This is a genomic window from Anatilimnocola aggregata, from assembly GCF_007747655.1.
GTDB classification, from domain to species: Bacteria; Planctomycetota; Planctomycetia; order Pirellulales; family Pirellulaceae; genus Anatilimnocola; species Anatilimnocola aggregata.
Genome location: NZ_CP036274.1, coordinates 4,036,228 through 4,093,103 on the forward strand (window position 1 = coordinate 4,036,228; position 56,876 = coordinate 4,093,103).

Annotated in this window: 48 protein-coding genes, 6 tRNA genes and 1 pseudogene (2 of these 55 only partly in view); 22 read left to right on the forward strand and 33 right to left on the reverse strand. The window is 57.7% G+C overall.

The features are described from left to right. On the forward strand, positions 1-255 hold the 3' end of the coding sequence (locus tag ETAA8_RS15285; protein ID WP_145089804.1) for a serine/threonine-protein kinase. 1,056 nt of this gene lie to the left of the window's left edge; 255 of the gene's 1,311 nt are visible here — the last part of the coding sequence; its start codon lies off the left edge, out of view; it ends in the stop codon at positions 253-255. 135 nt (positions 256-390) lie between these two features. On the opposite strand, the gene ETAA8_RS15290 is transcribed toward ETAA8_RS15285, so the two are convergent. The 3 genes from ETAA8_RS15290 to ETAA8_RS15300 form a co-directional block, all read right to left on the reverse strand. Then, positions 391-708, reverse strand: coding sequence for a hypothetical protein (locus tag ETAA8_RS15290; RefSeq protein ID WP_145089806.1), 318 nt, complete (start codon positions 706-708; stop codon positions 391-393). Between the two features lie 244 nt (positions 709-952). Then, on the reverse strand, positions 953-1,816 hold the full coding sequence (locus ETAA8_RS15295) for a hypothetical protein (protein WP_145089809.1): 864 nt from the start codon (positions 1,814-1,816) through the stop codon (positions 953-955). A gap of 222 nt (positions 1,817-2,038) precedes the next feature. Then, positions 2,039-3,109 carry an App1 family protein gene (locus ETAA8_RS15300; RefSeq protein WP_145089812.1) on the reverse strand — a complete coding sequence of 357 codons (1,071 nt, stop codon included), beginning with the start codon at positions 3,107-3,109 and terminating at the stop codon, positions 2,039-2,041. Between the two features lie 418 nt (positions 3,110-3,527). Here ETAA8_RS15300 and map point away from each other — a divergent pair, with 418 nt between their 5' ends. From map to ETAA8_RS15320, 4 genes are all read left to right on the forward strand, one after another. After that, positions 3,528-4,346: a type I methionyl aminopeptidase gene (gene map / locus ETAA8_RS15305; protein WP_238397776.1), complete on the forward strand. Its 819-nt coding sequence runs from the start codon at positions 3,528-3,530 to the stop codon at positions 4,344-4,346. A gap of 261 nt (positions 4,347-4,607) precedes the next feature. Then, entirely contained in the window at positions 4,608-6,116 is a 1,509-nt protein-coding gene (locus ETAA8_RS15310; RefSeq protein ID WP_145089814.1) for a M81 family metallopeptidase, read from the forward strand. An 84-nt stretch (positions 6,117-6,200) separates the two neighbouring features. After that, the gene (locus ETAA8_RS15315) at positions 6,201-6,944 is read left to right on the forward strand and encodes a glucosamine-6-phosphate deaminase (RefSeq protein WP_145089817.1); all 744 of its coding nucleotides are present in this window, start codon (positions 6,201-6,203) and stop codon (positions 6,942-6,944) included. 69 nt (positions 6,945-7,013) lie between these two features. After that, positions 7,014-8,039 carry a sugar phosphate isomerase/epimerase family protein gene (locus tag ETAA8_RS15320; RefSeq protein WP_145089821.1) on the forward strand — a complete coding sequence of 342 codons (1,026 nt, stop codon included), beginning with the start codon at positions 7,014-7,016 and terminating at the stop codon, positions 8,037-8,039. Between the two features lie 18 nt (positions 8,040-8,057). Here ETAA8_RS15320 and ETAA8_RS15325 read toward each other — a convergent pair whose 3' ends face one another. The 5 genes from ETAA8_RS15325 to ETAA8_RS15345 all read right to left on the reverse strand — a co-directional run bounded on the left by ETAA8_RS15325 (position 8,058) and on the right by ETAA8_RS15345 (position 11,941). Then, on the reverse strand, positions 8,058-9,695 hold the full coding sequence (locus ETAA8_RS15325) for an SHD1 domain-containing protein (protein ID WP_145089824.1): 1,638 nt from the start codon (positions 9,693-9,695) through the stop codon (positions 8,058-8,060). Positions 9,696-9,826: 131 nt separating this feature from the next. Further along, the gene (locus tag ETAA8_RS15330; protein ID WP_145089827.1) at positions 9,827-10,156 is read right to left on the reverse strand and encodes a cupin domain-containing protein; all 330 of its coding nucleotides are present in this window, start codon (positions 10,154-10,156) and stop codon (positions 9,827-9,829) included. A gap of 30 nt (positions 10,157-10,186) precedes the next feature. Beyond that, complete coding sequence (locus tag ETAA8_RS15335; protein ID WP_145089830.1) at positions 10,187-10,558, reverse strand: cupin domain-containing protein; 372 nt, start codon at positions 10,556-10,558, stop codon at positions 10,187-10,189. 12 nt (positions 10,559-10,570) lie between these two features. Beyond that, a complete protein-coding gene (locus tag ETAA8_RS15340) occupies positions 10,571-10,945 on the reverse strand; it encodes a CoA-binding protein (RefSeq protein WP_145089833.1) in 375 nt (124 codons plus the stop codon). A 39-nt stretch (positions 10,946-10,984) separates the two neighbouring features. Beyond that, positions 10,985-11,941 carry a sugar phosphate isomerase/epimerase family protein gene (locus ETAA8_RS15345; RefSeq protein WP_145089836.1) on the reverse strand — a complete coding sequence of 319 codons (957 nt, stop codon included), beginning with the start codon at positions 11,939-11,941 and terminating at the stop codon, positions 10,985-10,987. Positions 11,942-12,250: 309 nt separating this feature from the next. Between ETAA8_RS15345 and ETAA8_RS15350 the strand changes: the two genes are divergently transcribed. Beyond that, positions 12,251-12,715, forward strand: coding sequence for a hypothetical protein (locus tag ETAA8_RS15350; RefSeq protein WP_145089838.1), 465 nt, complete (start codon positions 12,251-12,253; stop codon positions 12,713-12,715). Between the two features lie 55 nt (positions 12,716-12,770). On the opposite strand, the gene ETAA8_RS15355 is transcribed toward ETAA8_RS15350, so the two are convergent. Together ETAA8_RS15355 and ETAA8_RS15360 are read right to left on the reverse strand one after the other, a co-directional pair. Then, positions 12,771-13,481: an SGNH/GDSL hydrolase family protein gene (locus tag ETAA8_RS15355; protein WP_145089841.1), complete on the reverse strand. Its 711-nt coding sequence runs from the start codon at positions 13,479-13,481 to the stop codon at positions 12,771-12,773. A 17-nt stretch (positions 13,482-13,498) separates the two neighbouring features. Beyond that, complete coding sequence (locus ETAA8_RS15360; protein WP_145089845.1) at positions 13,499-14,203, reverse strand: hypothetical protein; 705 nt, start codon at positions 14,201-14,203, stop codon at positions 13,499-13,501. A 267-nt stretch (positions 14,204-14,470) separates the two neighbouring features. Here ETAA8_RS15360 and metK point away from each other — a divergent pair, with 267 nt between their 5' ends. The 3 genes from metK to ETAA8_RS15375 all read left to right on the forward strand — a co-directional run bounded on the left by metK (position 14,471) and on the right by ETAA8_RS15375 (position 20,944). Then, a complete protein-coding gene (metK, locus tag ETAA8_RS15365) occupies positions 14,471-15,634 on the forward strand; it encodes a methionine adenosyltransferase (RefSeq protein WP_145089848.1) in 1,164 nt (387 codons plus the stop codon). A 428-nt stretch (positions 15,635-16,062) separates the two neighbouring features. After that, positions 16,063-19,761: an outer membrane protein assembly factor BamB family protein gene (locus tag ETAA8_RS15370; RefSeq protein ID WP_202921855.1), complete on the forward strand. Its 3,699-nt coding sequence runs from the start codon at positions 16,063-16,065 to the stop codon at positions 19,759-19,761. A gap of 4 nt (positions 19,762-19,765) precedes the next feature. Continuing rightward, entirely contained in the window at positions 19,766-20,944 is a 1,179-nt protein-coding gene (locus tag ETAA8_RS15375; RefSeq protein ID WP_145089853.1) for a hypothetical protein, read from the forward strand. 21 nt (positions 20,945-20,965) lie between these two features. Here ETAA8_RS15375 and ETAA8_RS15380 read toward each other — a convergent pair whose 3' ends face one another. From ETAA8_RS15380 to ETAA8_RS15405, 6 genes are read right to left on the reverse strand one after another with little or no spacing between them, the layout of a single operon-like run. Further along, on the reverse strand, positions 20,966-23,974 hold the full coding sequence (locus ETAA8_RS15380; RefSeq protein ID WP_145089856.1) for an outer membrane protein assembly factor BamB family protein: 3,009 nt from the start codon (positions 23,972-23,974) through the stop codon (positions 20,966-20,968). 36 nt (positions 23,975-24,010) lie between these two features. Continuing rightward, on the reverse strand, positions 24,011-24,769 hold the full coding sequence (locus tag ETAA8_RS15385; RefSeq protein ID WP_145089859.1) for a HesA/MoeB/ThiF family protein: 759 nt from the start codon (positions 24,767-24,769) through the stop codon (positions 24,011-24,013). Positions 24,770-24,780: 11 nt separating this feature from the next. After that, positions 24,781-25,062 (reverse strand): MoaD/ThiS family protein, encoded by a 282-nt coding sequence (locus tag ETAA8_RS15390; RefSeq protein WP_145089862.1) that lies wholly within the window; start codon positions 25,060-25,062, stop codon positions 24,781-24,783. Then, positions 25,059-25,751, reverse strand: a complete 693-nt coding sequence (locus ETAA8_RS15395; protein ID WP_145089865.1) for an ABC transporter ATP-binding protein — start codon at positions 25,749-25,751, stop codon at positions 25,059-25,061. The genes ETAA8_RS15390 and ETAA8_RS15395 overlap by 4 nt, the downstream gene beginning before the upstream one ends. Beyond that, the gene (locus tag ETAA8_RS15400; RefSeq protein ID WP_145089868.1) at positions 25,748-26,617 is read right to left on the reverse strand and encodes an ABC transporter permease; all 870 of its coding nucleotides are present in this window, start codon (positions 26,615-26,617) and stop codon (positions 25,748-25,750) included. The genes ETAA8_RS15395 and ETAA8_RS15400 overlap by 4 nt, the downstream gene beginning before the upstream one ends. Further along, positions 26,610-28,163, reverse strand: coding sequence for a substrate-binding domain-containing protein (locus tag ETAA8_RS15405; RefSeq protein WP_202921856.1), 1,554 nt, complete (start codon positions 28,161-28,163; stop codon positions 26,610-26,612). The genes ETAA8_RS15400 and ETAA8_RS15405 overlap by 8 nt, the downstream gene beginning before the upstream one ends. A 249-nt stretch (positions 28,164-28,412) precedes the next feature. On the opposite strand from ETAA8_RS15405, the gene ETAA8_RS15410 reads away from it, so the two are divergent. Beyond that, positions 28,413-30,692: a hypothetical protein gene (locus ETAA8_RS15410; RefSeq protein WP_145089874.1), complete on the forward strand. Its 2,280-nt coding sequence runs from the start codon at positions 28,413-28,415 to the stop codon at positions 30,690-30,692. On the opposite strand, the gene ETAA8_RS15415 is transcribed toward ETAA8_RS15410, so the two are convergent. After that, the gene (locus ETAA8_RS15415; RefSeq protein ID WP_145089877.1) at positions 30,677-31,294 is read right to left on the reverse strand and encodes a tRNA-uridine aminocarboxypropyltransferase; all 618 of its coding nucleotides are present in this window, start codon (positions 31,292-31,294) and stop codon (positions 30,677-30,679) included. The two genes, ETAA8_RS15410 and ETAA8_RS15415, sit on opposite strands and share 16 nt — an antisense overlap. Positions 31,295-31,467: 173 nt before the next feature. Here ETAA8_RS15415 and ETAA8_RS15420 point away from each other — a divergent pair, with 173 nt between their 5' ends. Continuing rightward, positions 31,468-32,904 carry a DUF1254 domain-containing protein gene (locus ETAA8_RS15420; RefSeq protein ID WP_145089879.1) on the forward strand — a complete coding sequence of 479 codons (1,437 nt, stop codon included), beginning with the start codon at positions 31,468-31,470 and terminating at the stop codon, positions 32,902-32,904. A gap of 25 nt (positions 32,905-32,929) precedes the next feature. Here the strand turns inward: ETAA8_RS15420 and ETAA8_RS34650 are convergent. From ETAA8_RS34650 to ETAA8_RS15425, 6 genes are all read right to left on the reverse strand, one after another. Further along, positions 32,930-33,001: transfer RNA gene (locus tag ETAA8_RS34650), tRNA-Cys, on the reverse strand. Positions 33,002-33,032: 31 nt separating this feature from the next. Then, a tRNA-Arg gene (locus ETAA8_RS34655) sits at positions 33,033-33,106 on the reverse strand. A 47-nt stretch (positions 33,107-33,153) separates the two neighbouring features. Then, a tRNA-Ser gene (locus ETAA8_RS34660) sits at positions 33,154-33,237 on the reverse strand. An 87-nt stretch (positions 33,238-33,324) separates the two neighbouring features. After that, positions 33,325-33,398, reverse strand: a tRNA-Leu gene (locus ETAA8_RS34665). A gap of 50 nt (positions 33,399-33,448) precedes the next feature. Continuing rightward, positions 33,449-33,533, reverse strand: a tRNA-Ser gene (locus ETAA8_RS34670). A 22-nt stretch (positions 33,534-33,555) separates the two neighbouring features. Next, positions 33,556-33,630 (reverse strand) — tRNA-Gln (locus tag ETAA8_RS15425). 386 nt (positions 33,631-34,016) lie between these two features. Here ETAA8_RS15425 and ETAA8_RS15430 point away from each other — a divergent pair. Then, complete coding sequence (locus tag ETAA8_RS15430; protein WP_145089882.1) at positions 34,017-34,838, forward strand: alpha/beta hydrolase family protein; 822 nt, start codon at positions 34,017-34,019, stop codon at positions 34,836-34,838. Between the two features lie 6 nt (positions 34,839-34,844). Here the strand turns inward: ETAA8_RS15430 and ETAA8_RS15435 are convergent, their stop codons facing one another. Next, entirely contained in the window at positions 34,845-35,324 is a 480-nt protein-coding gene (locus tag ETAA8_RS15435) for a hypothetical protein (RefSeq protein ID WP_145089885.1), read from the reverse strand. 112 nt (positions 35,325-35,436) lie between these two features. Here ETAA8_RS15435 and ETAA8_RS15440 point away from each other — a divergent pair, with 112 nt between their 5' ends. Continuing rightward, positions 35,437-35,871 (forward strand): hypothetical protein, encoded by a 435-nt coding sequence (locus ETAA8_RS15440; protein ID WP_145089888.1) that lies wholly within the window; start codon positions 35,437-35,439, stop codon positions 35,869-35,871. Between the two features lie 364 nt (positions 35,872-36,235). Here ETAA8_RS15440 and ETAA8_RS34675 read toward each other — a convergent pair whose 3' ends face one another. From ETAA8_RS34675 to ETAA8_RS15460, 4 genes are all read right to left on the reverse strand, one after another. Beyond that, positions 36,236-37,879, reverse strand: a complete 1,644-nt coding sequence (locus ETAA8_RS34675; protein WP_202921857.1) for an alpha/beta hydrolase — start codon at positions 37,877-37,879, stop codon at positions 36,236-36,238. 119 nt (positions 37,880-37,998) lie between these two features. Then, positions 37,999-39,270 carry an SGNH/GDSL hydrolase family protein gene (locus ETAA8_RS15450; RefSeq protein ID WP_145089891.1) on the reverse strand — a complete coding sequence of 424 codons (1,272 nt, stop codon included), beginning with the start codon at positions 39,268-39,270 and terminating at the stop codon, positions 37,999-38,001. Positions 39,271-39,356: 86 nt separating this feature from the next. After that, positions 39,357-39,758, reverse strand: a complete 402-nt coding sequence (gene hisI, locus ETAA8_RS15455; protein ID WP_145089894.1) for a phosphoribosyl-AMP cyclohydrolase — start codon at positions 39,756-39,758, stop codon at positions 39,357-39,359. An 8-nt stretch (positions 39,759-39,766) separates the two neighbouring features. Next, entirely contained in the window at positions 39,767-40,234 is a 468-nt protein-coding gene (locus tag ETAA8_RS15460; protein WP_202921858.1) for a TfoX/Sxy family protein, read from the reverse strand. A 203-nt stretch (positions 40,235-40,437) separates the two neighbouring features. On the opposite strand from ETAA8_RS15460, the gene ETAA8_RS15465 reads away from it, so the two are divergent. Further along, positions 40,438-41,154, forward strand: coding sequence for a glycosyltransferase family 2 protein (locus ETAA8_RS15465; protein ID WP_145089897.1), 717 nt, complete (start codon positions 40,438-40,440; stop codon positions 41,152-41,154). A 23-nt stretch (positions 41,155-41,177) separates the two neighbouring features. On the opposite strand, the gene ETAA8_RS15470 is transcribed toward ETAA8_RS15465, so the two are convergent. Both ETAA8_RS15470 and ETAA8_RS15475 read right to left on the reverse strand, forming a co-directional pair. Next, complete coding sequence (locus tag ETAA8_RS15470; protein WP_145089900.1) at positions 41,178-42,071, reverse strand: glycosyltransferase family 2 protein; 894 nt, start codon at positions 42,069-42,071, stop codon at positions 41,178-41,180. Positions 42,072-42,152: 81 nt separating this feature from the next. Continuing rightward, on the reverse strand, positions 42,153-43,991 hold the full coding sequence (locus ETAA8_RS15475; protein WP_145089903.1) for a hypothetical protein: 1,839 nt from the start codon (positions 43,989-43,991) through the stop codon (positions 42,153-42,155). Between the two features lie 258 nt (positions 43,992-44,249). Here ETAA8_RS15475 and ETAA8_RS15480 point away from each other — a divergent pair, with 258 nt between their 5' ends. Both ETAA8_RS15480 and ETAA8_RS15485 read left to right on the forward strand, forming a co-directional pair. Further along, on the forward strand, positions 44,250-45,254 hold the full coding sequence (locus ETAA8_RS15480; RefSeq protein ID WP_145089906.1) for an AAA family ATPase: 1,005 nt from the start codon (positions 44,250-44,252) through the stop codon (positions 45,252-45,254). A gap of 156 nt (positions 45,255-45,410) precedes the next feature. Further along, on the forward strand, positions 45,411-47,270 hold the full coding sequence (locus ETAA8_RS15485; RefSeq protein ID WP_145089909.1) for a hypothetical protein: 1,860 nt from the start codon (positions 45,411-45,413) through the stop codon (positions 47,268-47,270). Positions 47,271-47,480: 210 nt separating this feature from the next. On the opposite strand, the gene ETAA8_RS15490 is transcribed toward ETAA8_RS15485, so the two are convergent. Next, positions 47,481-48,977, reverse strand: a complete 1,497-nt coding sequence (locus ETAA8_RS15490) for a hypothetical protein (protein ID WP_145089912.1) — start codon at positions 48,975-48,977, stop codon at positions 47,481-47,483. Between the two features lie 179 nt (positions 48,978-49,156). Here ETAA8_RS15490 and ETAA8_RS15495 point away from each other — a divergent pair, with 179 nt between their 5' ends. From ETAA8_RS15495 to ETAA8_RS15505, 3 genes are all read left to right on the forward strand, one after another. Continuing rightward, complete coding sequence (locus ETAA8_RS15495; RefSeq protein ID WP_145089915.1) at positions 49,157-50,155, forward strand: hypothetical protein; 999 nt, start codon at positions 49,157-49,159, stop codon at positions 50,153-50,155. Between the two features lie 50 nt (positions 50,156-50,205). After that, complete coding sequence (locus ETAA8_RS15500) at positions 50,206-50,958, forward strand: carboxylesterase family protein (protein ID WP_145089918.1); 753 nt, start codon at positions 50,206-50,208, stop codon at positions 50,956-50,958. Positions 50,959-51,155: 197 nt separating this feature from the next. Further along, on the forward strand, positions 51,156-51,428 hold the full coding sequence (locus ETAA8_RS15505; protein WP_145089921.1) for a hypothetical protein: 273 nt from the start codon (positions 51,156-51,158) through the stop codon (positions 51,426-51,428). Between the two features lie 40 nt (positions 51,429-51,468). On the opposite strand, the gene ETAA8_RS15510 is transcribed toward ETAA8_RS15505, so the two are convergent. Then, positions 51,469-52,014: a hypothetical protein gene (locus ETAA8_RS15510; protein ID WP_145089924.1), complete on the reverse strand. Its 546-nt coding sequence runs from the start codon at positions 52,012-52,014 to the stop codon at positions 51,469-51,471. Positions 52,015-52,632: 618 nt separating this feature from the next. Here ETAA8_RS15510 and ETAA8_RS15515 point away from each other — a divergent pair. The 3 genes and pseudogenes from ETAA8_RS15515 (at position 52,633) to ETAA8_RS35280 (ending at position 56,441) form a co-directional block, all read left to right on the forward strand. Beyond that, complete coding sequence (locus ETAA8_RS15515) at positions 52,633-53,229, forward strand: HNH endonuclease (RefSeq protein WP_145089927.1); 597 nt, start codon at positions 52,633-52,635, stop codon at positions 53,227-53,229. Positions 53,230-54,117: 888 nt separating this feature from the next. Continuing rightward, positions 54,118-55,437 (forward strand): cytochrome ubiquinol oxidase subunit I, encoded by a 1,320-nt coding sequence (locus tag ETAA8_RS15520; RefSeq protein WP_145089930.1) that lies wholly within the window; start codon positions 54,118-54,120, stop codon positions 55,435-55,437. Beyond that, a pseudogene (locus tag ETAA8_RS35280) lies at positions 55,434-56,441 on the forward strand (cytochrome d ubiquinol oxidase subunit II). The gene ETAA8_RS15520 and the pseudogene ETAA8_RS35280 overlap by 4 nt, the downstream one beginning before the upstream one ends. Before the next feature lie 4 nt (positions 56,442-56,445). Here ETAA8_RS35280 and ETAA8_RS15530 read toward each other — a convergent pair. Continuing rightward, positions 56,446-56,876, reverse strand: the 3' portion of a protein-coding gene (locus ETAA8_RS15530; RefSeq protein ID WP_145089932.1) for a lysophospholipid acyltransferase family protein. The gene runs 331 nt beyond the window's last position; only the last 431 of its 762 coding nucleotides appear in the window; its start codon lies beyond the right edge, outside the window — the gene reads right to left on this strand; its stop codon occupies positions 56,446-56,448.

Here is a 56,876-nt window from a genome sequence, read left to right on the forward strand (position 1 = left end):
GTCTTTGGTCTCGCCGCCACACTTTACCTATTACTGACAGGGCACTCAGTGCATGACGGCAGTACGGCAGCTGAAGTCTTTGCAGATGCAGTCAGTGGTCGACAGATAGTAGCGCTTGATGACAACCAGGTTTCGTTCAGTTCTGATTTACGCAATGCGCTTTCTGAATGCTTAATCAAGTCGCCTGAGCGACGGCTGCAATCCATGAGCGAACTTGCTTCGAGACTACGATCAATTGTCCAAAGCCTGAGCTAAGAGTTTGGCGCCACCCTTTGAGCTAAAGGCCGGAGATTCTCATCGCGGGCAAGCGAGTTAGTCGTAGCGATGCTTGCCCGGTCTGAAAACTCCGGCCCCTGAGGTGTCACCTCAGCCATGTCGGCTAGCAGACGCTTAGTTGTAGCGGCCCAGCGACTTGTTACCGCCGTTCATCCACATGGGTTGGTTGCTGCGACGATACGACGAACCACGGTTGTAGTAGTTCGCCGGGGCAGCTGCGCCGGGTTGATAAGAGAAAGAGCGATAGCCTTGATTTTGGGCAACAGTTGCCGCGGGAGCCGACGTTGCAGCGGCTGCGGGAGAGGCAGCAGCCGGTGCAGCATAAACGGTGTTTCCACAGCAGCAGCGTCGACCGCCCGCTTGAGCATCGCTCATTGGGGCGAAGGCCAAAGCAGCACAAGCGGCAAGTCCCAAGATCGAAAAAGTCTTCATACAGCACCTCACAAAACGGACCGTGATGCAAAACACATCAGGCTTTTTCCCGCTCGAACAGGCCGCAAGTGTCGAGCAGCCATCGGCAGGTCAAACCTCGATGCACGACTCTTATGAATCATGCGCGCAGGCTGCGAAAAGACAACAAGCGAGAGATTACAAAGATGTCAACGAGTGCTGCGCAAGTTAACGAAGCAGCAAGAACGATTGCCGACGGGAAGAATTACTGCCTTCGTGCATGACGCTATTCCGTCACGCCTGTTTTCGACACACGACGATCGAGCGTCAGTCGCAAACCGTGATAACCACGACCGCCGTACCGATGCGCGAGCCATTCTTGCTCCAGTTCAGCTGTTCCGTCGAGGCCGTAGACATCGCGCAGTGCCCGATCGTGGCCATGATCGAGGGCCAGGCGAATGAAGGTGACAAACTTGGCCGGATCGTCCCGGCGAGCGAGAAATGCCGTCACCGATACGCTTTGGCCATAGAAGCCGGGCACGCGATGTGGCTGCGGATAGTGCTCGGCGGCGAATAACTCGCCCACACGGAAGCCGATTCGCCGCGCGACCGACGCCTCCAAATCGCGCTGATGCAACTGTTGCTTCTCGTGCGTATCGGCCAGCATCGCCGCACCTTCATCGGCCCAGCGTGGCGGTTGTCGACCCTTGAATAAGTCCGCAAAGATAACGTGAGTCATTTCGTGGGGCAGCGCGGTGAGGCCCAAATCATCGACACCGAGCAAATCAATCTGCCGCCGCGAAACTTGCTCGGCTTTGAATTCAATCCAGCTAGAGCCCCGGGTCTGTTCGCCGCCGCGGCCAACAGCACTCAAGTAGCTACTGCGGGTGCTATGCAAGATGACCTTGCAGCGAGGATTCCAATGGGGCGTCGGCTCTTGCAACCAATAGCTCTGCAGCTTGGCCCGCCACTGTTCGCAGAGCGCGGCAACCTGAGTTGCTTCCACGGTAGCCGAAGCACCGATCACTTCAAAATTGGCCGAAGTGGCGTGGTGTGCGGTCCCCGTAATCGTAGAGGGAACGGTCGTTGAAGCGGTGAGTGACGGGGTTCCATCAACGGCCAGAGCCAAGCACAAAATCAGAAAGTTCACGTCGCTGTTTCCCGCCAGCTGGAGTTGAAGACAACCCCTCGTAATCAAATGGCGGGCCAAGATTCATGAACGACGCTAGCAGCAACTGCGCGAAGCGAGCAAGACATTGCCGCGTTTGACGTTAGAGCAAACGGGCAAGGCGATTTGTAATCTTCGGCCTTAGAAGACGGCAAAAGAGATGCTAAGGCACTAAGCAAACCATGCCTGACGAAGCGGCAACGACTAGCGCGGCGGCAATTCGTGGGCAATGTCGCTAGCGGAGGTGAACATCCGCACCATGCCGGGGCGCAGGCCGCGAAAGGCAGCTGCATAGCGGGCCGGATCATGTCGCGGGACCGAGAGCGAGCGAATGTAAATCTGCTGCACTTGATCTGGAAAGTGCCGCGCGGCAGCGCCGTAGATTTCCGGATCGGCTTCGACGTTATCCCCAACGAGGATGAATCGTCGCTTGGGGAACAGCTTCAGCAGCGAATGAATCACCACCGCCTTGCCCGACCGTCGCATCAGCAGCAGCTTGCGCAACAGATGATCGCGCAACCGGAACGCCCGCAAGTGAAACGAACCGCCCGGAAAGCCCGAAGCTCCGAACAGGGCCTGCAAGTGTTGATACAACTGCCAAGGGCACGACGACACGTAGTGAAACGCCGCCCCCTGCGCTTCCCAGGCTTGAAACAGCTGAGCCATGCCGACAATCGGCTCGAACTCTTTCAGGAACGTGTTGGTGAGTAGTGTGCGGCGACAGATTACGTTCGAATGTTTGAGCGTATCATCGATGTCCGAAATCACCGACACCCCTTCGGGCTCGATCAAGTGAACCTGCCCGTGTAGTCCCAGGCCGTCTCCCTGTGCATTGCAAACGTCGAGTGCTAGCTGCAACTGCGTGGGCGAAGCCGCCATCACCAGCGGCAGCAGGTGTTGTTCATCAAGCCGCAGCGTGCCGAGAAAATGACCGTTCTTGCGCGACCGTTTGGGGAGCACATAAATGTTCTCGCCCAGCTTGACCGCCATCTGTTTGCCGGCCTCATCCTTGGCCAAGAATCGCTGGACGCGATAGCGGAACAATTCCGACTGAAACGCATCGGCGGGTGCTTTTATCAAACGCTGCAACAGCTTGAGCAGAAAACGTTTGCCCAGCCCGATTGGCCCCTGCGAGAAGACGTCGCCATGCACTTGCACGTGCCAGCCCCGCCCATCGGCACTGCGATAGCCGATGGTGGGAAACAGTACGACTTGTTCGTCGGCCTGCAGATTCGTCAGCGAGTCAGTTCGCCGTGGCAACACGCGTGATAGCACCACTACATATCCGTCCTCTAAAACACCCTCCCTAGACTGCCTTGACTAGAACGCCACCGGCCAGCCATGTCAAGATTGGAGCGACTTCTCGCAACATCACTCTTCTTTATGCACTGCGCTCAGCGAATGCTGGCTCCGTCGGCCTGATTCCGCCGACTTTGAAAAACAGGCTTCGAATTGCAGTTCGGGGAGGGTGCTGCCGGCGCGAACGGTTAGCCGCATTGTGGAAAATGCCGTGGCTCGCTCCAGATTGCAATTCTTACCCAGTCGTTCCCGTGCGAATTGGTCCTGTCCGTTGGAGGTTTTTGGTCGCCCAAAATCGTGCGCCCGCGGTTGGTTGCAGCAGACGAGACGGGTATGATTACTCCGATAACTAATTCTGATCCGCCGCACTCCTTCCGACCATCTATTTTTACCCATGCTTTATAACCGCAAGCGTCGCCTGAAACTCGACGAAGCCGAACGCCAGGCGATGCGTCATGCCGGTCAATTCAACGCTCGGCTGATGGACGAAGTCCGCGCCTTCATCAAACCGGGGGTGACGACCGGTGCGATCGATACGCTGATCCACACTTACACGCTTGACCATGGCCACACGCCAGCCACGCTCGGCTATGCCGGCCAGCATGGGCCCTATCCCAAGAGCTGCTGCACAAGCGTGAACGATGTCATTTGCCACGGTATCCCCGGCGAATATGCTCTGCGCGCGGGGGACATCGTCAATGTCGATATGACGACCATCGTCAACGGCTGGCACGGCGACTCTTCCGAGACTTTTCTCGTCGAGCCCGTCAGTGACCTCGCCCGCAAGGTCACGCAGTGTTCGTTCGATTGCCTCTGGGCCGCTATCGACGCCATCAAGCCCGGCTCGCGTGTCTCGGAGATCGGCGAAGCGATCGTTCGGAATGCTCGCCGCCACAGCTTTTCGGTGGTGCAGGAGTACGTGGGGCACGGCGTCGGTCGACAGTTCCATCAGCCCCCCACAATTCCCCACGACCCGACCTCATCGCCCGAAGCTCGCCGCCAACGCCTCGAACCGGGCATCTGCTTCACCATCGAGCCGATGATTAACACCGGCACGCGCGACACGCTCCTGAGCAAACGCGACGGCTGGACAGTGCGCACCAAAGACGGGGGCCTGAGCGCCCAGTTCGAGCACACCATCCTCATGACCGAGTCTGGCCCCGAGCCCCTCACTGTTCCGCCCAACGGTCCCCACCGCGGACATAAGTTCTAGTACTACCCACGTGCCACTGGCATTCTGCCAGTGCTTGGATCGTGCCGCCGCACGTCGTTGCTTGGGTCTTGTCATCCAACTCTTTTGGATCGGGGGTTGAATAACCACCCAGCTGCGTGGGCAACGAGTTTGGCGCTCTTTTCGCGCGCAACAGGCAAGCGATTGTATTCAGACTCGCGTCCAGGTAACTTTGCACCCTTCCGCCTGCGTTGTTGCCCTCCCGAGTAGGCTACCTTCGTCCTTCCTTCTCAAGAGTTCACCATGCGCATTGCCCTCGGTCAGATCTGGCAAGAGACCAACACTCTCAATCCATTAGCGACTACGCGAGAAAACTTCGAGACCTTCGGCGTGCTGCGTGGAGCAGACCTGCTCGAAAAGATGAGCCGGACGAACGAATTGGGGGGCATGATGCAAAGCATGCGCGTCTGGAGCGAACCGCCAGAGTTGATCGGGCTCGTGCGTTTGCCCGCCTGGCCCGCAGGCTTAATCACGGCTGCAACTTTTGACTGGCTGCAAGCTGAAGTGCTCAGCAGTTTGCGGGCAGCAGGGAAGGTCGATGCGGTCCTCCTCGCGCTGCATGGCTCGCTCGCGGGGCACGACCATCCCGATGTCGAAGGAGATCTGCTCGCCGCGGTGCGCGAACTGATTGGGCCAGATATTCCGCTGGTCGCCACGCTTGATCTGCACGCGTATGTCACGCCCAAGATGATCGCTGCTGCCGATGCACTCGTGCTGTTTCACACCATCCCGCATGTCGACGTGGTCGAAACCGGCAATCGCGGCGCGGAAGTCTTGCGGCGCATCCTGTACGAAGGGGTCAGGCCAGTCGTCGCCTGGCAGGCAGTTCCTGCGGTGCTGCCCGCCGAAGTGGCCAACTCCGAAGAACCCGGCAATGTCGCCGCCATTCGCAAAGCTCGCTTGCAGCACTGGGAAGCACAACCGGGAGTGCTGACGGCTGGTGTGGCGACGGTGCAACCTTGGATGGATGTACCTCATCTCGCTTCGGCAGTGGTGGTGGTGACGGATGGCGATATAACGCTCGCGCAGAACATCTGCAATGAGTTGGCCGGCGACTTGTGGCAAGCGCGGCAGCAATATCTGCCCCAGCTAACCGAGTTGGCCACAGCAGTGCAAATTGCGCACGAGAGCGACGGGCTGACGGTGCTCAGCGATAGCGCTGATGCCACCACTTCAGGTTCAATTGGCAACGGCACCGCGTTCCTGGCTGAAGTGTTCAAACACCAGTGGCCTCGCCCGGTCTGCCTGGCCATGTTCGCGCCGCACATTGTGGCTCAAGCGTTGGAAGTAGGGCTGGGGAACGAATGCGAGTTCACTTTTGGCACGGAGCCACCCACTGATTTTGTCGAGCACTTCACCGCGCGAATGAAGGTCGAGAAGTTCTTTCCCACAGCGTTTACCCTTTCCGGTCACTTGGGGAGTAACCTGGCCATCGATATGGGGCAGAGTGTGCGGCTGACCAGCGGCAATGTGAACCTCATTGTCACCAGTCGTAGCGGGCCGCATTTCGCGCCGGAATTATTTCGCGCGGCTGGAATCGAACCGTTCACGGCGCAGTTGCTCGTGGCGAAGAGCCCCTGCGGCTTTCGCGCTGCTTATAAAGCAGTCGCACAGCGGATTTTCAACGTTCGCTCGCCGGGCTGCGCCCCTGCGAATTTTTGGGAGTTTCCCTTCGCGAACATTCAGCGGCCCCTGTGGCCCTGGGACGAATTCGATTGGCAGCCGAGCGCTTTGCTCAAGCCGGCCAAGTAGCCCGGCGAATGTCACTCTCCGCCCCTTGCATCCGCGAGCGACGCGCACGATGCTGGTTGGCTCCCCACATCATGAGGTCAGGCGATGAATGTCGAAATTTGTCCAAACAAAATTGAGCTAGGTCAACGAGCGGCAACTGCAGGTGCCGAGCAGATTCAAGTGGCGATTGCCGACCGGGGCGTGGCGCATGTCATTGTCGCCACCGGCGCGTCGCAATTTGAAATGTTGTCAGCCCTGGTACAGTCGCCGCAGATCGACTGGTCGAAAGTGATCTTCTTTCACCTCGACGAATACGTGGGCATGCCGATCTCGCACGCCGCTTCGTTTCGCCGCTATCTGAAAGAACGGCTGGTCGACATCCTGCCCCGCGCGCCTAAGGCGTTTCACTATATCGATGCCGAGCGCGACCCGGCGGCCGAATGTCGCCGCTTGGGCGAGTTGATCAAACAGCACCCGATTGATGTCGCCTTCATCGGCATCGGCGAAAACGCGCATCTGGCCTTCAACGATCCACCGGCCGATTTTGTTACTGAAGAGCCCTACCTTGTCGTTTCCCTCGACGAAGCTTGCCGCCGCCAGCAGTTTGGCGAAGGCTGGTTCCCCACGCTCGAAGACGTGCCCAAGGAGGCGATTTCGATGTCGATTCGCCAGATCCTGAAGTCCAACGTGATTGTCTGTAGCGTGCCCGACGAACGCAAAGCGGCTGCCGTGAAGGCGGCTATCGAAGGGAACATTTCGCCGCAAGTGCCCGCTTCGGTCTTGCAGCAACATCCGCGGGCGACAATCTATCTCGATCCACCGGCCGCTTCGCACCTGCTCAAAAAATAATGCGGACTCTCCCGCACTGGTCTTCTCACTCCGCATTCAAATATCTGATTTCCGCACTTTGAGGTTCTCATGTCCGAACAAGTTTCCGAGCGTCCCACCGTCATCCTCTCCGGCTTTGGCGACGAAGCGGCCAATCAAAAGACGGCCGAACAACAGTTCGCTGCCTTCGCCGCCATCGGGTTGCAGTACTACTCGATTCGCTTCATCGACGCCGGCAATGGCATTAAGAATGTGATGCAGTTGACGACCGCCGAGATTACGAAGATTCGTCACTTGGAAGATGAGTATGGGCTGAACGTCGCCACGCTCGGCTCACCGATCGGCAAGGTCAAACTCCTCGATCAAGAAGATGGCACCAAGAATCGCTTTGTCCCCTTCGACAAGTACTTGAACGAAGACGTGAAGAAGGCCTGTGAATTGGCGCACGCCTTCGAGACCAAGCTCATTCGCGGTTTTTCGTTTTATCATCCCAAGGGATCGAACCCGGCCGATCATCTGCCGCAGGCCATCGATCAACTGGGACAAATTGCCGAACTGTGCCATCGCAGCGATTTGACCTTCGGGCTGGAAGTCGAAGCCAATCTTGTCGGCCAAACCGGCGACCTGCTGGGAGAAATTCATCGCCAGGTCGATCATCCCGCCATGGTGCTGATCTTCGACGGTGCAAATATCTCGACCCAGGGCTTCAGCCCGACTGAGACCTTCGACCAGTACGAAAAGATGAAGAAGGGAATCGGCTGGATGCACATCAAGGACTATCGTCACCCGCAGCGGATGCAGCGGACGACGCATGTCGACGAAGAGGCGCTCAAGCACTTCGTCCCCGCGAACCTGGGCGATAGTGCGCACGAAGCGATCCTGCGAGACTTCAAGGAACTGATTCCCGCCGTCGAAAAGAAGCTCACCAAGCGCGGCATCCCGGGGGTGATTCTCGACCTGGAACCGCACCTCAAGGGTGGCGGCCAGTTCGGCGGCTTCAGCGGCCCGGATGGTCTCGGCGTCGCACTGCGGGGCCTGTGCAAAGTGCTCGACTATGTCGGCATCGATTACCACCTGCGCGACTTCGACGATGTCTGCAGTGCGCGCGGGTTTTAAGTCGATCGATTAGCGAAGTTACTTAGGTGCCTTCGCTGCTGCCTGACTTTCGGCGTTAAGTAAGTCAACGGGCACGGAGATGATTTTCCCCGTGTCCTTGCGTTTCAAGCGAACGACTCCCGCGCCCATGGAGACAAACTGCGCTTCGACGGAAAACTTGCCGTCGGCGGTGGTCCAGGTGCGAAACTCGCGCTCGACCTTGGGGAGAGGAGTAGTCTTGGTGGCACCAGCATTCGTACTGCCAGTAACACGCGGGTCATTTTCGGTTGCAGCAACCGCAGCCGACTTATCCGGCTTTGGCAGGTGCGTTGAAACGTCGTAAATGGCAACTTGATTGATCGCGAGATCGTTCGAGCCCGACTTGGCTGCCAGAGCCAGTTGTTGAAAGTCGGACGACAGGGCAATGTGCGGAATGGTGAACTCGCGATGCACGGTCGGAAATCCATCGAATAAGCCTACGATGGGAATCTTCGTGATGAGTTCCGGCTTGTCACCCACTTTTAGCGGCAAGCGATGGAGCTCGAGTTCGCCCACCGCGGGCTTGCGTGTGATGGCAGCGACCTGGCCGTCGCATAGCAACCAGCCTCGGTCGAGTTCACCGCCGAACGAGTGCGTTGAGATTTCTTTCCCGTCCGGCACGCTCCACAGTTTCAGTTGGCCGTCGAGTCCGAGCGACCACAATCCCGCGGACGTGAACGCGAGTGAGTCGACTTGCGTTCCATGCGCTGCGACCGAAACTTCGTTCCCCTCGCTCCAGTCGGGCTTGATTGTCCAGAGGAACATGCGGCCGTCAGGTCGGGCACCAGCGGCGAACTTGTCATCGGCAGACCAGGCAACCGCGCTGGTACGCCAACTCTTAACATCCGGGGGTGGAGGATCGTTGTTCGCAAAACCAGCTGATTTTCCGCCTGTTGAGTTCAGTTCGGGAGAAAGAGCAGCAACGTTGCCGGCGACTCCACCCAGGACGAGCCACTTTTTACTCGTCGTCAGGCCACCCGTGGGGTGAAGATCGACCCCAATGCCGTCGTATCCCAGGTCCTTGCCCGTTTTGACATCGACCAGCCGATTAACAATCTTTTCAATGCAATAGATGGTTCCTGGCTTGGGTCCCGCGGTCAGAAATTGCGTGGGACCGCGCATCCCTTTCAGATCGATCGGCAGCTTTTCGCCAGTCGCGGCATCGAACACCCAGCAGTCGTTGTCTTTGGGAGAGACGACGAGATGTTTGCCATCGCTGGTGAAGGCTAAGGAGCGAATCAATTCGCTCCGCCATTCCAAGACCTTGCGAGGCTTGGGAGAACCTGCGGGTGCGGCATCCGCTGCGGCAACTCCACCCTGCGGTGCGACTGCGGGGGGCTCATTGGTCGCAGGGCGGTTTACAGGCGGACGGTCATTGGACGGTTGCCCAACGGGTTGCTGCTGATCGTTGTTAGCGGGCGGAACATAATCTTTCGGCGGCAACCAGAGACGAGTTCCATCTCTGTAGATAAATACCATGCCTCCTTTTGGAGGGCGTTCAATGCTGGCGGGCTTTTCGCGCGGCAAGTCATCGCGCCCGACGATGCGATCTTCGGCAATAAGAGGCGCCGTCAATACGAACAGCATCACTGCCAAGACGATGGACGAACGCAATCTCAAGTGCGCAGCAGCGGGCATGAGTACACCTCGCAATAGAATTTCGTAGTCAGCCAGGCTCAGCTTTCGATGATCGCTGAAAAGCAGACAATTTTCCAGCAGTTGGCGGCCAGTTGGGGGGGCAAACGCCGTGGTACGAATTTTCCCCAAGGTTACCGATAGTCTTCGCGAATCGGATTGAAGACATCGATGGCAACCGCAGGCGAGTCGCCAGCGACGCAGCCATGCACCACGCCGCCGGGAATGCGCCACATTTCTCCCGCTTGAATGGTCCGTTTTTCGTCGCCGATGGTGAAGGTCAACTCGCCGCTGATGAGCATGCCCATCTGTTCGTGCGGGTGCTGATGGGGCAATACTTCGGAGCGAGGTTCGAGTTCCACGATAGAAATCATGGTCTTTTCCCCCGCACACGTGTTGATGTATACGCCGGGAAAAATCTGATGCCGCGAGCACTCAGACTTGGTGACGAAATACTTGCTCATAGAGGGTCCGTGCGAGAGAGGTAATCGTTTCTAAGGCATCGCGTCGAGGAGCACGGTGTCTTCGTGCTCATAAGCGGGCGCACAGCAGCAGAGAAAGAGAAGACTCTTCGTACCGCTGTTGGTGATTTGGTGCGGAGCGCCAGGAGGAATCGCAATCGCGTCTCCGGGACCAACTTGTCGGCGCTCATTCCCCACTCGCATTTCGCCCTGTCCGTGCAGGATGTAATAAATCTCCTCCGAGCGCGGGTGATAGTGAGGCTGCGTGGTTTGGCCGGGTGCTACGCGAGCTTCGGCCAGACTTTGATTCCGAATGGCCGAATTGCGATGGGCTAGCAGTTCGCGAATCTCCGAACCGTCTTTCGTGGTGAAGGCAGGAGCATCGGCAATATTGAGAACGTCCATGTGCCAGCCTCGTTAGGGAAGTTCGCGGGGCGACATTCCCACGTCGACAATGCTGCAGGCTTGAATCACGTTCAGTCCCAGACGTTCGGCTTCGGCAATCAGTTCATCGCTCTCGGTGCCGGGGTTCAGCCAAAGCTCTTCGCATCCGCGGGCAGCGATTTCGGGCAGCACTTTAATGCCGACTGCCGGTGGCAAATAAACGCTCACGCGGTTCAGCGTGCCGGCGGGAGTCTCGGCTAGCGAGGGGTAAGCCTTCACGCCTTCCACTTCATCGGCCTTGGGATTGATGGGATACACGGTGTATCCCTTGGCAGCGTGGGCACGCACGGACTTGTTGCCGAATTTACTGCGATCGGTACTGGCACCGAGGATGGCGACGGTGGGCATGCTGCTAGTCCTTGCTAAAGTTTTGAATCAATGGATGGATCAGGCGCACTTCGCGACGGCAGCTTTCATTTTTTCGAGGCCGGTCTTCGCGACGACGAGCGCGTCTTGCTTCCAGTACTCAGGGTTGAATAGTTCCAGCGACAACGTGCCGGTGAAGCCGTTAGCAAAGAGTGTTTTCAGAATCGAAGTGAGGGGCGCGACACCATCCCCCGGAAAGACCCGGTCTTTGTCCGCGATGGTTGCCCGCGGGGGATCGGCCGGATAATCATTCATGTGAAAGCAATGAATCGCGTTGCCCGCGACCAATGACAAACCGTGGAATTCACTGCCACCCTTATGCAGGTGATAGACATCGGGCAGGATGCAAGCCGCTGCGTTCTTGCTCTCCACAGCGACCAGCATGGTCTCGCCCAATTTGCTCAGCGTGGTTGAGAAGCCCCAGACTTCGATTTGCGGAATCACTTCCATCGAAACGCCCAGGTCGAGCAACTGGCTGTAGCGCTCGGCTGCTTTAAAGAGGTTGAGATCGGTCTGCTTCGTTGCACCGGCAGGCGGGGCGGCGATGTGCGTGCCGCCAAGCGACTTGATTAGCGCCATATCGGCCTTGGCGACTTCCAGGCCTTTCGCGCGCTGCTCGTCGTTATCGACGATCCACTCGGCAAAACCGATGGCGCTATCGACCTTCAGACCATGATCGGCAATTCGCTTGGCCAGATCTTTGATGCTGCCGCCGTTCATTTCGTACGCTCGGATTTCCCTGATCCAGGGCTCAATCGAATCGTAGCCAGCTTTGGCGGCCAGATCGACTTGCTCGGGCACGCTGAGGTTTTGCCCGCGCACGGTGCTCATATTCAAGCAGTAGCGCAGCGACTTCGGCACTTTTGGTGCATCGGCAATCGCAGCCACCGGAGCGATAACACTGCTGGTGGCCGCACCAGCGGCAACGCAGCCCATCGTTTGCAGCCAGGCTCGCCGGGGTAATTCGAAGGAAGTCATGGGAGTTGCTCACGAGAGGAATGGTCGGGTTCGCTATTCTGGGCAAGGTCTGCGGGCATTGCAATCGGCTGCGATCCGCGCCAGCAGCGCCAGCGACAACTCTGGTAAAATTCGCAGGTTCGGAAAGATCAGCGCTTTCGCCAATTCAGGCGAACATTTGCCGGCTCGCTGCGCCGATGAACAAAGTACGTCCGCTTGCGAATTTGGCTTGCGCCTGGTTTGCCGCGACGCCCACCTGATAGTCTCCCACCTCAACCGCGGCAATTCCTGTTGCTGCTGGCTCTGATTCCCCCCGCGGAGGATCGCATCATGCGCGCACATTTGACGTTCGCCGTCGCCCTGGTTGCGACGGTTGTTCTTTCGATTGGATCCGCGACAGCCCAAGACGGCTGTCAAACTTGCGGTGGCGGTTCGGGCCACTGCGGCGACGCGCACGGTTGCCGGTTGCATCACCACCACAGACACCTGGAAGGTATGGACCGATTCTTTAATTGCGGCTGCAACGGTAGCTACAACTACCCCGTGCCGCCGCTGTACACCTACCATTGGCCAGGGATGTACAAGGCCGTGCGGATGACGGACTATCACAGTGCCTGGCGTTTTCCGGCGATCAAGCCGTTCACCGAAGAGGTGGTGCCAGCTGAAACGATGACGAGCGAAGGAACGCCCAGCGACATCCAGTCGATCTCGGCGGAGTTTCCAGTTCGCTCGTCCGAGCGACGTGTGGGCGAACCAGAATCGCTTAGCAGCAAGTTAAGCCGCAGCTTTCAGTAAGCTGTCGCAACATTCGAGGGTGTCATGAGTCAATTGCCGCTGACACCCTCCGGAATTACTTTGCTTTTTCACGCCGTTCGAGCGCGGCACTAATGCTATCGGCCACTTGTTTGGCCAGATGCTCGTTCCCCAGTTTATTGAAGTGTACCTTGTCGGCCGTTTGCCATTCTTGGGCATTCGGCAGCACCAGCGAGTGCAGATCGTTCACGGCAACGTCGTTCGATTTCATCAGCTCGGCAGCGACAGTATTCAGCTTGGTGAGATCTTCGTAGCGACTTCCCTTGTAGCGCATGATGGGGGTCGTATTGGCAAAAACAATGGTCGCCTTCGTGGCCTGCATCTTTTTGAGGATGGCGGCGAGATTCTCGCGGTACTGCTCCGGCGTATGACGCAGACGCAGGCCTGTCTTGCCCGTTTCGTCGCGAACGAGCGCGCCGGTTGCATCCAGCATATGCGTGTCCCAAATGCCAAAGTTAAAATGGATGACGTCCCACTTTTCCTGCCCCAGCCAGGCATCGATCTTTTTTACGCCGTTGGCTGAGTGCTGGCAGTTTTCTTTGGGGCGACGAACGTCAGCTCGCTCCTTTAGCAGTGCCTTCACCGGCTCGGTGTAACCGAGCGAGATGGAGTCGCCAATGATCAGCACTTTCGGCAGCGCTGGCGCTTGGGCCGAGGTGATTGCCGGTCGACTCCACAGGCCAACGAGCGCAATGGTCAATGAGCAAAGAAAGGTGGGTAGGTGACCGCGTGAACGGGAGAGGGGCATGGAGTGAGTCCTGGGTGTTACTTCTTCGTAGGTTTATCTTCTTCAGTTATTTTGGCAGACTCGGCGGGCTGCTTTTTCTCGTCAGCTTTTGGCTCGGCAGACTTACCTGGTTTCGGAGCAGCCTTTTTAATCACGCTGCTCACAACTTTGCCCACCGCAGCAGTGGTCTTGTCAACATCGGTGGCACTTTGGGTCAGCTCCAGCACATCGGGAATGGTGGTGTATTCGCCCGCGAGCGCCAGGTCGGTTACACCTTTCCAAATGGGCGCAGCCAGTTTGGGATTGTCCTTCGTCCAGGCGAGCCAGGCGAGTTCGGAGTTAGCGTCCTTGGCTTCCAGATAGCGCACCAAGATTTCGGGGTCACCGGTTCGCAGGCCGAGCACGCCTCGCCCAGAAGTAATTGAATGCCAAGTCTTCTTGTTTGCCGCCGGTACGCTCACCAACTTGCTTGTGGCCAGGTGACCAGCCAGATCGTTGGTGATCGGCGAATATTCGATGCCGCGCACCTGCAGCCTGATTAGTGGGATTTCCAAAAAGAAGTATGACCGGCGCTCCAACGATTCGGCACAAATCTCGGTGCCATACACGGAGCCGAACATCCAGACGACCACGGTGGCAGTCAGCCCGAGCGCGAACAGCCCCAGGGTACCCAACAGGATTTTCATCCAGATGGGGGTTGGCTTCCCCTTGCGGACGGTCTTCGGTGCGGAACCAGTGGCCATAGATCACATGCGAGGGGGCAGAAAATGCCGCAACGACCGGCACCGGCCTGCGGACCTGCTCATTCTTTGCCAAATCGGGGGAAGAATCAACGGCTGGAAACCGGCCGCGTATTCTCTGCCTGCACTTTGGTTAGCCGTTGTGAAACATTGCCGGCAGGGTCTATAATCACCGAACTTACGGGCCAACCTTGTGGACCTGCTGATTCCTTGTGAATCAGGGGCGAGGTCAGTGCCCCCTCTACGCCGGTATCGTCAGGAGCGCAAGCAGTGGCATCGGGCAAATATTTTTTCACGAGCGAATCTGTCAGCATGGGCCATCCGGATAAGTTGGCCGACCAAATTTCGGACGGCATTCTGGATGCTATCTTCGCCCAGGATCCGGCCAGCCGCGTTGCTTGCGAAACCCTGGTCACCACCGATTTCTGCTGCCTCGCTGGCGAGATCACGACCAAGGCCAAGGTCGATTTCGAACAAGTGGCCCGCAAGGTCATTCGCGAAGTCGGTTACACCGACGACAAGATCGGCTTCAGTGCCGATACCTGCAAGGTTCACGTCGCCCTGCACAGCCAAAGCCCCGATATCGCCATGGGCGTTGATCGCGACGGCGCTGGCGACCAAGGCCTGATGTTCGGCTATGCCTGCAACGACACGCCCGAACTGATGCCGCTGCCGATCGCCCTGTCGCACCGCATCATCAACCGCCTGACCGAAGCCCGCTTCAAGAAGGAAGTGAATTGGCTTCGTCCGGACAGCAAGAGCCAAGTAACCGTTGAATTCGACGGCGACAAGGCCGTTCGCATCGACGCCGTCGTGGTCTCGACGCAGCACACGCCCGAAGTCAGCAATGCGGAAATCGAAAAGTTCGTGAAGGAACAAGTAATCCTTCCAGAACTCCCCGCCGAACTGAACCAAGGCGATATCAAGTTCTACATCAACCCGACCGGCCGTTTTGAAGTTGGTGGCCCGCACGGTGACTGCGGTCTGACCGGTCGCAAGATCATCGTCGACACCTACGGCGGATGGGGTCGCCACGGTGGTGGTGCGTTCAGCGGTAAGGATCCAACCAAGGTCGATCGTTCGGCTGCTTACATGGCCCGTTACGTGGCCAAGAACATCGTCGCTGCCGGCCTGGCCGACCGCTGCGAAGTTCAACTGGCTTACGCCATCGGCGTCGCAGACCCGGTCAGCGTGCATGTCGATACGCAAGGTACGGGCCGCGTTGACGACGAGAAGATTTGCAAGCTCATCCGCAAGTTCTTCCCGCTCACGCCCAAGGGCATCATCGCCCACCTCGACCTCCGCCGCCCGATCTATCAAAAGACGGCCGCCGGTGGTCACTTCGGCCGCGACGAAGCCAGCTTCAGCTGGGAAAAGACCGACATGGCCGACAAGTTGGCCGAAGCCGCTGGCGTTGCCGTAGCTGCCCGGTAGAGCAAGGGGCTAGGAACTAGAGATTAGGGCCTAGGGAAATACAGAAAACGCGAAAGGGCAGAGAGTAATCTCTGCCCTTTTTCATGTAGTGTGGGCTTTAGCCCACATCGGCGTGTGTATGCAACTGGTGGCCTTTTGGGTCACGAACTGTTTTACGAGACTGATGAACGCCACATCGGCACGCTACGTCGAGCATTGTCTAGCGTTCTATTCACGAGTTGATCTCGCGATTCGGACGGAGTCTGTAAGCTTCCATTTGTGGTCTTCCCGTGCGGCCTCAATTTCTCGGTAGACATTGCCCAGCGGGACGTCCAAAATGGCATCTTCCGCCGGTGTATCTCGCCCCTCTCTCCGTCCGTCATTTTCCAGGCACTTGAATGCTTTACCTTCTGCCTCGATTTGTAGCAGCGGTTGTTCTAGTAAACCTCATGGGGCTGCAGTTGCCTGCTGAGGATTGGCCGCAGTGGCGCTATGATGCGCAGCGGAGCGCCGCTACTCCGCACGAATTGCCAGCGAAATTGACATTGGCTTGGTCGCGCGACCTGCCGGTGCTCCGTCCGGCCTGGCCAGATCAAGTGAAGATGCAATTGGACGCGGCGTATGAGCCGATTGTCGTCGGCCAACGTTTCATTGTGGGCTCTTCTTTTGATGACAGCCTGACTGCTTACGACACGCGGACGGGCGCGGAAGTTTGGCGATTCTTCGCAGATGCTCCGATTCGGTTCGCACCGCTGGCGTGGCAGGACAAAGTCTATTTTGCCGCCGACGATGGCTACCTCTATTGCTTGACTGCCGAAAATGGCGATTTGCAATGGCGCTTTCGCGGCGGCCCGTCCGATCGCAAGGTGCTGGGCAATGAGCGACTCATATCGACGTGGCCCGCACGCGGTGCGCCAGTCTTGGCCGACGGCAAGATTTATTTCGCGGCCGGTATCTGGCCCTTCATGGGAATCTTCGTCCATGCAGTGGACGCCACTAACGGTACTGCCGTTTGGACCGCCGACGGCGATGGCTCGATGTACATCAAGCAGCCCCACAATACCGACTCGTTTGCCGGCGTCGCGCCGCAAGGCCCGCTGGTGGCGATTGGCAACCAGTTGCTCATTCCCGGTGGCCGATCGGTTCCCGCCTGCTACAACCGGACGACGGGAGAGTTTCAATACTATCAGTTGGGCGAGAACGGCAAACGCGGAGGTGGCTCGATGGTCGCCGCCGTCGATCAACTGCTGCTGAATGGCGGCGCAGCTTTCGACCTGAAGACGGAGAAGTATCTTGGCGCGATCAGCGAGCCATTCGCCTTCGCCGCTGGACAACTGTTTGAATCAGCAGGTTCGAGCCTCAAGGTTCACGACGTTAGCAGTTCGAAAGTAGAAATGGTCGATACGGTTGATCGCAAGGGAGTCAAGGCGAAGACCGCGAAATGGACCATGCGTAAGGCCTCTGAAGTCGACTCGCCCAGGTTCACCGCCATGATCAAAGCCGGCTCGCGGCTTTATGGTGGCGGCGAAGGTCAGGTAATTGCCTGCTCTTTACCGCGCGCGGACGAAGAAGAGGTAGCGATCGTCTGGCAAGCAGAAGTCAAGGGAACGATCGCTGGCTTAATAGCTGCTGACGATCGGCTATTTTTCGTTACGCGTGAGGGGCAAATTGCCTGTTTTGCTGAGCCAACGAGTGAAGGTGCGCCTACTCGTCATTTTGCTCTCGAATCGCAGCGGTCAGTGAGTGATGCGGAAGCAGAATCCAAGGCTGCAGAACTGCTCAAATCGGCGGAAACTACCGAAGGTTACGCGCTAGCCTGGGGAGTTGGTTCCGGCGAACTCATCAAGGAAGTCGTGCGGCAGAGTTCATTACGCGTGATTGTCCTGGAAGCTGATGTGGCCAAGGCCCACAAGTTCCGGCAAGAACTGCGCTCGCTTGGTGTTCCCGGCGATCGCCTTTCCGTCATCGTTGCGGATCCACGTGACGCTTCCCTCCCACCTTACTTCGCCAGTTTGGTCGTCGCCGAATCTTTGCCGCAATTCACCAAAGAAGAACAAGCTGCGTTTGTTGAAAAGACTTTCAACGTGCTCCGGCCATACGGTGGCATCGCGTCTTTGTCCATGTCGGCAGCCGAACAGACGGCTTGCGAGAATTTGGTCAAGGAAGCGCAACTCCCCGGTGCCGAAGTGGAAGTTGTCAGCGATTGGCTCCGTATCACGCGCGCCGGTGCGCTGCCTGAGAGTGCCAACTGGACGCACGAACATGCCGACGCGGCGAACTCACGCGTCTCGAAAGACAAGCGAGTGAAGGCCCCCCTCGGTCTACTCTGGTTTGGCGGTTCCACGAACGACGGAATTCTGCCACGGCACGGACATGGTCCGCAGCCGCAGGTGGTCGACGGACGCCTGTTCATTGAGGGTGTCGATATGCTCCGGGCAATGGACATTTACACGGGGCGCATTCTCTGGAATGCATCGCTGCCAGGGATTGGAGCATTGTACAACAACACAGCTCATCAACCTGGCGCGAATGCCAGCGGTACCAACTACATTGCCACGCCTGAAGGCGTTTATGTGGCCTATCGCGATGCTTGCCTGAAGCTTGATCCGGCTACAGGCAAGACAATCGACAAGTTTCAATTGCCACTCTCGCCCAAGACCAAGCGCGCTCCCCTATGGGGCTATCTGAATGTGTACGAGGATTATCTGATTGGGGGCGCTGATCCGGTTTACGATCCGAGTCTCGTAAAGAAGCCGGAGACCGCGAGCAAAACGACAAGCAAGGATTCCGACACGGTCAGTCGTTCTGCCAAAGACAACGACAACTACTCAGCCAGCAACCGCCTCGTGGTTATGAATCGGAAGACGGGCAAAGAGCTCTGGAGTGTGGAAGCTCGGAGTGGCTTTCGGCACAACGGCATCTGTATTGGTGGTGGCAGGCTGTACTGCATCGACCGCCTGTCCGGTCCACAGGTCAATAAACTCAAACGACGCGGGGAGAATCCACCGCATGCACCGAGAATTATCGTCCTCGATCTGCAAACCGGCACCGAATTGTGGACCTCTGAAAATGATGTGTTCGGCACCTGGCTTAGCTATTCGACCGAACACGATATGCTCGTCGAAGCGGGGCGGACGGCCAGCGATACGCTGAGTGACGAGCCGAAAGGAATGCGAGTTTATCGCGGCAAAAGTGGCCAAACTGTCTGGACGAATAAGTCGTACAGTGGTCCTGCCATGATCCATCACGAAACTATCTTAATGGCCGGCAAAGCCTGCAGCTTGCTGACCGGGGATATGAAAATGCGCGAGCATCCCTTGAGTGGTGAATCGGTGGAATGGACCTGGTCGCGCAACTACGGCTGCAATACGCCAATGGCTTCAGAGAACTTGCTCACCTTTCGTTCGGGAGCTGCCGGCTATTTCGACTTATGTAACGATAGCGGCACGGGAAACTTTGGTGGCTTTCGGTCCAGCTGCACCAATAACCTGGTGGTGGCGGGAGGAATTCTGACAGCCCCCGACTACACCCGCACCTGCGTCTGCAGTTATCAGAATCAAACTTCCATTGCTCTCGTTCCGGTCGATGATGCAGAAGTTTGGACGTCGTTTGGCTCACAGACACCGAAACAGCCTGTGCGGCGTGTGGGCATCAATTTCGGTGCGCCAGGTGATCGCAAAGCAGAGGATGGCACGCTATGGCTGGAATATCCCAGCATTGGCGGATCATCGCCGGCGCTCGATATTTCGATCAAGCCTGCCAAGGTGGAGTGGTACCGGCGGCATAGTTCGCAAATTGAAGGCCAGGGACTGAACTGGGTGGTCGCTTCCGGTGTTGAAGGGTTGACCTCGGTGAAAGTGAAGCTGGGAACATCGGCCAAGAGTCCACGGATTTACACCGTGCGGCTCCACTTTGCCGAACTGAACGAAGTACTACCGGGCGAGCGCGCCTTCAGTGTGAGTATGCAAGGGAAAGAAGCGATTGCTTCGGTCGACGTTGTGCGCGATGCTGAAGGTAAGAATCGGTCGGTGGTGAAAGAAGTGAAAGGCGTGCGAGTTGGTGACGATTTGCTCATCGAGTTGACTCCCCATTCGGCGTCGAAGTGGCCAACTCTGCTCAGCGGGATTGAGATTCAGGCGGAAGACTAAACCAATGACAACATATTTCCGCAATTGGCTGCGGTGTTCGCAGTACTTGAAAGTGGCCGCGCTGGCAGCGTTTGGTCTGCTAACGATGGTCGCCCTTGCTCAGGCTTGTAACGTGCCTGTGTTTCGCTTCGCGCTGGAGCGGTGGCGGGCCGATGCGTATCGTGTGACCGTTTTTCATGAGGGGGCACTTTCGCCGGCTGACAAAGCGCTCATCGTCAAACTGGAAGAGCAGCAGGAGAAATCGCTGGCCAATGTGACGGTGCGAACATTGGATGTTGCCGAATTGGATGAGCCTGCCGATCGCGATTTGCTTAAATCGCTGCCTGCAGCAAAGTTTCCTCAGATTGTCATGCAATATCCGGCGGCCTTGAAGATTGATGTGCCGGTTTGGTCGCAGCCGCTCGATTCCACCGCTGTCACGCGGTTGCTGGATTCGCCACTGCGTAAAGACCTGCTCAATCGACTCGTAGACGGCGAAACTGCCGTCTGGTTGCTACTCGAAAGTGGCAATGCTGAGAAAGATGAGCAAGCTGCGACGCTCCTGCAGCAGCAGTTGGCAAAGCTTGGCAAAGAGCTGCAGTTGCCCGAACTCACGGATCTGCCCGATGACAACCTGGTGGCCAAGACTCCGCTGAAGTTGTCATTTTCGATGCTCCGCGTGCCGCGTAGCGAGTCAGAATCGCCACTAGTGCAGATGCTGCTCCGCAGTGAGTCAGACTTGCTCGAGCGATCCGACCCCATGATCTTCCCGGTCTTTGGCCGCGGCCGCGCACTCTTGCCTCTCATTGGGGCCGGCATCACCGCTGATAACATCAAGGGTTCCGCCACGTTCCTCGTGGGTGCCTGCTCTTGCGAGGTGAAGGATCTGAATCCGGGCTTCGACCTGCTGTTGACCGCCGACTGGGATCAGTTGCTATCCAAGGATGGCACGCCACTGCCGATTGTTTCCACTCGTCAAATTGCAGACGGGCCGCCAGAGTTCGTGCCGATTCCGACAGGCAACAAAGCGGCTGTTGACATTGGCCAGTCAGAAGTCGCGGCAATTGCCAGCGATCATCACATCGAGCCAGCGACCACCCCTCGCGGTAACAGCGCCATCTATACGATCATTGCCATCTTTGGAGCGCTGGTCACGTGGATTGTGCTGGTGAATTTCAATCGGAAAAAGCCTGCGGCTGGCTAGCGTCAACTCTGAACTTAGCCATCACTCTTCGTGTGTTCCTGAAAGCGCCATCCACGAGCGATTCTGGTAGCTGCATTGGCAACCGGCCGATGCATCGGGCACTAATACCAGCCCGCCGACGGGCAAAGCGTTGATCCAGCAACCCGGCCGAATGCCGCCGTAGTTTTCGACACCTGAGCCACGTGACAGGTCCAAGTAACCGAGGGTCGCCGAGCGGAAGAGGAGCATGTGTTTGGAACCGGCGAGTTGCCCGCACCCATACGATCGGTTCAGAGCAAAGCCTTGTTCCTTGCCGGTCAGCAAGTCCCACGCTTCGCCCTGTGTGTAAATGATGCGGTCGTTAATCAAAGGTCGAGTCACGTATTTCGCATCCTTCTTCCACATTTCCTGGCCAGTGCTCGCGCGAATTACTGCCAGCTTGCCGCCGATTTCCGAGGGAAGTTTGAAACGCGTCGATTGATAGCCCATCACTAGCGCGTCGTGTTGTGGACTAAGAGCAAGCATCGTTCCAAAGGCATCGCGTTCGCCTTTCCAGACGATTTCGCCGGTGCTGGAATCGAGCGCAACCAGACGTCCTAGCGGCTGCTTCAACGCTGTTACAGCGGGTAGCTTGGCCGACTTGTCGGCGGGGTTCCAGCGGTCTTCGTTGGCGATTGCCCGATCAATCAGAAACACGCGACCATTGCCGATGGCGATGGCGTTGTGCCGGATCGACTCTTCTGCGTCATAGCGCCAGCGGAGCTCGCCGGTTTTGGCATCCAGGGCAAAGAAAGTCGCCGACTCGCCCCATAACTCGCTGACGTCCGCAGCTTTCCAAGCGAAGCGTGCGACGTGCTTGGGGTTAGCCAGTGAGCCGAACAGAAGTTTGCCATCGCAGGCAATGTACCCCCACGAACCAGGTTTGCCATCGCGTTGAGCCGGCGGTTTGAACTCGCCGAGCTTCTTCCCGGTCACAGCGTCGAGCCGATAGCACTGCAATTTGTCGTGAACGAACACGCTGCCCGCGGCAACGCAGAAATTGCTGCCGGTGACCGAAGTTCCTGAAAGATGGTCCGCGTTGTAGGCAGCTTGAATGTTCGGCAGCGGGAATTCCCACAAGTTGCGACCGTTATAGGCATCGACCGCGCGGAGCGCTCCCATTCCTTCCACGAACATGCGGCCATCTTGAAATAGCGGCGCGTGGCCGCGGCCATGTCGCTGAGGCATCTCCAAGTCGACATCGCGGAACCAGAGTGCCTTCAAATCACCTTTGACGATTTCATCGGTCGAACAACTGCTGTTACCCAGATCGGAGTATTGATGCGTCCAACTGCCGGCTTTGGCCAGCGCGGGACGCGTCGCAACTTCCATCGCGCCAAGTTTGCCAGTACACAACATTCCACCCGCAGGTCGAACTTCTCGGGGAAGTTTCTCCAGCGAAGTTCCTAATGAACCGGAGTTCAGCGATGCAGAAGAGACGACTAAGTCGGCAAAGTACTTGCCATAGCGAGCCGTCTCGGCATTGCCTAGATGAACCGTAATTCGCGAGCCGTAAAGGCCATGCGCCGCCAGCTTTGTTCGCAGAGCATTTACTTCTGACTCAGCGGAAGTGAGAGCATAGATTTGCAACTGTGTGCGCTGCGCCAGCGCGATTGCAAGATCTGCGTTGCCGCAATCCAAATCGAGGCAGAAGCCATCTTTCACGCCCGTCCGTTTGATGATCTCGTCCGCAGCATCGCCGGCCAATTGAGCGGCAATTGGCTTGCTCTTGGCGGGCGCGATCTTGGCGGGAGGAGATGTTACGGTGTCCGCAAAGCAATAAACGGTTCCTCGATCGGTACTCACGTAAAGGCAACCATTCGCGGCGGCCAGACCGTAGGGAACTCCATCGACTTCGGCCGACCAAAGTATGGCCTGCGACTTCGCATCAATGGCCGTAACAGAAGTGCCACCACCTGCGACGATCACATTGCCGGCAACAATCAGCGACGCGCTGCCGTCGACATCAGCTACCGACCATTGAACTTCATGATCGAGCGACTTGGTCGGAACGCCTTTGCGATCGGGCGCAGTTTTTTCGACGAGTTTGACAAGTCGCACATCTTTCTTGGTGCCAAAGACCGTTCCAGCTGGCGTGGCTGCGACCATTCCCAGGCCCAGCTTGGCTACGAGCGCACCGGTGGCATTCTGAAACGCTGTACCTCCGTTGTAGAACCTCGAGCCGGCCACAACAGTCTGCGTGCCACCGATGTGCCCGTTCGCTTGCAAGTGATAATAAAGAAAGCTGCCACTGCGGCGGGCAAATCCGGCGGGTACCGCGCGACCTGTGGGAACGATCAACTCGTCGTTCGTGGCGACCAGATAGCCTTGGGCCGACACGCCGCTGTTAGCCATCGCACCTCCGTGGGGCTGAGGCATATAGATCTTGCCCGCCTCATCATTGTGCCACAACACTTTGCCTGTCTCGGCATCGATGGCATACAAGAAAATTCCTTCGGACTGCCAGATGCCCGCCGCGTAATAAACGATGTTGTCGCGAACTACCGGGCCCCCGCGGGCCGGCCAGCGCGAGACCATCCGCCCATTGCCGAGAATCAAATCGTCGGACGGTCCACCACGCCATTTCTGCAGCAGAGTGCCGTCGACGATCGATAGGCAATACAGGTGGCCGTCGTCGCTCACTACAAACGCCCGGTCGCGCCAAATGGCGGGAGCAAAGCGGACTGGCGCATCGGTGAAGAATGTCCAGCGCCGTTGGCCAGTTTTGGCATCCAGCGCAATCACCTGGCAGTCGGTCGAACTCCCGAAGAGGGCAACACCACCGGAGACCACCACGTCGCTGGCACGATCGAACAACATTCGATCATCGCGCGGCCAGGCAGGTGTCGGTGAATGTTTCGGTTGATAAGTCCACGCGAGCGAGAGCTTGGCTGGCAGTGACTCGGCGGTGTAACCGCTGCGCTCGGCATCGCCACGGTACGTTGTCCAATCAGCGCCCTGGATCGGTGCCGTACAGGTCAACAATAGAAGCAGCCAGGCAGATTTGGTCATTAGTTCTTCCTCGCACCGCTCGGTTGGGGAAAGGCATCAAGCGAACAAACCGCCGCATGTGGGGCAGGAAGGACGTCGCATGATTGGGATCGTCTGAAAGCTCATATCGCGCAAGTCGAAAGTCAGGAGTCGCCCGGCCAGCGGCTCGCCCAGTTTGGCGATGAGTTTGATGGCTTCCATGGCTGCCATCGACCCCACTGCGGACGAAACGGCGCTAAACACGGGGAACTCGCGTTTCCAGTTGACTGGTGGTTCGGGATAAATGCAAGTCATGCAGGGAGTACGCCCAGGAATGATGGTCGTCAGGCGTCCTTCGAGTTCGTACATAGCGCAGTCCACTAATGGTTTATGCTGACGAACCGCTTCGCGATTCATCAAGAGCCGCTCGTTGAAGAGCGGGGCGGCACTTACGACTACATCACAACGACCAATCAGCTCCGCCGCGTTCTCTTCGCTGATGTTCGCTGCGACGGTTTCGATTTCGACATGGGGATTCAGTTCTCGCAGACGCCGGCTCGCCGACTCTACACGCGGCTTGCCTAGCCAGTCCGTCGTCATCAACAGCTGGCGATTCAGATCGTTGAGACGCAGTTCGCCGCCGTGAGCCAGGACTAAACGACCGACTCCAGCAGCTGCTAATTGCAAGGCGGCTGTGCCACCGACGCCGCCAATCCGTGATACGAGCACGGTGGCGTCTTTCAAACGGCGTTGCCCCTCTTCGCCAAAATCGGGCACCCAGAGTTGCCACTCGTAGCGTTTTCGCTCGTCGGGAGATAGTTCGGGCAAGTTTGACATGGTGCGAGTGCTTATCCGCCGGCAATCGGTGGTAGGAGTAGCACAACGTCGCCGTCACACAGTTGCACGGAGGAAGCATCCCGCGCGGAGACCGCCGACTCATTCACCACTACCAGCAAGCTGGCGTGTGCCTGGCCTGCATCGCTGAGTAAATGAGGCCGACCGGAATCGTGCCGGTTGGCCAGATGAATGAGCAACGCGGATAGTGGGCTGCCATCGGGCAGGTCGATGACTTCTTCAGCCCGCTTAATGGCGCTGCGAAGTTGCGCGGTGTATTTCACTCGCAGTTTCATCGGTTCAAAGTTCCAACCGGTTCAGGAGTCAAATTGTCCAAATCCGCTAGTGGTCGTTCTTGCAGGTGGCCACTATCGAGCACAAACAGTTTATCAGCTACTTGCCGCGCTTCCGCCCGGCTGTGGGTGACGTGCAATGTTGTGAGGCCAATCTCTGTATGAATGGACCGCAGCAGCGCGCAGAGCCGGTCGCGAGTCTTTTCGTCAAGCGCATTGAACGGTTCATCCATCAGCAGCACCCTCGGCTCGAATGAGATTGCGCGGCCAATGGCTACACGCTGAGCTTCGCCACCGCTTAAATGCTGCACGCTGCGGTCGAGCAGCGGTTCGATGCCAAGTAAGCCGGCGAGCTTAGTGACCCGCTCGCGAATCGCAGCGCGCGACCAGCGTCTCAGTTGCAAAGCAAACTCTAAGTGGCCGCGGACCGAGATGGTAGGAAATAAGGCTAGATCTTGCGGGACATAGCCCACGCCGCGATCGGCGGGCTTCCAGTGAGTAACGTCGTGATCATCCAGCAACACTCGGCCCGCAGCGACTGGCTTTAAGCCGCAGATAACTTCCAACAGCGACGTTTTCCCTCTGCCTGTGCCGCCCATCAATACACCGTAACACCCCTGGGGAACAACTAGATTCACGTTTTGGAGTGTGAATGTTCCGGCCCGCAACGCAAGATTCGCGAGTTCGATCATCGAACCACCTTTGTGCCGAGCAGGCGGACGATGCCGAGCACGATCATCGCAGCCATGACCATCAACAGTGACACCGCGACCGCGGCTTCCAATTGGCCGACGCTTAGTTCGAGAAAAACGGTAGTGGAGAGGACTTCAGTTCGCATACGCGTCGCCCCGGCAAAAACCAATATCGGTCCGAATTCGCCTAACGAGCGGGCCCAAGCAATTGTCAACGCCGCAATCACCCCGCGCCACGCTTGGGGCAATGTCACCAAAAAGAAAGCCTGGCTGCGGCGACAGCCCAGGGTCAAGGCCACTTGCTCGGCGCGGGTATCGATCTGATCGAAGGTCACGCGCATCGTTTGCACGGCGAAGGCGCAGGCGACTGCAAACTGAGCCAACACAACGGCCGGTTCGGCGTAGGTAATGCGGAATCCTAGCCAGCGCTGCGCTTCGCGTTCCAGATTGCTGCCACCAAACGGGAGATGGAACAGAATCAACAAACTAAGTCCAATCACCAGCGGCGGCAGCACGACCGGAATATCGATGATCGTATCGATCAACCAGCGACCGCGAAAAGTGAAACGCGAGAGGATATAGCCCAGCGGCGTGGCAACCCAAACCGACAGTAGTGCAGAGATGGAACAACTGATGAGTGTCAGTCGCACGGCGTGTTGAATTTCTGGTTTGGCAAGTGCTGCCGCAAAGTGCTTGGGCGAAGTGTAAGCCAGGTCGGCCACGAGTAGAGCAACAATGAGCAGCACGTAACTGCCGCCGAGTCCGCCAATCACAGCGAAGAACGGCCAATCGGAGCCGGCCCGATGTGCCTGTTGACGCGCGTCGGGGGGCGATGATACAGCAGCCGCAGCTGGCAACTCACTCATGCGCGGGAGCCTCTGCCGCGAGCCACAGAAAACCCTCTTGGGCAAAGCGATCTTGCGAGGCTTTGGCCCGAATGGCTTGCAGCAAACGCTCGGCGAGTTGCTTGTGGGGTGTATCTTTGGCGATGCCAAACGGTTGGCGAGCAATTGAGCAGGGAATTCCCTTGATGCGAATTGCATCGAGCTGATCCACTGAGCCAGCGGCGTTGCTTAGGTAAGCGACCGCTGCATCCAGCGAGCCGCTACGCATCTGGTTGACGAGCATATCGCCAGTCGGCGTTTGCACGACGACATTCTTCATCACCTGCTCGCGCACCCCCCCTTCATCAAACGTGCGCTGCGTGAGCCAACCCATGGCACATTGCTTTTCGTGACCGATGCCAACTCGCAGCCCGTCTTTCGAGAGATCCTTCAGCGAACTGATTCCCGCGGGGTTGCCCTTTTTTACGAGAATGACGAGTTCGTTTTGCGATATGTCTTGTGGCTCGGGGAATATGCTCTTCACCTGGTTCATGAACTCGACATCGCAGGCAAAGTAGGCATCGGGTACCTGCCCTGCCTTCATCTGAGCGACGAGAATCCCGCAGCCGTTGTAGACTCGGGTCACACGGGCCCCCTCACGCTCTTCGAACTCGGCAATTGTTTGCTCGATTGCGGGGCGAAGCATTGAGCCCGAATAAAGCGTCACCTCGGGTACTTCAGCCCACGCATCTCCCGCCGCCGGTTGAAAGCCAAACTTCTGATAATGCAGCAGTCCTTTGTCGCTGGCCGCCGCGTAACGAGCGAAATGCCGGGCCTGCTTCGCGTTCGAGCTGGCGTTGAGCACTCCGATTGCGACATTCGCTTGAACTGGAGCGAGTTCGGGGAGCGTGACGGCAGTGAGCGAATCGTAATCGTGCAAGACAGCATCAAAGACGATGCCCGCATCGACTGCGCCGGTCTTCACGTCGTTGGCCACTTCGTTCACTGTGGTTTTGTAGACCGTGGTTCGGTCGTGCAATGCGTCCCACAGGCCGCGACTGCTAAGCGACTTGTGCACCATCTTGCCAATCGCCGAAGCTTCGATGCTGGCCTGAGCGATTCGAACCTCGGGTTTAAGCAAGTCTTCCCACTTACTAATCTTGAGCGGGTTTCCTTTCGCAACGGCCACCACCGCTTGCATTTTGCCCAGTGGGTACTCAGCAGCGATCAACTTTCGCTCCTGCGCGGTAACCAGAAAGCTGTCGTCAGCAGGCAGGTACAGGTCGCCGGTACCGGTCACGGCAAGCGATGCGAGCAAAGTTTGCGAAGGGCCGTACTGGATTTCAAGCGGGACTTTGTAATCGCGTTCATAGTCGTGGCGAATGGCTTCGAGCACACTCTTGTTACTTGCGGCACAGTAGACGACCAGAGGTTGCCCACTCTGGCCCTCCGCAGGTTTGCCAGCGGGCTGTTTTGGCGGCAGCAGATTGAACACGAGCAGGACGAGTACAACAGCCGACGCCAAGATGATGGCGAGCGTCCAGTTGATAGAGCCACGCCGCGAACCGAACTTGTTCTGGGCAATCATGGTGGGAATTGATGGGCAGCGGGTCTGGGGACGGGAGAGTAAATTGCAACGACTAGTATGGCTGACAACGCGAGCGAAGTCATCCCGCATCCACCCGACAAAGTGATCGGCTCGGCTACCCGAAAAACAAACGAGAATTCGTTCCGCAAGATGCGTCGCGCATTGCTAAGATGGCAACCAGTTTGCTCGGCAAGGTAATTTCGGACCTGCTGGGCACTGTGGAGCTGACTCTCACTCACGGATCACAATATGCTTAAGCATCCCTGCCAGGGCTGGAGCTGGTTGTTTTTGTTGGGGCTCACGTCGTCGTTGTTGGCGGCCGATACTCCACCGGCTGCGCCCGTGCCCGCAGTTGTCATGCCGCCAGCAGCGCCGCTGCAGGTCTACCAGCGCACTACTTTGCCGGTGAGTCATCCCTATCAGAAAGCCCTGCGCGACTATCTGAGCACGCTAGTGGCGAAGGACTTCGAGCACGGCGTAACCGAGAAATTCGGCACCCCTCCATTCGACGGCGACATCGAGCAGCAGTATCGGCACCATTTACTCAGCCTAATGGGTCAACCGTTGATCGGCACCAAGCGCGGAGCCCCTGCGGTGAATGCTCCGGCTCGGCTTTTTACACTCTCAGAGATCGAAACTCCGGCGGGGGTAATGCGGCCGCCACTGTTTCCCGAGCCGGTGGCATTTCTAGTTCGCTGGAATTATGCCGGCAATCCCTACTATCAATCGCGCGCGATGAAGCTGCGGGCGTTTGTCTTCTTGTCGATTCAAATGACCATGCTGGACGATCAAATCGAACATGCTCCGGAGGTTAACGGTGCCTCGCGGCCCGATTGGATTTCTCCAACGCTAATCATGCTCGCTTATTCGTTTCCAGCAGTCCGCGATGTGCTGCCAGAACCGGTTCAAGAGGCCTATCGCGTCGGACTCCGAAAGCTGGCCCAGCGAGTGCTCGATTGGGGGCCGCTGGGAGAAGAGCCAAATCTTGAAGTCTGCTCACCACTGGCCTTGTGGTATGTCAGCGAGACCCTGAAAGATCCGGCGTTCAGCAAAGCCACTGAGGCCTACGCCCGACGATTCTTCACCGATCCCCAGTTCGTTCATCCGGCAGGTTACTTTGTGGACCGCGGTGGAATTGACCTGGGCTATGCGGGACAGACTAACTTTTTTGCTACCTGGCTGGCGCTCGCGTCCAAGTGGCCATTTGCGATTGATTTTGTCGAGCGGAGCCACCGTTTGCGCGCGCATGTCATTTTGCCCGAGCCAGATGGCAAGACGCAGGTTGGCCCCAGCCATTTTCAAACGCGTTACAGTGCAGATGCCTCGCGCGATCAATGGGAATGGGGATCGTATCGCAATGCGGCCGCAGCGCTAGTCACCGATGAGGCGGTGCATCTCACCAAGTTGCCCGCCCCCGCCGAAATGGCAGGCGCGGCACAGCGAAGAGCGTCGGTCTTTCAGGCTCAGATCAATGAGAATGCTTACAAGCCGATGGGAGCGGGGATGCTTCGCAACGATGAGATCACTTCGCATCCGTGGCAATTTCGCATGTTTCAGTCGTACAACTTTCCCGCGATGGTGAACTACGGCTTCGATCACTATCCCGTTGGTGCCTATGCCCACCGCGCGGAACTAGAACAGAAAAACTCACCGCTACTGAAGTCACCATTCCTCCGCGATGAGACTTTTGTCCGCGATTTCGGTCAGGCATTCACCGTCGCCAGGCTCAAGCCCTATGCGGCCATCGTTCACTCGGGGGCAGTAGCCGAGCCGCAACTTGCCGCGGGGCGAACAATGTTTCCCGGGTTCTATGGTTTTGGTGGCGGTCAACTCTCTGCGTTCTGGACGCCAGCTACGGGCTCGGTGTTGCTTGGTCGTCGCGGCGGACTGACTCGCGAGAAATCATTCGACAACCTCGAAGAGTGGCGACAATGGCCAATTCATGCGGTTTCCGGAGTGCGTGCCAATGGCAAGATCTTCACATCGGCTCGCATTCTTAAGCCCGATGTCACCAGCAACGTGCAGCCCGATCGCGGCGTGGTCCGAGTTTCAGGGCAGATCCCTCGCGGTCTCGATGGCCAGCCCAAGGCACTCGATGGACGTGTCGATTACGCCCGCACGTTCACGATCGAGCCGGATGCCCTGACCGTCGAAACAACGATTAAAACCAGCCAGCAAGATACGTTTGTCGAGATGGTAGAAACGCTGCCGGTCTTTTTGCGCGATGCGCAATCGCAAGCCAGTGTGCAGCCGACGACGATCGAATTTCGCCAAGAGGGGAAATGGGAACCAGCTAGTGCCAGTTGGAGTAACAAAGTTACGGCAGTCCGACTCTCGCGCTTTACCGGTGCGGTGGTCGTAGAGTTTGATCGCGCCCGCAGATTGAAGTTATCGCCGCAGGACTGGAACGACACCTACTTAAGCCGCGCCGCGTGCCGCAACGTCCTGATTGATCTGATCGAGAACAACGACCAGCCGACGGTGCTGGCGAATGCTTCGGTTCGCTATCGAATTCAGCCGGAGAACTGACCCTTCGGCACATAGCACCGGCCAGCCCGAAACAGTTGCTGCTCTACCATCCGATCGAACGCTTGCAGGAGTTGCTCCAAGCCCGACGTTTGCGGCTCCAGGACCCGTAACGCGGCCACGGTCGCTTCAACCGTCGAGAGATACTCGTTACTCGGTTCGAGACGAATGCGATAGCGGCTAGGGGCGCTGGGCGCGAGTTGGTACCGCGGCAAGCTTTGAAGTGCGGGTATGTCTCGCATCAGTGTTTTTGCGTGATGCCAGGTTCCGTCGAGGATCACTAGCTGTTCGGGACGCTCGGCGAAATCACTTGTCAACAACTGGGCGTCTGGGCCGGGATACAACAGAACAGCACCCGGCTTGAGCTTTAGACGGTTCGCCAGTTGCCGGGGGCGATCGATCAGCAGGGCCGAGTTACGTAGTGCCTGCCGCACAATGCGGGCGGTGTTGAACGGATGAAATCGCTCCTGTCGATGCTGCAGAATCAGGACTTCGGTCGTGTTGTCAATCGTGGGAATGGCGGCGCAGAAGCAATCGTAAACTGGCCGGAAGCAACCGTAGCAGCGGTCGCGCAGTTGAAGGTGGAGTGTTGGACCTGGCGACATTCAATTTGACTGGTGCGAGCGTTAGTGACGAAGCATCAACGGTTCGTGATCTTGGTAAGCCAAGTCTACCATTTCTGCTTTCCCTGCTACACCGATCGTAGCCGAACTCCGCTAAAATTGTTGCCAATCCATGATCGATTCTATGAATCATTCCTAGTGAAGGACGTCTGCCCATGTCCCCATTGTCAATGACTAACTTGCTGTTGTCTCTCGTTGTCGGCGTGTCGATATTTAGCGCCGCGGCGCAGGCTCAGGTCTCGGCAGATGAGGCCAGGCAGATCGCTGTCGATGCCTACATCTATGGTTACTCGCTGATTACCACGGAAGTGACGCGCGTGCAGATGACCAATGTCGACAAGGTCGAAGGCGGGCTGCGCGGTCCGATGAATCAGTTCATCAATGTGAAGCGGTATCCGCCGGGTGATTACCGTGGTGTATCTGCCCCCAATGCAGATACGCTGTACTCAGTCGCGTGGCTCGATGTCGGCGCGGAACCGATGGTCTTCTCGCACGCAGATATGGGAGATCGTTATTTTCTGTTTCCGATGTACAGCCTCTGGATGCCAGTGATCGAGAGTCCCGGCAAGCGAGACGGTACAGGCAAGGCAACCAACTATCTTGTCACTGGCCCGGGTTGGAGCGGCGACGTTCCGGCGGGCATGCAGCAGGTCAAATCGCCTACTCGCTACATGCTCATTCTCGGCCGTACTTACGCCGACGGAACTGAAGCGGACTATAAGGCCGTCAATGCGTTGCAAGCGCAATACAAGATTGTCCCTCTCAGTGCCTACGGCAAGCCTTTCACGTACAAGGCTCCTCCGGTCGACCCAAATCCGGGCTTCAGCATGACCGATAAGCCCCAAGCCGTGATTGATGCCATGGATACGGCCGCTTACTTCAACATGCTGGCCCGGCTGATGGGTTCGTCTGCGCCGCCTGCTGCTGAAGACGCTCCCATCGTTGCCAAAATGGCCAAAATTGGCCTCGTCCCAGGCAAAGCATTTGATATCTCTAAATTGGATTCAGCTGCCCAGGCTGCGCTCAAGGATGTCCCCAAGGTTGCTTCGGAAAAGATCTTTGCCCAAAAGGCCTTATCGGGCTACAAGCAAAATGGCTGGCTCATCCCCTCTGCTGCGGGCGCTTACGGCACCGACTATTTGCAACGGGCCTTGATTGCTGCTTTTGGTTGGCCAGCGAATCTCCCAGAAGATGCCGTCTATCCATATACGACCGTCGACAGCGAAGCCAATACGCTTTCCGGCGCCAATAAGTATGCCCTCACATTCGCCAAAGGCCAGACGCCCCCGGTGAACGGATTCTGGTCGATCACGATGTATTTCGACGACGGTGGCTGGTGGTTCGTGCCGAACGACCTGAACAAGTTCACCGTCAGCATGCGCGACAATCCGAAGTTCAATGCAGACGGATCTTTGACGCTCTACTTCCAGCACGAATCGCCCGGTAAGGAGAAGGAAGCCAACTGGCTCCCCGCGCCGAAGGGTGACTTCATCCTGATGATGCGCATGTATTGGCCAAAGACTGGTTCACCATCCATTTTGCCTTCGGGTAAAGGAACCTGGCGGCCACCCGTCGTTACGCAAGTGAAGTAGGACAGCAACGCACGTAGTAATTGAAAGGCGCAGGTGGGAGTCGAACCCACTTGATGTTGCTCTGCAGGCAACCGCCTGGCCGTCCAGCCCCCGCGCCATGTTTGTGCATTCGTTTGCCACGAAGCAAGTGCCCTCGCTGGGAATTGAACCCAAGTCTTCGACCTTCGCAGGGTCGCGTGCTGATCCGGTACACTTCGAGGACAAATCAATTTGTTTCTAGCATTCGATGATCTACTTCGTTCTCCCCAGCGGAAGGCATGGGATTTGAACCCACAAAACTGACGTCGCGCGGTTTAGCAAACCGGCCCAGCGAACCGTATCTGGCTACCTTCCTTCAGTGGACCTCATGGGAGTCGAACCCATCACACCGATCTTGCAAGGATCAGTCGCCGCCAACGGCATGGAAGCCCATTCATCAAGTGACCGAGGTGGGAGTCGAACCCACAGGCACGAGGCTCTCGACCTCGCCGCTGAACCTGTTTGCGTACCCGGCCAGTTTGTTTCAATGATGGGGCGATCTCTGAACTCCTAACCAATTCCCAAGCGGAAGCCGTGAGACTCGAACTCACAAGCGGACCAAGCCGCCACCTGTTTTCAAGACAGGCTCCTCATCCGGCCGGATGACTTCCGTAGGCGAATAATCAAGGCAAGTTCCGGGAGTTGGAATCGAACCAACGAGCTCCTGGTTCAGAGCCAGGCGTCACTACCAACAGCAACTACCCCGGAATGAATGGGCCGTTCGGCAAACGCAACTCTATTCACGTTGCCCAAAACGTTCGGAAATAGGCACCCGCCGCAAGGTTGCAGCTGCCCATGCAAAGTTCTTACAAGCGGCAAAGAAGCTGACTGCACGAACAGGCGGAACGGCTGGCGGCCGCGCGTGAACTGAGTCGCTGGAGAGTGACGGTGAGCATGGTAACGAACATGACGATCAACCTTCGTAGACAGGGATCTGCTTCACATACAGAGAAAGACGGCCTGCCTGCCAATTGGTTCGCGAGATATTTTTCGCGTCTTCAGTTAGATGCATGTGAACGGGCAAATATTCCCCGCTGCTTACGAGAAAGTGGCTAAAATCGGAACGACTCAAATCCCTCCCGGAGTTTCCTCGCATGCCGAAATCGTTGTTTGCTTTGACCACTTTAGTTTTTGCGTCGTTCGCTGGCCTCGCGTTGGCCGCTGATCCGGCGCCGGTGAAAAAACTGATCCTGCCCGGTGAATCGTTTCTTGTCGCGGGACGGCCGGCGTTTATTCTGTTGCCTCCGGAAGAGAAGCGAGCGAAGCCACAGCCGTGGATCATGTATGCGCCGACGTTGCCTCCCTACCCCGATGCTGCCGAAAAGTGGATGCACGAGCAGTTCACCGGCGCAGGTGTGGCGGTCGCGGGGATCGATGTCGGCGAGGCCTACGGCAGTCCCAAGGGGAGCGAGCAATTCACAGACTTGTACGATGAACTGACGAAGAACCGGGGCTATGCCCCTAAGGCTTGTGTGCTCGGCCGCAGCCGAGGCGGATTGCTTGTCACCAGTTGGGCCACCGATAATCCGGACAAGGTCTCCGGGCTGGCGGGCATTTATCCGGTGTTCGACTTCCGAACGTATCCCGGCTTAGCAAAAGCGGCCGGTGCGTATGGTTTGACAGCTGCCGAGTTGGAGGCACAAGCCAAACAGCTGAATCCGATTGAGCGCGTGGGCAAACTGGCGCACGCGAAAGTTCCCGCGTTTCTGATTCATGGCGATCAAGATAAAGTTGTGCCGCTGAAAGAGAACTCGGCCGAGTTTGACGCCAGGTACAAAGCGGCGGGCGCGGAAGACAAGGTGACCCTTGTCATTGCTCCGGGACAGGGTCACAACTATTGGGAAGGCTTCTTCAAGTGCCAGGAACTGGTTGATTTCGCAATTGCTCAAGCGAAAGCAGGGGCTGCGACCAAATAGGATGACCTACCGCATCCAGGCCTGAATGATCTCGGAAAGTTCCTCTTCGTCGAGTCGTTCGTGGGCCAGCAGATTGTCGACCACAGCGGCGAGCGCCGCCCAATGATCGTCGCGGCTAAGGAGGCGGTGGAGTTGAATCGAAACCTGCTCCAGATACTTCATTCGCTTTGCTTCATCGGCAATCAAAACCGCCGCTGACCGCCAGGCTGCTTGCCAATCGGCCGACCATTCGGCCACAAAAGCGGGATGAAACGGATCGCCACTGTGAATCATCTCGGCGACAGGTCCGCCAAGCGCGACCTGAATTTCTTTCTCGGCCAGTTCGCGCGGCGAGTAACGACTTCGCTGCCACAGCACCTGGGTATCGCCATACCGCTCGGGTCCTTCGTCGCGGTCGGGTTCAATGGTCACCGAGCGAACGCGCGCTCCCACGTAGTAGGCGACAAAAACATGCCCGGCTTCGTGATAGGCGACAATTTCCGACACTCCATTTCCCTCGCATTCAACAAAACAATTCGCGGCAAGCGGGCATTCTACGAAAAATAGGAGTCGCTAAAATCAGGGCTTTGCCAGGCAGGCCGTGAGCGAGGATTCGTCGATGTCGAAAAAGAAGCACCGGGAGAATGCCGTGACTACTGAAGAATCAACGTCGAGCGAGTCAGCGGGTGCCGCGTCAGCGGCCGCTGCTGATTCAACCGCGGTCATCGCTAGCTCCGAGGCCGCGACCCCGTTGCTCGCGGAGGTGCAGTCCTTCTTGAGCAAGCGCGATGAACTGGCCCGCAAACTGGCCGACGAAATCACCGCGACCGAAGCGAAGCTGGCTGAATTGAAGCGAACGGCTGCCTCGCTCTTTCCGGAAAACAACAACGCGGCGACGTTGGTGACCAAAGACAAGAAGCTGAAAAAGCTGCCGAAAGCCAAGCCGTTGCCGAGCAAGGCAGAAGTCGCGACAGCGACCGAAACGACAGCAGCCAACGAAGATTCAAGTCCCGTCATCCCGCCGCCTGCCGACGACTCGACAACGGTGGACTAAAAGCCTGCCAGTGCGAATTGGCAGAGCGCCGGGAGGTTTATCAACACCCCCCTTTTGCGTGCATCACCGGCAAGTCATGCTGCCGCAACGTTTTGCGTTCAGTTTGCCAACTCCGAAAACATCCTATTTGTTGATTAACTCAGCGGCATATCCGGTCGCCCTTGGTAACTTTCCACGAATGGCTGGAAAATGACTCCTCGCATCAGCACGAAATCGTCCCGCAGTGCATGCGCAGTTCTTCCACCAAGTTGCCAAAACGGTCGGCAGTATTATTGTCATATATTGAGGAGTTGTCAAGTACATGGTGATATAGTCTGGAGAAATATCTCGGCGGTTTGGGGTTTGACTGCCGGGGGCCTGAGTACTAATTGCCTGCGGAACCATGCTTGGCGATGAACTCGACAATGGGCGTCGAGTCTTCCAGTCCGTGCGGATGATGCCCAACCCCCGGTTTGGCGATCAGTGTGATGTCGCCCCCCAGCTTCTGATATCGCTCGGCGATCAGGCCGGTGTTTTCGTCCCACGGCACGACATCGTCGGCGTCACCATAAACGTGCAGTAGCGGGACTTTGGCCTTGGCCAAAGGTGGGAGGTTGTCGACCGGATTCTTGTCGTAGGCAATCGCGGCGGCATTGTCCTTGAAGCCCCACTGTTGCAGCACCAGTTTCCAGTCGCCGGCGCTCCCTTTCCCCTTCCACTCGCCCCCAAGAGCTTTGCCCCCCGGCCAACTCTTGAAGTCGCAAACGGGCGCGTCTCCATAGATGCAGGCCACTTTTTCGGGGTTAGCTGCCCCCCAGTTGTAGCAATAGAGCCCGCCGCGACTGAGCCCGACGAGCGATACCTTCGGTGCGAAGCCATATTTGCTGGTCAGCTCGGCATAGCAGTGATTCCAATGCTCCACTGCCGCCGGTGAGCCCAGCATGTTTGGCACACTCAGATAGACAATGTGAAAACCGCGTTTGAGTAGCGCGATATCCGGCGCTGGTTTGTGGCCGAAGAATTCGCCATGCCACACCCAAGGCTTGCCAGTTGCCGGTTGAGCGGGCGCGACGACGAGTACATTCTTGCCCGCGACTTCGAAGTCGTAACGAGCGAAGCCATTCCACACGCTCTGCTTGCCCGGAAATGGAGCCGCCGAGGAATCGGCTTTGCTTGCCGCTGCTGGGAGATGTTTGTTCAGCCAGTTAACCAGTTGCGTGCGATAGTCGCTGCCGAGCTTGTCCCAGCCACCCATGCCATGAATGCCACCTTCGATGGTGATCAGGTCGCAGCGGTTGCCCAAGGCCTTCATCTGCGTTTGAAAGCGAGTCGATTGTTCGTACGGCACCTGCTCGTCCTTGGTGCCGTGAATGAGTAAGAACGGCGGCAATTTACCGGGCAACTTGGTGGTCACCGATGCTTCGCGCAGCTTCTGCCACGCGTTGTCGTTGAGTTCCGTCAAATCGAGGAGTGCGGTCATGGAGGGGCCGAGCGCGTTGCGGTGCTTGACCTGAAATTCCAGGTCGTGCGGCGCGTAGATTGGCACCACCGCGGCGAGTCCCAACTTGTCTGGCTCGTTGCGGGCACCCACCCACGACACCAGATGTCCGCCGGCCGATTCGCCGATGAGGGCGATGCGATTCGGGTCAACCTTGTACTCTTTCGCATGTTCGCGCACCCAGCGAATGGCGGTGGTCACATCGTCGGCGCATGCGGGCCAGCGATGAGCAGGAGCCAAGCGATAGTCGATGGTGAACCAGGTGAAGCCTGCCTTCGAAAGGGGCTCGAACAGCGGCGTAATGTAGTGCTGCTTGGTCCCCCGCATGAACCCGCCCCCATGCACCAGAATGCATGTGGGAAATGGACCTTCGCCCGCGGGAACGAAGGCATCGAGCTTGAGGCTGACATCGCCGACCTTGGCGAATTCGATGTCCTTCTGCAGTGGAGGCAATTCGTCCGCAGCGCTGAGAAAGTTCGCTTGCCAACTGCAGAGCAAGAGCAACGCGAGGAGCGAGATCGAGCGAGTCATGTTCAGTTCCTAGTATGTGTGGAGTCCGCTGTGCGGACCGTGATCCGGCTTGACTCTTGAACAGTGTCGGTTCGCTGGCTGAGGTGTCTACGGTCCGAACTGCGGGCCCTACAGCATCGCTACTTCAGCGCTTTAATGGCGAAGTTGTGCTTCACGGGTTGAACCGCCTCGTAGATGGCCGCCTGAGCTGCGGCGATCTTCTCCATCCGCTTCGCGAGTTCCGCTGCCTTGGGCGCGGCGGCAACTTCGGCGAGCCAATCAGGAGCGTTGAACATGACCACGCTGCGAAAACGCTGATGAACCAGCTGATTCTTGGCGTTCATGGCGTCAAGCACTATTTTGCCCTGGGCGTGGATTGGCCCTTGTGTGACGTTGCCCAGGTTCACTCCGGCGGCCAATTCGTCAGCTGTGAATTGCGCGACCTCCTCGCCATCGATGGCGACTGCATAGTTGCCCGCAGCCAGGCCGGTGACCTTCAGTCCGTACCAGTTCAGATCCTTCAGGTTGTTCATGTAGGGAAGGAGCGACACCCAGTCTTTTTGAATCGGCAGAGGGAGCGCGTCGTCGAGCCGAGTGAATTCGACGGCCTGCGGATCACCAGAGACTCCGGTCACCGTACATGCTTTGCCTGTTGCTTTGCCGGAGGTCACGTCGATGGTGGCATCGCTGACCAGTGCTGGGGCATGCAGACCGGTGAGAATGGCGTGAGCCATGAAGAGGCCGCCATTCGATGAAGTGTGAAAACCGTCACCAAAGGGGCGCACGGCATCGGCCTTATCGGCTTCCATCTTCTCGAGCGCGGCGCGAGTGGTGGCGTACTGATCGACGAAGGGGAAGCCGAACTTCTCAGCGCTGCTGGCCAGTGGAGCATAGAACTCCTTTTGCGTTTCTAGGTACAACTTGAAGCGCTCTTGTAGGCGGCGATCGACGGCATTGGGCGAGACCAGGGCCACACGAATGCCAGCATTCTTCGCGGCTTCGAGCATCGACTCGGTATTCTTCACGTAGCGGGCGTTACTGTCTTTGTTGAACGCACCGTAGCCACCGTCGTTCATGCCAAAGTTGATCGTCACGGCAGTTGGCTTTTCATCGAGCACGTGGGTCTTGAAGCGTCCGGCACCGCCACCCGCAGTGTCGCCACTGATACCGGCATTCAGAAACTGCAACCGCCACTTGGGAAAGCGCGTCGTCAGGTAAAGTTCGATGTCGGTCGAGTATTGGTATTGCTCGGTGATGCTATCGCCGATGAACAGGACGCGATCGCCGTCCTGAAAGAAGAAGCCTTCGGCGGCAGTGGCAGTAGATGGTGAAGCGGAGAATATCGCGGCGGCAGCAATCACCGCGCGGATTGCCAGTTTGTGCCAGGGTGAAAGCGAAGCAAAGCAGGACATGGTGGGCCTTTTGAGGAGAGGGACAAATCGCAGTTGATTCCGCTGCGATTGTAACTCCCCGCCAAGGCCGTGCCATCAAGCCGTGATCAGCTCTTCTTATAGACTGCCGTGGGCTCGACCAGTTTGGTGGCGACGACGCGCACACCGACGGAGTCGACCTGGCGAAAGAAGCAACTGCGGTAACCTTCGTGGCAGGCCGCGCCGACCTGGTCGACCTTGAGGAGGATGGTATCGGCATCACAATCGATAAAGATGGCCCGCACCGTTTGGCGGTGACCACTCTCTTCACCCTTTCGCCAGTATTTGCCTCGGCTGCGGCTCCAATAGGTCGCCTGGCCGGTCTGCAGCGTTTCTTCAAAGGCGGGCTGGTTCATCCAGGCCATCATCAGTACTTCGCCGGTTTCCGCATCCTGGGCAATGGCCGGGAGCAAGCCACCTTCGCCGCGCGAGAAATCGGGACCGGTCACTGGAGTTGAGAAATCAGTCATGAGGGTCTTTAGCGGCTAGGAGTTTTGCGGGTGGTCTTCTTTTGAATCTTGTTTTGACTCTTGGCCGGTTTCGATATTACCGACTTCTTCGGTTTCTTGGCCGCCATGGCGACCGCAATGGCCTTGGCAGCCCAGGCGGCCAGTAACGCCTGCTTTTCGATGACTTCGAGCGGCACTTCGTAGTACTGCATCACCAGGCGGTCGTCGCCAAAGGGATGGAACGGTCCCATGCCGGCTGCGACAAAGTCGGCACGATTGGAATCGTCCACTTTCAGGTAGAGTCGATCTTCGGCCAGCAGGGCGAAGAACCAATCGCCGGCATAGATTCCCACGCCGCCGAACATACTCCGGTCGCGCAGCCCGCGCACGCTGGGCTGCAGTTGATCGCGCACCCACTGACGAAATGTAAGACTGACCGGCATGCGAAACGAGCCCTGCACCACGAAGAACGAACGTAGCAGCTTATTGTGAACCATTGGTACGAAGCTCACAACCGACGCTATGCGAAAGCAACGGAGCAACCTCATTGCGCGGCGCGCGGCTTGCCGATGCAATCAATCGCTTCGGCAGCGAGTACCTCTGCTCGCCATGTGTCTGATGGCGGCCCCTTGAGGGCCGAACGTTCTTCAGCCTGGCTGGCAGCTTGTGCCTGGGCAACTCTCAGCTTGTGAGGCCCCCCTTGAGTATAAACGCGAGTAAAGACGCGACGAAGAACGCGAGTAGTACCCTCAGTTTGATTATGCCGGTTCGCGATTGCGAAGCCACGCTCGGCCGGCAGGTGGCTCGGTGGTTGGAAATCATCCCCGAACTGACGCAGCGGTTTGAACTGCTGATTGTCGATGACGGCTCGGCCGATCATACGTTCGAAATTGCCGAGGATCTGTCGCGGCAGTATCCGCAAGTGCGAGCCCTGCGGAATACGGTCGCCCGCGGCACTCAGCAAGCGGTGCGAACGGGCATGGAACAGGCCCGTGGCGAAATCGTCTTCGTGCAAGACGAACAGGCCAATATCAGCAGCAACGATCTTCGCCGGCTGTGGGAAATGCGACAGAACCAGCAATTGGTCATGGCGCGCACTCCCTCTCGTGTGCAGAACTTGAGTAACGAGTTGCTCGATCGGCTTAGCCAATGGGGCGAAGCCCTCAAGGTGCAAGCCAACCAAACGAACGAAGTGGCTTCAATCCACATGATTCGGCGCGGCGCGATCGACGAACTGCGTGCAGGTCAGATCGAGCCCGAGATGACACTCGGCAAGATACCGCCCGTGCCCGTTGCCACCGTGAATGATCCCGCAACCACCATTCACTCGCGCGCCGACAATGTGCACCAAGCTGGCGCGCCCAAGCGCATGGGGAGCTTTCTCAGTCACCTGCGCGAATTAGCGCTGGGCGAGTGAGAACTGGCCAATGGCCGCGGGAACTAATCTCGCAGGCCATAGCGGAAGATGCACCATAAGGCGTTAAAGAGATCTTTAACGCCAATCTTTTTCCCCTCGGCATACGAGCGGGCGTTGTAGCTGATGGGAACTTCGATGACGCGAAACTTGCGGCGGCCAAGTTTCGCGGTCACTTCGGGTTCGAAGCCAAAGCGATTCTGCTGGATCTCGAACTTCGTCAGCACTTCGCGCTTGAAGGCCTTGTAGCAGGTCTCCATGTCGGTCAACTTCAGGCCGGTCGTCACGTTCGAGGCGAACGTCAGGGCCCAGTTGCCAAAGCGGTGAATGAGCGACTTGTCGTGCGGCTTCTCGTGCAAAAAGCGCGAGCCGTAGACCACGTCTGCTTCGCCGGCCAGAATCGGCTTGAGTAATGGCAGAATATCGCGCGGGTCGTATTCCAGGTCGGCATCTTGCACGATGACGATATCGCCGGTGGCGCGCTGAATGCCAGTGCGCAGGGCCGCTCCCTTTCCTTCGTTCTGCGACTTGAAGACGACGATCAAGTCGCCGGCAGCTTCGAGTTCGCGCAGAATCTCGCGGGTCTGATCTTTGCTGCAATCGTCGACGACGATGATTTCGAGCGGCACCGGGAGGGCGGCTACGCGGCTGAGGATTTCGCGAATCGTCCGTTCTTCGTTATACGCGGGGATCACTACCGACAGCTTGAAACCGGCGGGGAGCGCGTAGTCGAGTTGAGGGACTTCGTAGTTTGCGGGCTTGGGGAGCATAGCGATCAATCGGTTGCAAGAGGGGCCCCGATTGTCGCGGCTCGGGCTCGATTCGTCCACGCCACTTCCCAACGGCGGATTGCGGCCGAAATCATGGGGGGCAACGGCTGGAATCGTGTTACAGACTTCGGTGGCGGCAAGTTCGTTCATTTCAAGTTCGCTTTTCGCAGGGACTGTTTGTTTGGTCGGGGGCCGCACGGTGGATTTTCAGCAAGGTTATGCAATCGATCGTTAATGACTGGCCGCAGCGGCGATGTTCAACCCCGCGGAGTCCACAATCTTCGTGGGAAAATAGGCGGGCATTGCGGGCCAGGCGACGTAACCGGTCTGCGGCTGGCTGCCGATCACGCGATTGGACTCCGGCACATAATCAGGGTTAGCTGGATCGTCGAACCGACTACGGCGGCCCCAAAGCTGGGCTAGTTCGTCTTGATAAAGGAGGCACCAGGTTGCTTGCTGGTTGAGCATCACATCGCAACCCGGTTGTTGCGAACGGGCGAGGAGCACCAGGTCGGGCCGATGATTTCGCAGGGCTTTTTCTGGGTCGAAGGGCCCGCTGTTGGGATCGCGGTAACGATCGGTGGGAGGCTGTTTCCCCAGGATGAAATCGAAATGCTCGTCGAGCATGGCCTGGGAATAGCTTGTCCGGCAACGACCGTCGACATGCACCAAGAGCCCATCGGGGCGAGCATCATTGGGGCCAAAGGTTGCCAGGGCATACTGCGCCCAGTTGAACGTGACGATCATCTTGCCGGAGAGTTTTTCGCGCGCGATGAACTCAGCTGCTGCCAGCGGGAAGTTTTCGCGTTCGACTTTTAATTCGTGCAAGCGGCTGGCCAGTTTGCCGCCGGTAATGAGGCATGCGACGAACATCAGCCCGGCGAGAATGGGAGCCAGGCGAGGTGATAATCCGCTGGCGAGTGAAGTTTCGCTCGACGAAGCGCCCAGGCGTTCGAAGATCGATTGCCAATGCCGCGGCAGCCAAAAGCCGCACGCGATGGCAAAGAACGCGATATGCCGCAAGTGCGACATGGATTGCCAGCATAAGAGCGCGAGAATCACTTGTTGCGTAAAGTCGTGCCGCTTCTTGCTGAAGAGCAACGCCCCCACCCAAGCTGCGAGCAGAATCACGAACGGCAATGTTTCCAGGCTGAAGAAGTCGGGGGCTCGCCATTCGACGATTTCGGGCCGAGGAACCTTGAGGTCGTCGTACAGCCAGGTGAGGAACTCAGTTCCATAAGGATTGATGAGTGTAGAAACAGCAGCAGCAACGATCATCAGCCCAAAGCGGAGCAGCAATCCCCACGCTGCGAAGCCGCGATGAGCCACGACTTCGACGCCGCGGAGGCCGAGATACGCAATGAACACACACAACCCGGCCAAAAAGCCGCCGTGCGAGTTTGTCCAAACAACCATCAGGGGCACGATCAGCCACAGGGCTTTCAAGTGAGCCCGCGAATAGGGAATCTCTTGTGGTTCGTTGCCGTCGCTTGATTGCGAGATCCAACTCAAGCAACCGGCCAGACCAAACCGCGCAAGCAGGTTGCGGAGCCAGGGGCCATTCAGGCGGTTATCTCCCTCCCAGCCTTGGAAGGCCCAACCGAGCAGCGCGATCTGGAGCGCAAAGCAGGTGTACGAAGCGAGTTGCGGTCGCAAACTCCAGTGATTGCCTAGCGTCACGGCGACGAGCAGCGCAGTTCCACTTACGGTGATCAGGCTGGCCCCTTGTTTCCAGGCAGCCCGCATGATCAGCCCGATGACGAGCCAACCGAGCAATGCTTTGACGATGAGCAGGCCGCGGCCACCCAAGGTGTCGTTGATGGCAAAGAGTGCGAACTCGGCCACGAGCTCGTGATTCACCCAACGATAGCCCTCGGCGATGTACGAATAGGTGGTGGTCGCCGGCAAGCCATTGCGCCAGCAATCGCGGCCATATTGAATATGACCCCACAGGTCGGGATCAGCCACATTCAGCGACAGCGAGCATCCGCACGCGAGCAACACGGCCAGCAGCAGGCCGCGGTCGATCCAAGCAGCCAGATTTTGCGGCGTGTGACTCGCAGCAAGCATGGTCCTGTCCTTAACTCAACGATTCAATGACATCCAACGAAGCCCGCTGGCAATTCGTACCGAGCGGCAGTTAGCCCGGCAAATATAGAACGCTCGTCGCGGCCGTTATCGTTTGGCTGGCATCTGCACACGTCCCAAGCAGCCGCAAGATCGTCCGCGCGTTCCGGTCCTACCGCTTGGAGCGATTCTGCCGGGCCGTTAGAGTTGAGCTACGAAAGCACAGCGATCACACGTCCGACGAATGAATAGGAAGTTTCCATGCAGCGGGAAGTGAACATCGATGGAATTCACTTGCACCTTAGCCATCCGCACGAGGCGCGGGGCGAATGGATTGGCCAGCGCGAGATCTTGCAGCAGCTAATGGCCTGCTGGCTGGTAGTCGACGAGCGCGATTTGCCGCTGACGCCGCGCCTGGTCGGGCCGCCGGGCATCGGCAAGACGGCACTCGGCATGGCCGGGGCCAAATTGCGTAACCAGGACTTGTACATTTATCAATGCACGTCCGATACGCGCCCCGAAGATTTGCTCGTCACACCTGTCCTGGCCGAGAGTGGCAAGATTGCCTATCACGCCTCGCCGCTAGTGACAGCCGCAATTCAAGGAGGCATCTGCATTTTGGACGAAGGGAACCGGATGAACGAAAAGTCGTGGGCGAGCCTCGCTCCGCTGTTCGATCAGCGACGCTATGTCGAATCGATTGTGGCCGGCATTACAATCACCGCCCATCCCGACTTCCGCTGCTGCGTGACGATGAATCAGGACGAATCGACGTTCGAGATTCCCGATTACATCATGAGCCGATTGCAGCCCACGCTGACTCTGGGCTTTCCCGAGCGTCAGGATGAATTGGCGATTTTGCAGTATCACCTTCCCTTCGCCGCAGCCGAAATGCTGGCCCTGACCGTCGACTTTTTGCAGCGGGCCCACGCGCTCAAGCTCGACTACAGCCCCCGCGATGGAATCAACATGCTGCGTTATGCCATGAAGCGACTCGCGCAGGATTCGAAACATCCGCTATCGAAGGATGCTGCCTGGCGCGAAGCACTCGCCAAGTGCCTGGGAGACGATGCGCTCGATTTGAACTCGGTCGCACAGCGTAAGTCGCGTTCGTTGGGCGAAGCCAATGTTCCGCTGGGGCTCGGCGACTTCTTCTTTGCTGCCGATGATCCGCTCCATCCGGATCGAGCCAGTGAGGATGAGGATGAAGACGACTTCGACGATGATTTTGATGACTCGGATGACGACGAAGAAGATGACCGGTAACTTCCTATGTAGCCCGACGCGTTCGCCAGGGGATGGTTCGTGATCGTGTTCACTATTCATTTGCCGAGCCAAGCGAATCAAAGCCAATCTGCAATGGATTGCAGGCCAACCTGCCTCCATAAACTCCCCTCGCTAACGCGTCGGGCTACGTAACGCATGACCAACGCACTTCATCTCAGCGACCGAATCACGCTCGTCCCCGTGTTGCACGGCAGTGGCGACTTTGCGATTGCCGTGCGCCGGCTGATGCTCGAGCAGTCGTTCGATTGCCTGGCAGTGCCGTTGCCGCCGTCGTTTCAGCCCGCGGTTGAGCAAGCAATCGGCCAGTTGCCAACACCGACGGCGGTGCTGCAGAAGGAACAAAGCGATTTCTTTTCGGCCGAGCGAAATACGCCGGGCGAACATTCCCGCTGCAGTTATGTTCCCATCGATCCTTGCCAGGCGGTGATCGCCGCGCTTCGGTCGGCGATTGCCGAGCACCTGCCGCGGGCCTTTATCGACCTGGAAACGAATCGCTTCGAACCCCCCACGGCCATACTTCCCGATGCTTATGCTTTGAAAAAAGTAAGCATCGAGCAATTCGCCGCGGCAACCTTGCCGAGTACTCGTCCGCCGCAGAGTGAGCAGCACCATGCGCGGATCATCCACATGGCTGCGCAGTTGCGAACGCTCGAACTGAAGCGGCAGCGAATTCTAGCCATCTGCTCGCTGACCGATTGGCCGTGGCTGCGCAATGCCTATCGCGAGAAAACGAAGCTCGTTGCTGAAGACGATGCCGTTTCGGATCCTGAGACCTATGCCATCGATCCCGCGACGCTCATTTTCTTACTTGGCGAACTCCCGTTCATCACGCAGTTGTACGAACGGGCGCGCGCGGAGCTCGAAGATGACGAGAATCTTTCCATCGACGGCATAAAGGAATTGCTGCTCGTTGCGCGGGATCGCTACCGCGCCGATTTCAAGCGGCGAGCCCGCAAGATTACGCCCCATTTGCTGAAGCAGTGCTTGAAGTACCTGCGTAATTTGTCGCTGGTCGACGGACGGCTGACTCCCGACTTGTACAACCTGATTGTCGCCACGCAACAAACTTGCGGCGATGCCTTTGCGGTGCATGTGGCCGAAACAGCTCGCGACTATGAACTGGCGAAGTACACCCCGTTCGAAACAATCAAGTGCGGCATCAGCCAGGCGCGTTTGCCGGACAAAGAGATTGTGGAGCTCGATAATCGCCTGCCCGGCCATCCCATTGTCTGGCGCACGCTGCAACTCACGCGGAAGCCAAAGAAGCCTGAAAAAGAAGAATGGCTGATGCGCTGGAATCCCTATTCGCAGTGCAGTTGGCCGCCGGAAGATCAACAGATTGAAACGTTCCGTGCGCACTTGTTCGACCGCGCGAAGGCGGTGATGGGTGCCGATTTAGCGCGGACGGAGCCGTTTACGACGAGCATTATGGATGGCGTCGACATCCGCGATACGCTGCGGCATTGGTACGAGGAAAAGATCTACGTCAAGATTCTGCCGCCGAGCCGCGGTCGGCTCGACTGCGTGGTGATGCTCTTCGATGCGCCGGCCGATCCGCGTGACTATCCTTGGCGGGCAACCTGGTTTGCCGAACATCAAGAGGAATCGACACTCGCCTTCTTTGCCAGTGACTTCAGCCAAGAAATGGTCGGCCCCGGCATCGGCTTGTCGACCTACGGCGGCGCGATGTTCCTGTTTCCGCCGATTCACATTCCCGATATCTGGACCAACCGTGAGCTCGACTTCACTTCAACGCTGGAGGAGCGACTGCTGGCGGCGGCTTGCCTGCATAGCAGTTGTCCGCAGATCGCGCTGCTCAGCGCATCGCCACCAGGCGCTGGTTGGCGCAGACTGGCGCAGCGGTTTGGGAAGAAGTTCGTTCACCTCCCACTCAATCAATTCAGCGACGCGACGATTCAGCAACTGCGGATGGTACACGTGCTTAATGGCAAGCAAGTTCGCAGCTATGCCGAGCACTTCATTCGCAAAGCTTAGCATCTAGCGTTTAATAGCTTCTCGATTTGAAAGGCACTGGGTGCCTGGGGTTTGCCGCCTGGAACCCGTTTCGCCTGTGTTCTGCAGGTTGGGTAGAGCCCACGCATCGACCGCGGCATACCCCAGAAACGCAAGATCAACGAACTGCAGAACACAGCCACCCAACGAAACCTTCCGGGAAGTTATTAAACGCAAGATGCTTAGCACGTTCTACTTTGGCGGCGGCGCTTGCCAATAAGTGTGCCGCGGCAGCGCAGTGCTGGGAACCTGCACCCACGACAATTCGTCGATGGTCACTGTTGTTGTGCCGTACCGCTGGCGATAGGGTGCCACGAAGCCAATCGCTTGAATCCCATCACATTTCAGCGGCGATTGAGATTGAAACAGGTTTGCGCAATCACCCTGACCATAGGCGCAGATGAAGTCGTCGCCAGGCAACACCAGCGAGGTCCATGCTCCCTTGGGTAAGGAGCGGCGAGTGTGATAGAAGGCATAACTTTCCCCCTTGGTCTGCTGCTGTCCCAAGTAATAGGTGAATGCCAAGGGGGAACTGCGCCACAATTCGGGTGGCTGGAACCTTTGCCAAGGAAAGCGGGCGCTGTTCCCGGGCAGAGTGACATACACCAGAAAGTCCAGTGCTACCTCGCTCTCTAACCTGTCGTGGTCAAGCTTAAGCGTTAGTTGAAGTGCGTTTGCTTCTTTGTTGCCGGGGGCATGGATACCCGTGAAGCAGGTCTCTTCGGTACCACGCTGCTGCGAGCGGAGTGAATGCAGGCCAGTATGTCCGACGGCAAGGCGATCCAATTTCGGAGGTAGCCAATCTGGTCGCACGGCATAGGCTGGCTTGGTGAAGTCGATCGGATCTTGAAAAAACGTGAAGGCTTGCTGAAGGTCGGTTTCTTTCTCGAAATCGACAATGGTCGCAACAGGGCGTACCTGGTCGGGAGTGAAAGTCGGAAACGGTTGACCTTCGCCTTTGGTCAACAGTTCGATCTGGTCGATGAGCAACTCACCGGCCGAGGGCTTGTCGACGTAAAGGTACAGCGGCTCTTGAATCCAGCGGGTGTAATAGATGACCGGGGATTTCTCGCCGAACCGCGCGCGGCGAAAGTTTCGCCGCAGGTTGTGGTGCAAAGAAAACTCGATGGTCTGCCACTCGTCGCCATCAGCTTTGGAGACTTCGCGCGTGGTGGTCGCGACATCGCTATGGCCGAAATAAACCGTGGGACTACCGACGGCCAGAGTGAACTTTCCGCGCAGAACTTTCACACGCAGGCGGAGCGCATCAGCTGCGGGTGGCAGGTAGTCGGGGCCAATGGTCAAAGCTCGATATTCGTCGCGATTGCCCCAGGGAAAATCGGCCCCTATCGTCAGTTTGCATGCCTGCTCTTCTGCAGCCAACAATACGATTTCGACCTGACTGTAGTTCGCCGCGTTGGCCTGCGTCGTGGCATTCCACGTGTGATGTTTGAGTGGTTGCAGCGGACCCGGTTGGTCGCGGTCGAAGTCTCGCAGTACGCTCAGGACCCGCGATGGTTCGGCAGAAAAGGCGACTCCGTTTGTGGCACTAGCGACGAGCAACAAGAGGACCGAGCGCCAAGCGGCAGAGGCAAAAGCTGAAGGCATGAGAGGTTGATAGATGTGCGAGGTGACAGGGGTTAAGCATTCATCGCCGGAGAAGATCGCGACGAATCGGAGCAAACTCATTTCAGCATCCCTCAACTGGGATAACAAGTTGCCGCTGCCCACGAAGTGCGAAACCGCCGGCAATTTGTCGCGGCAAGCCATAGTTGCGCGGTGAGGGGCCAGTTAAGATAAATCGGCTGAGTTAAACTTCTGCTCAGTCGAAGCTAATCCCGGATCGTCGTCCCTCTTCTTCTCGTTCTATGCCTATCAAAGTTGCCTGTGCGTGCGGTGCTGCGTTTGCGGCGAAAGATGAGTTGGCTGGCCGCACGGTTGCCTGTCCTAAGTGCAAACAGCCGCTAAAAATTCAGGCACCGCAAGCTGCGCCGGCACCCATTCATTCCAATGCTGGCTTGTTCGACGACATCGGCTTGAAGGCACGCGATTCGAACATCCCCCGCTGCCCGGGCTGCGGAGCGGATATGCCTCCGAATGCGGTTCTCTGTGTCAAGTGTGGCTACAACGTCAAGCTTGGCAAGCGGATGCAGACGATCAGCATGTCGGGTGATGCGCCAGCTGCAGTCGCAGGCGGAGGTCACGGCGCGCACGCCGACGCCACTGCCCAGATCATGGCCAAAGCGGCCAAAGATGCAGAAGACGACGTGCAAGTCGAGATATCGAAGGGAATGGAAGGGCTGCCACTGCCTGTCTTGCTGGTCGGTCTGGGGGCTTGCATCCTGTTCGCGATCGTCATGTCGCTGATTCCCCAGGCCGTAGCGTTGTTTGGTACTGGGTATCTACTGCTCACCGTCGCCGGTTTCTTGGGGCTCTTTTGTTGGATTCGAGTCATCGCGGCGAGCGCGACGATTAATCCACTGCTGGCCGTCGGTGTGTTTTTTGGTGAACTCATACTGTCAATCATTCTCACCGGCCTGTCGTTTCTCCTGAACTATGCGATGGAGAGCGTGATCTTTGGGAGCTACGTTACCTGCGCAGCTGGATCGGTTTCGCTGGTGGTGGCCATGATGAACTCCGATAAGTGCGGTAGTGTCATTCCGATGATCTGGGGCACGATGGGGCTGCGGTTCGTTGGTTTGACGCTGATCTTGATCGCCTTGTTGATTGGTGCGGCTGCCGAGAAAGAAGGGGATGCGCGTCCTCAGCAGCAGCGGAGTTCGCCAACAGAGTTGGCCTGGCAAGTCTGGCCAATTCCGCTCGTGCGCAGTGAACGTTCGTTTGGATCGGTCGCTGCAATCTCGTAGAATCTGCTGCCGCGTTTGGTCTTCCGTTTCCCTACTCCGAAAGTCGACCCATGTCCACTCACCTGATTGTGCGTGTTGCTGCCGCAATTCTGCTGACCGTCGTCCTCGTCAGTGGCTGGTCCGGTGCAACTGCCGACGAGCCGAAGGCGGGCGAACAGGTGAAGCAACAGTTCACCACCAAGGATGCCGATGGAAACGAGACGACGCTTCATTACTGGCTTTATTTGCCGGCCAAGCACGACGGCAAAACGAAGCTGCCGCTGCTGATGTTCTTGCACGGCTCGGGCGAGCGAGGGGACGACTTGGAAGTGGTTAAGAAGCACGGCCCACCCAAGATTTGCACCACGGAGAAAGATTGGGCTTACATTACCGTTTCGCCTCAATGCCCCAAAGACAAGCGTTGGGATGCCACCACCCTGGCCAAACTGGTCGACCACGTGGCTGCCCAGCAGCAGGCGGACGAGAAGCGGCTGTACATCACCGGCCTGAGCATGGGTGGCTCGGGAAGCTGGGCCTTAGCGACGAATTATCCCGATAAGTTTGCTGCGGCGGTCCCCATGTGCGGGCGCGGCGATGCCGCACTCGCGGAAAAACTTATCAAACTGCCGATCTGGGTTTTTCACGGCGCGAAAGACGTGGGCTCGCCGGTGGCCTTGAGTGAGACAATGGTCGAGGCAATCAAAAAAGCGGGGGGCGAGAAGGTCAAGCTCACGATCGACCCCGATGCCGGCCACGACTGCTGGACAACGGCTTACGGTAAGCCCGAGTTGTATCAGTGGTTGCTGGAACAAAAGCGGCCGTAGTGATCGGCCGTTGGATTTGCCCAGCTGGCTCCGCGACTTGCCAGCATCAACGCGAATGCATTCAAGGGAAGAGGGGGTGCGTGCCGATTACTCTTTGTTAACCGCCCTGTTTGATCCTTCCACTGAGCCCGCAGCACGTTTTGTTCGGCAGTTTTTGATTGCCGTGGTTTGTTATCTCTTTTGTTCGAGTGGAACGGATGCCTGCTTTATATCCCCCGTCGGTTAGTCTTCCTGGCGCGTCGCTGGCCGCTAATTCCGGCACCGCGATTTCCCTGCTGGCCGCGACCGGCCCCGGCAACATGGCCCCGCACTTTCGCGTGCAAACGCGCGAAGCCGCCAGTCAGCAGCCCTGGAAACTGGTCGCGAGCTTTAGCGATCTATCGCTGGCGCAAATCTGCCTGGAACGACTCCGCCGCAGCGGTGCCCCGGCTCGCTTGATTGCCTATCGCCGGGTGCCAACAGCGGCCTAGTTGAGCGATCATTCCGATCGGTAACGATGGGGGAGTTCGTTTACTTCGTCAGTTGAATCGCGGGTTGGCCATCAGCCTGCGCAGCTGCCGCGGGAACGTTGCCCGGCCGGTACTTTTCTTTGAGCGTCTTCGTCGAGAACTTCAGCCAACCGCCGATGAAGACCAGGATCAGGGCGAGCACCAGGTTGATGTTCATGAACATCGCCGCATTGGCTTGCACCTTCTTGGCCAGGTCGGTCTTCCCCATCAACAGCGCGGCGATCACGAAAATCGGCAAAGCCAGCACCAGTTTAATCCCGCCGAGCATGCTGTAGCTTCCGCCCCCATGTAAAGCGATGTCGTACCGCGAAGCGAGTCCCAAATTGGCAATGCCGCTGATGAGTAGCATGCCCGAGGCGATGCCCACGACTTTCGCCCAGCGCGAACGCACACCGGTGTGGACGGCAGCTCGTTCTGCTTCGCTCAGTCCTTTGACGGTGGGGAACAGAGCGAACCGCATGAAAATGGTGCCACCCATGAGGGCGATCGCGCCCAAGATGTGCAGGTAGCGAAGGCCGAGGTTCACGAAAAAGAGCGAGTCGTCCATAGGGTTGATTCAATGCAAAATAGGGCCGGGAAAGTGACTTGCTCAGCGTAGGCGCTCGCCTGCGGATTGTCCACCCAGAGCCCACGACTACCGTGGCGCCCAGCTTGCTTGGGCAATCACAGATTCCCGCGAACCGCTGGGCCAACTCATCAACAGGGTGAAGATCGTGCGCGCACGGCGGAAGGGGGTGTTCAATTAAGGAACTCTTATTTGGACAGTAGCATGCGTAACTCTCGGGTTTCCGCGAGATTGGTGTTCAATTAAGGGGGTGCAAGTTGAACGTTTAGGATGAAAAAACGAATGGTCAAATCGCACGGCGAAGTGCTGCGACCGTGTCACTCGTGGGCAGCAGTGGCCGGAGGGAGTTCGAGCGGGAACCGTATGACCGCACGGGGCAATCTACAGGGCGATCTTGAATTAGCCGGCAGGCATTGTCCGAACCCGCAAGCAAGTTCCGCCCTCTTGTGATATAACTAAGGAGATCGGTAAGGCTTCCGCAGCGGGCTTAGGTTCGGGTTTCACGCCCAGGCCTGGCTAACAAACCGCGTGCTGCCGAGGGATGGCAACACGCCGGCGAATAGCCGACTGGTCGTGTTTCTTCCCAGCGGAGGTGCATGTATGTCGACGGCAGTTCTCCAGCGACCGACGCTGGTACTCAATCGCAACTGGCAGCCGGTGCGGGTTTCGACCGTGTCGCGTTCCCTCGTGTTGCTCTGGAATGGAACGGCGCGGGTTGTCGATCCGCACGATTTCCAGCAATACGACTGGGATGACTGGACGCGGCAAAAGCCGCGCGACGGCGAGCCTTTCATCCAGGCAGTTCATTCGCGAATGCGAGTGCCCGAGGTGCTGTCGCTGGCAGAGTACGACCGCTTGCCGCAAATGGACGTGGCTTTCAGCCGCCGTAACCTGTTCAAGCGCGATCACTACCAGTGCCAATACTGCGGCATTCAGCCCGGCGGGGACGATCTGACGATCGACCACGTTACGCCACGTTCGCGCGGCGGTCTAAGCACTTGGGAGAATTGCGTCCTCGCGTGCGTGGAGTGCAATAAGCGGAAGGCGAACCACTCGTACCAGGAAGTCGGCATGCGTTTGAAGAAGCTGCCGATTCGCCCCAAGTGGAAACCGCTCTACGCAATCTCCAGCGTACCAATCGCCAGTTGGAGCAAGTTCATCAGCGAAGCCTACTGGAACGTTGAACTTGAACCGTAGTGAGTGGGACTGCGGGCTAGGAACTGGGAGCTAGGGATTTAGGGCGAACGAGTCTGATCTCTAGCTTCTTTTGTTTTATGCCGACTGATGCAATGCCGAAAACGCGAACCTTCATCAGCCGCTTTCGGTTTTCACTGAGAGCGTTCGTTGTGGTCCTGACGCTATTCTCGTTGACAATCGGCTACATCGCCGAACGCTGGCGACGCGTTTCAGCATCCGTCCGTAATATGAAACGCGCACGTGCCGGAATCCTCTACCGTAATGAGGCCGGGATCGGTTTACTCCATGGCGCGGACTTCGATACGGCGGTAGCGGAAAGTCGGCGATGGCACTTTCTCAGGAACTTTACCGACTTTCCCACCGTACTTCGGATCGATAGCGATTGTACGGCTCGGCAGCTAACGGAAATCTTGGAGGAAGGTGCGACGATTGGCACAATTCAAGAAGTGAGTGTCTGGTGCGACAGTTTTTCAGACTCTCATGCAAAAATATTATGCCGTTATCCTCATCTGCGCAACGTTAGCGCCCATTCCGAGACCCTTACATCGGAGGGCGCGAGGTGCTTACTCACTCACCGCCGTCTAAGGTCTCTCGATCTGATGGGCTGCGTGCGAGTTACCGACTCGATCATTAGCTCGGATTCAGAAGCAGTCCTTTCACCCTCGATCGCACAACTTGAATTACAGAACACGTTAGTTTCGCAGCCAGTTCAGGATCGGTTGCAAGCTATGGTAACAGCCAACAACTCACGTTAGCGATTGACGTCGTTCGCAATGGTTGAACGCTCAGGTACAATCTTCATTTGACTGCTGTCCTCCGACTCCTGACCTCTGAATTCGTCCCCCTAGTTCCTAGTCCCCAGCCCCTTCCTGCCCCCAGACCTCACACATGAGCCCCCTCACCGCGGCCCGCTGGCAAATGACCGTTTCGCTGGCGTTTCACATGGTCTATGCAGCGATCGGGATTGGCCTGCCGTTGCTGCTGGTGATGGTCGAAGGGATGTACCTGCGCACCGGGCAGGAGCACTACAAAAAACTGGCCATGAAATGGGCCAAGGTGATGGGACTGCTGTTCGCCGTGGGCGCTGTCTCCGGCACTGCCCTGGCATTGGAGTTGGGCCTGCTCTGGCCAAAGTACAAAGAACTGCTTGGAGCGGTCGTCGGGCATATCTTTGGGCTCGAAGGGTATGCGTTCTTTCTCGAAGCGATTTTTATCGGCATCTATCTCTACGGCTGGAACAAGGTCAAGCCGCTGGCGCATTGGCTGTGCGGCGTGGTAATCGCGACAACGGGGATGCTGTCGGGGATCTTCGTCCTCGGTGTGAACGCCTGGATGCAGCAGCCCGTGGGCTTCACGCTCGATGAGGCCGGCGTGGTGACGACCACCGATCCGATCGCCATTTTCAAGCAGCCGTTGTGGTTCTACATGGCCTGGCACAGCACCTTGGCCTGCTACCTGGCGGTCGCCTTTGCCGTGGCCGGTTGGTATGCCTACTTGAGTTTGAAAGGCCGCCGCGATGCCTACACCCGCGCGGGTTTAATCGCCGCGATGGTTCTCGGCGGAGTCTGTGCATTTCTGCAGCCTCTGAGTGGTGACCTGCTCGCGAAGTATGTATTCAAAACGCAGCCGGTCAAGTTTGCAGCGATGGAAGGGCAATTCAAAACCGAACGACGCGCGCCATTGAGAATCGGTGGTTGGCCCGATGAAGAAGCGCAGGAAACGAAATACGCGATTGAGATTCCCGGTGGCTTGAGCATGATTGCAACCGGCGATCCGAATGCCGAAGTCCCCGGTCTCGATCAAGCGCCGCGCGAGAATTGGCCGAACGTGGAACTAACGCACGCGGCTTTCCAGATTATGGTCGGTTCGGGCACCGCGCTGATGTTGGTGACACTCTGGTTCTGGATTGCCTACTGGCGTTATCGCGAGCAGGTGTTCACACATCGCTGGTTGATGTTCGCGTTGTGCGTGACTGCGCCGCTGGGGTTTCTTGGCCTCGAATCGGGCTGGATTGTCACCGAAGTTGGCCGGCAACCTTGGATCATTCAAGGAGTGATGAAAACCAAAGATGCCGTGACCACGGCCGACGGAGTGTTCGGCATGTTCATCGCGTTTACGCTGCTGTATGCCCTGCTCGGAGTGACGGTCATCGTGCTGCTGCGTAAGTTGACGCACACCACTCACGAAACGGAGCCTGCCGCGAAATGATCAACACCGAGTTGCTCATTAACCTGTCGGCCGCGGCTGCCCTGTTCGGCATGATGGCCTATGGCATCCTAGGTGGAGCCGATTTCGGCGGCGGCGTATGGGATTTGTTCGCTGCTGGCCCGCGGCGAAAAGAACAACGCCTGGCGATTCAAAAGGCGATGGGCCCGGTTTGGGAAGCGAACCACGTTTGGCTCATTTTCGTGGTGGTCGTGCTGTTCACTTGTTTTCCGCGGGCCTATTCAAAACTGGCCATCGCGCTGTTTGTGCCGTTTCATTTAGCGCTAGTGGGAATCATGCTCCGCGGCGCGTCGTTCGTATTTCGGTCGTATCAAAGTCAAACGACAGCCGAGTCGGCAGGCACCAGCGTCTGGGGTGTGGTGTTCGGCATCGCTTCGATTATCTCGCCCATCCTGCTCGGCGCTGCGTTCGGTGTGGTGACCGAAGGACTTATTCGTGTATAAGACGGCAAGGTAGTACTTGAGCACGCGCTGTTTTGGTTAACTCCCTATGCTTTGTTGAACGGCCTCCTTGCCCTAGCGACTTGCGCGTATTTAGCAGCCGTTTATTTGACTAACGAGACCAAGGGAGACCTGCGCGAAGACTTCCGCCAGCGGGCAATTATCGCGGGGACTTTGGTCGCCATACTCGCCGGCATTGTGATGGCCTTCGCCTGGTACGAAGCTCATTGGTTCTTTGAACGCTTGCTCAGTCCGCGCTCGTTGCCAGTGGTGCTCGCTGGACTCGCATGCTTCGCCGCGTCAGCCTGGGCCGTATTCACGCGGCGCTACATCTGGAGCCGCGTCTTCGCAGCAGCTGAGATTTGCCTGCTGATTCTGGGCTGGGGACTCGCCCAGCATCCGTATCTGGTTTATCCCGATCTGACTTTCGCTGGTACCGCAGCGCCCGCCACGACCTTACAGTTTCTGGTTCTCTCACTCCCCGTCGGCGCGTTATTGCTGGCGCCGTCGCTTTACTATCTCTATCGCGTTTTCAAGTCAGAATGACCTGTCAGGCTGCGCGTGTTAGATCGTGCAGTGTTCCAGGGGGTGGGCTGGTGTCGAATGCGGTGTCCGCAGTGCGGGCGGCAGGACGTTTGCCTGTTTTCAGCCACTCGCTCAGAAGCAGTTGAGCGCGCTCATTGGCCGAAGTCATGTTCTGCTGCAGTTGCTGGGTAGAACTCATCAACTCCTCCGAGTTCGCCTCGGCCGGCACAAGTAGTCCTGGCCACAAGCAGACTACCGCGCGAGTTCCGGGCCAGGCCAGGGCCATGCGGTCCCAACTGTTGAACCGAGTTGCACAGGTGTAGGCCGTTCCCATGGCAACGATTGGCATGCCAGTGCGTGAGGCGATGTACGTTGTTCCTTCTTTGACTACCCGCCGTGGGCCCTTAGGACCGTCGGGGGTAATCCCCACGTTGGTCCCTTCCACGGTTCGCATCA

Excerpts from the sequence above, each read along its gene's own strand:
- ETAA8_RS15290 (WP_145089806.1), bottom strand. The coding sequence starts at position 708 with ATGAAGACTTTTTCGATCTTGGGACTTGCCGCTTGTGCTGCTTTGGCC.
- map (WP_238397776.1), top strand. The coding sequence starts at position 3,528 with ATGCTTTATAACCGCAAGCGTCGCCTGAAACTCGACGAAGCCGAACGC.
- ETAA8_RS15310 (WP_145089814.1), top strand. The coding sequence starts at position 4,608 with ATGCGCATTGCCCTCGGTCAGATCTGGCAAGAGACCAACACTCTCAAT.
- ETAA8_RS15315 (WP_145089817.1), top strand. The coding sequence starts at position 6,201 with ATGAATGTCGAAATTTGTCCAAACAAAATTGAGCTAGGTCAACGAGCG.
- ETAA8_RS15320 (WP_145089821.1), top strand. The coding sequence starts at position 7,014 with ATGTCCGAACAAGTTTCCGAGCGTCCCACCGTCATCCTCTCCGGCTTT.
- ETAA8_RS15325 (WP_145089824.1), bottom strand. The coding sequence starts at position 9,695 with ATGCCCGCTGCTGCGCACTTGAGATTGCGTTCGTCCATCGTCTTGGCA.
- ETAA8_RS15330 (WP_145089827.1), bottom strand. The coding sequence starts at position 10,156 with ATGAGCAAGTATTTCGTCACCAAGTCTGAGTGCTCGCGGCATCAGATT.
- ETAA8_RS15335 (WP_145089830.1), bottom strand. The coding sequence starts at position 10,558 with ATGGACGTTCTCAATATTGCCGATGCTCCTGCCTTCACCACGAAAGAC.
- ETAA8_RS15340 (WP_145089833.1), bottom strand. The coding sequence starts at position 10,945 with ATGCCCACCGTCGCCATCCTCGGTGCCAGTACCGATCGCAGTAAATTC.
- ETAA8_RS15345 (WP_145089836.1), bottom strand. The coding sequence starts at position 11,941 with ATGACTTCCTTCGAATTACCCCGGCGAGCCTGGCTGCAAACGATGGGC.
- ETAA8_RS15350 (WP_145089838.1), top strand. The coding sequence starts at position 12,251 with ATGCGCGCACATTTGACGTTCGCCGTCGCCCTGGTTGCGACGGTTGTT.
- ETAA8_RS15355 (WP_145089841.1), bottom strand. The coding sequence starts at position 13,481 with ATGCCCCTCTCCCGTTCACGCGGTCACCTACCCACCTTTCTTTGCTCA.
- ETAA8_RS15360 (WP_145089845.1), bottom strand. The coding sequence starts at position 14,203 with ATGGCCACTGGTTCCGCACCGAAGACCGTCCGCAAGGGGAAGCCAACC.
- ETAA8_RS15370 (WP_202921855.1), top strand. The coding sequence starts at position 16,063 with ATGGGGCTGCAGTTGCCTGCTGAGGATTGGCCGCAGTGGCGCTATGAT.
- ETAA8_RS15375 (WP_145089853.1), top strand. The coding sequence starts at position 19,766 with ATGACAACATATTTCCGCAATTGGCTGCGGTGTTCGCAGTACTTGAAA.
- ETAA8_RS15380 (WP_145089856.1), bottom strand. The coding sequence starts at position 23,974 with ATGACCAAATCTGCCTGGCTGCTTCTATTGTTGACCTGTACGGCACCG.
- ETAA8_RS15385 (WP_145089859.1), bottom strand. The coding sequence starts at position 24,769 with ATGTCAAACTTGCCCGAACTATCTCCCGACGAGCGAAAACGCTACGAG.
- ETAA8_RS15390 (WP_145089862.1), bottom strand. The coding sequence starts at position 25,062 with ATGAAACTGCGAGTGAAATACACCGCGCAACTTCGCAGCGCCATTAAG.
- ETAA8_RS15395 (WP_145089865.1), bottom strand. The coding sequence starts at position 25,751 with ATGATCGAACTCGCGAATCTTGCGTTGCGGGCCGGAACATTCACACTC.
- ETAA8_RS15400 (WP_145089868.1), bottom strand. The coding sequence starts at position 26,617 with ATGAGTGAGTTGCCAGCTGCGGCTGCTGTATCATCGCCCCCCGACGCG.
- ETAA8_RS15405 (WP_202921856.1), bottom strand. The coding sequence starts at position 28,163 with ATGATTGCCCAGAACAAGTTCGGTTCGCGGCGTGGCTCTATCAACTGG.
- ETAA8_RS15410 (WP_145089874.1), top strand. The coding sequence starts at position 28,413 with ATGCTTAAGCATCCCTGCCAGGGCTGGAGCTGGTTGTTTTTGTTGGGG.
- ETAA8_RS15415 (WP_145089877.1), bottom strand. The coding sequence starts at position 31,294 with ATGTCGCCAGGTCCAACACTCCACCTTCAACTGCGCGACCGCTGCTAC.
- ETAA8_RS15420 (WP_145089879.1), top strand. The coding sequence starts at position 31,468 with ATGTCCCCATTGTCAATGACTAACTTGCTGTTGTCTCTCGTTGTCGGC.
- ETAA8_RS15430 (WP_145089882.1), top strand. The coding sequence starts at position 34,017 with ATGCCGAAATCGTTGTTTGCTTTGACCACTTTAGTTTTTGCGTCGTTC.
- ETAA8_RS15440 (WP_145089888.1), top strand. The coding sequence starts at position 35,437 with ATGTCGAAAAAGAAGCACCGGGAGAATGCCGTGACTACTGAAGAATCA.
- ETAA8_RS34675 (WP_202921857.1), bottom strand. The coding sequence starts at position 37,879 with ATGACTCGCTCGATCTCGCTCCTCGCGTTGCTCTTGCTCTGCAGTTGG.
- ETAA8_RS15450 (WP_145089891.1), bottom strand. The coding sequence starts at position 39,270 with ATGTCCTGCTTTGCTTCGCTTTCACCCTGGCACAAACTGGCAATCCGC.
- hisI (WP_145089894.1), bottom strand. The coding sequence starts at position 39,758 with ATGACTGATTTCTCAACTCCAGTGACCGGTCCCGATTTCTCGCGCGGC.
- ETAA8_RS15460 (WP_202921858.1), bottom strand. The coding sequence starts at position 40,234 with ATGGTTCACAATAAGCTGCTACGTTCGTTCTTCGTGGTGCAGGGCTCG.
- ETAA8_RS15470 (WP_145089900.1), bottom strand. The coding sequence starts at position 42,071 with ATGAACGAACTTGCCGCCACCGAAGTCTGTAACACGATTCCAGCCGTT.
- ETAA8_RS15475 (WP_145089903.1), bottom strand. The coding sequence starts at position 43,991 with ATGCTTGCTGCGAGTCACACGCCGCAAAATCTGGCTGCTTGGATCGAC.
- ETAA8_RS15480 (WP_145089906.1), top strand. The coding sequence starts at position 44,250 with ATGCAGCGGGAAGTGAACATCGATGGAATTCACTTGCACCTTAGCCAT.
- ETAA8_RS15485 (WP_145089909.1), top strand. The coding sequence starts at position 45,411 with ATGACCAACGCACTTCATCTCAGCGACCGAATCACGCTCGTCCCCGTG.
- ETAA8_RS15490 (WP_145089912.1), bottom strand. The coding sequence starts at position 48,977 with ATGAGTTTGCTCCGATTCGTCGCGATCTTCTCCGGCGATGAATGCTTA.
- ETAA8_RS15495 (WP_145089915.1), top strand. The coding sequence starts at position 49,157 with ATGCCTATCAAAGTTGCCTGTGCGTGCGGTGCTGCGTTTGCGGCGAAA.
- ETAA8_RS15500 (WP_145089918.1), top strand. The coding sequence starts at position 50,206 with ATGTCCACTCACCTGATTGTGCGTGTTGCTGCCGCAATTCTGCTGACC.
- ETAA8_RS15505 (WP_145089921.1), top strand. The coding sequence starts at position 51,156 with ATGCCTGCTTTATATCCCCCGTCGGTTAGTCTTCCTGGCGCGTCGCTG.
- ETAA8_RS15510 (WP_145089924.1), bottom strand. The coding sequence starts at position 52,014 with ATGGACGACTCGCTCTTTTTCGTGAACCTCGGCCTTCGCTACCTGCAC.
- ETAA8_RS15515 (WP_145089927.1), top strand. The coding sequence starts at position 52,633 with ATGTCGACGGCAGTTCTCCAGCGACCGACGCTGGTACTCAATCGCAAC.
- ETAA8_RS15520 (WP_145089930.1), top strand. The coding sequence starts at position 54,118 with ATGAGCCCCCTCACCGCGGCCCGCTGGCAAATGACCGTTTCGCTGGCG.